Source organism: Pseudescherichia sp. (genome assembly GCF_032052675.1).
Taxonomy (GTDB): domain Bacteria; phylum Pseudomonadota; class Gammaproteobacteria; order Enterobacterales; family Enterobacteriaceae; genus Pseudescherichia.
The window spans coordinates 1-55982 of the sequence record NZ_DAMBWA010000018.1; the positions used below are offsets into that span (position 1 = coordinate 1).

The following is a 55982-nucleotide window of genomic DNA, read 5'->3' on the forward strand; positions in this document are numbered from 1 at the left end:
GCAGTTGACTTTTAATCAATTGGTCGCAGGTTCGAATCCTGCACGACCCACCAATCGTTCTGGTGGAACACGATAGTAAAACGTGAAGGATAACGTTGCGATAGCAACGGCCCGTAGGGCGAGGCGAAGCCGAGTCATCCTGCACGACCCACCAATTTCTGTTGGTACCGAGTAAAATAATCTTCGAAGTCAGCACCCGAATGGGTCGTTAGCTCAGTTGGTAGAGCAGTTGACTTTTAATCAATTGGTCGCAGGTTCGAATCCTGCACGACCCACCACTTCGAAGAGAGTTCCCCAAAAGGGGTCGTTAGCTCAGTTGGTAGAGCAGTTGACTTTTAATCAATTGGTCGCAGGTTCGAATCCTGCACGACCCACCAATGCAAAAAAGCGCCCTAAAGGCGCTTTTTTGCTATCTGCCGTTTTCAAAAGATTCGAACCTGCCGCAGGTTCGAGTCGAACGTAGTGAGACAACGGAGCCGCTTGCGGCGACGGCCCGGAGGGCGAGCGAAGCGAGTCATCCTGCACGACCCACCAATTTCAACATAAAAAATAGATGTTGAACGTGAAGGATAACGTTGCTTTAGCAACGGCCCGAAGGGCGAGGCGAAGCCGAGTCATCCTGCACGACCCACCAATGTAAAAAAGCGCCCTAAAGGCGCTTTTTTGCTTTCTGCGATACGATGCCGGGTGGCGCTGCGCTTACCCGGCCTACGGTTTATCATCGTCTGCATAGCTGTGTAGGTCGGGCAAGCGAAGCGCCGCCCGACATAGCGATCTCACGCCTATTTGTTGTGACTTTTACTCTACAATCCGCTATCTTGTTTAGTATATAAAACTCAAATGCCTTTTCCTTAGTCAGTGACAGCAGGCACGGGCATTATTGTTAAGTCAGCAAAACGAGAAAGCATGATGAGCGTAATGTTCGATCCTGAAACCGCGATCTATCCCTTCCCACCGAAGCCACGCCCGCTGAGCCCCGACGAAAAGGCATTTTACCGCGAAAAGATCAAAAGAGTGCTAAAGGAGCGGGATGCGGTGATGGTGGCCCACTACTATACCGATCCCGAGATCCAGCAGCTTGCGGAGGAGACCGGCGGCTGCATCTCCGATTCGCTGGAGATGGCGCGCTTCGGTGCCAAACATCCTGCTTCCACGCTGCTGGTGGCAGGTGTGCGCTTTATGGGCGAGACCGCTAAGATCCTCAGCCCGGAAAAAACCATTCTTATGCCCACGCTCGAGGCTGAGTGCTCCCTCGACCTTGGCTGCCCCATTGAAGAGTTCAACGCCTTCTGCGATGCGCACCCGGACCGTACCGTCGTGGTCTACGCCAACACCTCCGCCGCAGTTAAGGCGCGAGCAGACTGGGTAGTCACCTCGAGCATCGCCGTCGAGCTGATTGAGCATCTCGATAGCCTTGGCGAGAAAATTATATGGGCGCCGGATCGCCATCTCGGCAGCTACGTACAGAAGCAGACCGGGGCGGATATTCTTTGCTGGCAGGGGGCCTGCATCGTCCATGACGAGTTTAAAACGCAGGCGCTGGCCCGCATGAAGGCCCTCTATCCCAACGCGGCCGTTCTCGTTCACCCTGAGTCACCGCAGGCGGTGGTAAATATGGCGGACGCCGTGGGATCGACCAGCCAGCTCATCAATGCGGCCAAAACGCTGCCGCACCCGCAGCTTATTGTCGCCACCGATCGCGGTATCTTTTACAAAATGCAGCAGGCTGTTCCGGGGAAAGCGTTGCTGGAAGCGCCTACCGCCGGTGAGGGCGCAACCTGCCGCAGCTGCGCGCACTGCCCGTGGATGGCCATGAACGGTCTGCAGGCTATCGCAGAGGGGCTGGAGCAGGGTGGGGCGCTGCACGAGATCCATGTCGACGCAACACTGCGTGAGGGGGCGCTGCTGCCGCTTAACCGGATGCTGGATTTTGCCGCAACGCTGCGTTAATTACGTGCGGTTAGATAACGGCTATGATTGTTAAGACAATTTCACTTTTCGCTACTCGGGGCAAAAATGGATTTTTTTAGTACGCAGAATATTCTGGTCCACATTCCGCTGGGGGCTGGCGGCTACGATCTCTCGTGGATCGAAGCGGTTGGCACCCTCGCCGGGCTACTGTGCATCTGGCTTGCCAGCCTGGAGAAGATCAGCAACTACGCTTTTGGCTTAATCAACGTGACGCTGTTTGCAGTGATCTTTTTCCAGATCCAGCTCTACGCCAGCCTGCTGCTGCAGCTCTTCTTTTTTGCCGCCAATATCTACGGCTGGTACGCCTGGTCGCGACAAACGACGCAGAACGAGGCCGTGCTGCAAATTCGCTGGTTGCCGCGCGCTAAGGCAATCGTCTGGTTGGTGATTTGCGCTCTGGCGATTGGTTTGATGACCCTGTTTATCGATCCGGTGTTCACTTTTCTGACCCGCATTGCGGTCTCTATTATGCAGGCGCTGGGTTTAAGCGTGGCGATGCCGGCGCTACAGCCCGATGCATTCCCGTTCTGGGACGCCTGCCTGATGGTGCTGTCGATTGTGGCGATGGTGCTAATGACCCGCAAATATGTCGAGAACTGGCTGCTGTGGGTGGTGGTTAACGTGATTAGCGTGGTGATTTTTGCCCTGCAGGGCGTTTACGCGATGTCGCTGGAGTATCTGATCCTCACCTTTATTGCCCTAAACGGCAGCCGGATGTGGATCAACAGCGCGCGCGAACGAGGCTCACGCGCGCTGGTTGGCTAGTGGTGATGATGGTGGGCGTGGCCGGAGGGCAGGGTATTGAGATTGCACTCCGGGCCGCTGCAGGGGCGGTACTCCATCTGGATCGTCACGTGTGAAATCTCATAATGATGGATCAGGAAGTGCTGGATGCGTTCCAGCAGCGCATCATGATCGTGCGGGGGAATAACCTGCACGTGCAGCGTCATTATCGACTTCTCTCCCACCGTCCAGACGTGCACATGGTGCACGTCGCGCACCTCCGGCACGTCGCGGCGCAGATGGCGTCGCAGCGCGCCAATGTCCAGCGATAGCGGCGCGCCCTCGAGCAGTTCGTTCACGCTCTCCTTAAGCAGTTTCCATGCGCTGCGTAGCACCAGACAGGAGACAAGGACCGAGAGTATGGGGTCAACGGGGGTCCAGCCCGTCCAGAGGATCACCAGCGCCGCTACAATCGCCCCTACGGAGCCAAGCAGGTCTCCCAGAACATGCAGCGCCGCCGCCCGTACGTTCAGGTTCTTCTCTTCGCTACCGCGATGCAGGATCCAGAATGAAACGATATTGGCGACCAGGCCCGCGATGGCAATGGCCAGCATAGTAGAGCCCGCCACCGGCTGCGGATGATAGAAGCGCACAATGGCTTCCCAGACAATCATAAAGGTGATGGCGACCAGCGCCAGAGCATTAACAAATGCCGCCAGTGTGGTGAGGCGTAGCCAGCCGAAGGTACGATGCGTGGTCGGCGGCCGACGGGCAAAATGTACGGCAAGCAGGGCGAAGAGCAGGGCGGCCGCATCGGTGAGCATATGACCGGCATCGGCCAGCAGCGCCAGCGAGCCGGAGAGTAGGCCACCAATAACTTCGACCACCATAAACAGGGCGGTAACGCTAAAGGCCAGCAGCAGTCGACGGGCATTGCCATCATGGTGTTCAGAGGGGGAAGCGTGTGAGTGGTTATGCGCCATGAGTCTTATTCCATTTTAACTATTCTCAGCGGCTTACATCATTACAGATTTTTATTTCCTCGCCACAAAAAAATAAGGAGAGCCGTAGCTCTCCTCATATTGCATAACAACGTGATTACTGCGAAGTACCATCAGTTTTGGTATCAACGTCGTTATTCATACCGTCACCGGTTTCAACTTTTTTATTCACGTCCGGGCAACGGCCGTCTTTACACATGCTGTTTTTATGGATGTCGTCTTTATCCATATGCTGGCCGTCGGCGCTGGTTGACGCTCCGCCGTTGGAGTGCAGCATGCCGCCGCTGGAGGTGTTACCCGTACCGGTAGCGCCACCGGTTGCAGTACCGGTTGTGCCGGTCGTGTTAGTTCCGGTAGAGCCGGTTGCTGCGTTGGTGTTGCCGGTATTGATGTCGTTGTTGTTAACGTGATTAGGCTGCAGATTCTGTTTAGCGCCCGGTGCTACGGCCCCGGCGTCTGCAGCAGCATTGGCTGCACCGTTGCTGTTAGATGCTGCGAGTGCTGCGCCGCTAGCCAGAGTCAGGGTAGTCGTCAGTAAAATTGTGGCCAGTTTATTCATTTTCATAATCGTGCTCCTGTTCTCGTCATTACATTGGATAGCGATATCCAACAGTGCAGATGCGAAACGGATTATTCGCTCAGTAGTGAAAGATGCCACTTCTTACCGAAAAGGCAGAATGGAATCTGGATAAAAAATAAAAACAAAGTGGTTACAGGTAAAAAGTTTAGTCACGTTGCCAGCGTTCGCTAGCGGGTAACCCTTTTTTATCACTTTTCAGGAATATTCCGTATTGAGTGTAAAAGTGCGTTTACAGTTCCTGACCGAGCCGTTAGATTGGAGGGATTGCACTCTCTGACATAAGTATGGCAAACGCTGGAACGATCATGAATTATCAGAACGACGATTTACGCATTAAAGAGATTAACGAACTGTTACCCCCTGTCGCACTGCTGGAGAAGTTCCCGGCGACCGAGACCGCAGCCAACACGGTGTCTCATGCCCGTAAGGCTATTCATAAGATCCTCAAAGGCAGTGACGATCGTCTGCTGGTCGTAATCGGACCCTGCTCCATTCACGATCCGGCGGCGGCCAAAGAGTACGCCGCCCGCCTGCTGACCCTGCGTGAAGAGCTAAAGGGTGAGCTGGAGATCGTGATGCGCGTCTATTTTGAAAAGCCGCGTACCACCGTGGGCTGGAAAGGGCTGATAAACGATCCGCATATGGATAACAGTTTCCAGATCAATGACGGCCTGCGCATCGCCCGCAAGCTGCTGCTGGAGATTAACGACAGCGGCCTGCCAGCGGCGGGGGAGTTCCTTGATATGATCACCCCGCAGTACGTTGCCGATCTGATGAGCTGGGGGGCAATTGGCGCACGCACCACCGAATCTCAGGTGCATCGCGAGCTGGCGTCCGGGCTCTCCTGCCCGGTAGGTTTCAAAAACGGTACCGATGGCACCATTAAGGTGGCGATTGACGCGATCAACGCAGCCGGGGCGCCGCACTGCTTCCTCTCCGTCACCAAGTGGGGCCACTCGGCCATTGTGAATACCAGCGGCAACGGCGACTGCCATATCATTCTGCGCGGCGGCAAAGAGCCGAACTACAGTGCGAAGCACGTGGCAGAGGTGAAGCAGGGGCTGGAAAAAGCCGGGCTGGCACCGCAGGTGATGATCGACTTCAGCCACGCTAACTCCAGCAAGCAGTTCAAGAAGCAGATGACCGTGGGTGAAGATGTCTGTCAGCAGATCGCTGGTGGGGAGAAAGCGATAATTGGCGTGATGATTGAGAGCCATCTGGTAGAGGGCAACCAGAGCCTGGAGAGCGGTGAGCCGCTGGTCTATGGCAAGAGCGTGACGGATGCCTGCATTGGCTGGGAAGATACCGACACTATTCTGCGTCAGCTGGCTAACGCGGTGAAAGCGCGTCGCGGTTGATAATTATGCCCGGCAGCCTAATGCCGCCGGGCAATCTTAAATTACTTCGCTTTACCCTGGTTCGCTACCGCCGCCGCTTTTGCAGCGATTTCGTCAGCGTTGCCCAGATAGTAGTGTTTGATCGGCTTGAAGTTTTCGTCGAACTCGTACACCAGCGGTACGCCGGTCGGGATGTTCAGCTCAAGGATCTCATCTTCACCCATGTCGTCCAGGTACTTCACCAGCGCACGCAGGGAGTTACCGTGAGCGGCAATGATCACGCGCTCGCCGCTTTTCAGGCGCGGCAGAATGGTTTCATTCCAGTAAGGGATCACGCGATCGATGGTCAGCGCCAGGCTCTCGGTCAGCGGCAGCTCCTGCTCGGTCAGAGATGCGTAACGCGGATCGTGGCCCGGGAAGCGCTCGTCGTCTTTGGTCAGCGCCGGCGGCGTCACCGCGAAGCCACGACGCCACTGCTTAACCTGCTCGTCACCGTACTTCTCAGCGGTTTCGGCTTTGTTCAAGCCCTGCAGCGCACCGTAGTGACGCTCGTTCAGTTTCCAGGACTTCTCTACCGGCAGCCAGGCCTGATCGAGTTCATCAAGGACGTTCCACAGGGTGTGGATGGCGCGTTTCAGCACGGAAGTGTAGGCAAAATCAAAGCTGAAGCCTTCTTCTTTCAGCAGCTTACCTGCTGATTTTGCTTCGCTCACGCCTTTCTCGGACAGGTCAACATCGTACCAGCCGGTGAAGCGGTTTTCGTTGTTCCACTGGCTTTCGCCATGACGAACCAGAACGAGCTTAGTAACAGCCATACTCTCTCCTTAATAAACCTGATTGAATAATAACAATTCTCATTATATTGCCGTGGCGACGCCAGCAGCAACGCATAACCATTACCATAGCGAAAATAGTGGCGTAGTGTAAGGTGCTTGTGAAATCGGGGTTAGGATTTTGTCGGCAAACGGTGCTTATTTCAGCAGGATGGGCAAATATTTGCCTGTAGGCCCGGCAAGCGCAGCGCCGCCGGGCGTATCCAACTATTGCGGAATAAACTGATACTCGGTCAGGCTCACGTACTCCGCGCCGGGGCGCAGGATGGCGTCAGGCTGCGGATACTCCGGATGGTTCGGGCTATCCGGCAGGAACTCGCTCTCCAGCGCCAGCCCCTGATACGCGCTGTACTCGCCCTGTTCGCGGGCAGGCGTGCCTTCAAGATAGTTGCCGGAGTAGAACTGCAGCGCCGGAGCAGTGGTGTAGACGCTCATCTGTAGCTTCCTGTCCGCCGACCAGAGGTGTGCCGCGGGCTGGCTGACATCACCGTTCGCCTGCAGCAGGAAAGCGTGATCGTACCCCTTAACCTTCCGCTGATCCTCATCCTGTAAAAAATCATCCGCGATGGTTTTCGGCTGACGGAAGTCGAAGCTAGTGCCATCAACCGCCTTCACTCCCTGGTAAGGGATACCGGTTTCATCTACCGGCAGGTACGCATCGGCCAGCAGCTGCAGCTGGTGGTCGCGCACGTCCGACTGCACGCCGTTAAGGTTAAAGTAGGCGTGATTGGTCAGGTTTACCGGGCAGGGCTTATCCACGGTGGCGCGGTACTCAATCGAGATGCGGTTATCCTCCGTCAGGCGGAAGAGGGCGCTGGCATTCAGGTTGCCAGGGTAACCCTGGTCACCGTCGGGGGAGGTCAGGCTCAGCAGCGCTTCGCTGTCGTTCTTACGCACGATACGCCAGCGGCGTTTATCAAAGCCTTCCGGCCCGCCGTGAAGCTGGTTTTCACCCTGGCTCGGCAGCAGCGAGTAGCTCTGCCCGTCGAGGGTGAAGCGGCTTTTGGCGATGCGGTTGGCGTAGCGGCCCACCGACGCGCCCAGGTAGGCGGTCTGCTCCACGTAGCGCTGGGGGGTGTTACAGCCTAAAAGCGTTTCACGCACTGAGCCGTCCGACATCGGCACGCGAGCGGAGAGCAGGGTTGCGCCCCAGTCCATGAGGGTAACCACCATCCCCGCGCCGTTGCGCAGGGTGATTAAGCGGTATGCCAGCCCGTCCGGGGCCAGCGCAGGGGTTTCGTTTAGCACTGTCCGGCCCCCTCTGATGCTTTGCAGACGTAGAAGGTCTCTTTGATACCGGTTTTGGCTTCATACTGTGCCGCCACCGCCTCCTGAACCTGGGAAACCAGCTCTTCCGGCACCAGCGCCACGATGCAGCCGCCGAAGCCGCCACCGGTCATGCGCACGCCGCCTTTGTCGCCGATGGTCTCCTTAACAATCTCTACCAGGGTATCGATCTGCGGCACGGTGATCTCGAAATCATCGCGCATAGAGGCGTGGGAGGCGGCCATCAGCTCGCCCATCCGCTGCAGATCGCCTCTCTCCAGCGCGTCGGCTGCTTCAACCGTACGCTGGTTTTCAGTCAGTACGTGGCGCACGCGTTTGGCAACGAGCGGATCCAGCTCGTTGGCCACGGCGTTGAACTGCTCCAGGGAGACGTCGCGCAGGGCAGGCTGCTGGAAGAAGCGCGCCCCGGTTTCACACTGCTCGCGGCGGGTGTTGTACTCGCTGCCGACCAGGGTGCGTTTGAAATTGCTGTTGATGATGATCACCGCCACGCCCTGCGGCATGGAGACCGCGCGGGTGCCCAGCGTACGGCAGTCGAGCAGCAGAGCATGATCTTTTTTGCCAAGAGCAGAGATCAGCTGATCCATAATGCCGCAGTTGCAGCCGACAAACTGGTTTTCTGCCTCCTGACCATTGAGGGCGATCTGCGCCCCGTCCAGCGGCAGGTGATAGAGCTGCTGGAAGACCGTACCCACGGCGACCTCCAGCGAGGCCGACGAGCTTAAGCCCGCGCCCTGCGGCACGTTACCGCTGATCACCAGATCCGCCCCGCCAAAGCTTTTATCGCGATTAAGCAGATGCTTCACCACGCCACGGACGTAGTTTGACCACTGCTGGCTGTCGTGAGCGAGGATCGGCGCATCGAGAGAGAACGCGTCGGTCTGGTTGTCGTAGTCGGCGGCGATAACGCGCACGGTGCGATCCGTACGCGGCGCGGCGCTAATCACCGTCTGGTAGTCGATGGCGCACGGCAGCACGAAGCCGTCGTTATAGTCGGTATGCTCGCCGATCAGGTTGACGCGGCCCGGAGCCTGAAACGTATGCGTGGCAGGGTAGCCGAACTTCTCAGCAAACAGAGATTGCGTTTTTTCTTTCAGACTCATGGTTAAACTCCTGATTCGCGAAAATGGATATCACTGACCGCCCGCAGGCGCTCGGCGGCCTGTTCCGCCGTGAGATCGCGCTGGGTCTCCGCCAGCATCTCATAGCCGACCATAAACTTGCGCACCGTGGCGGAGCGCAGCAGCGGCGGATAGAAGTGGGCGTGCAGCTGCCAGTGTGAATTCTCTTCGCCGTTAAACGGTGCCCCGTGCCAGCCCATTGAGTAGGGGAAGGAGCACTGGAACAGGTTGTCATAGCGGCTGGTTAATTTTTTCAGGGCCAGAGCGAGGTCGCTGCGCTGGTCGTCGCTGAGATCGGTAATGCGCAGCACCGGGGCTTTCGGCAGCAGCAGCGTCTCAAACGGCCAGGCCGCCCAGTAGGGCACCACCGCCAGCCAGTGCTCGGTCTCGACCACGGTACGGCTACCGTCGGCCTGCTCGCGCTTGACGTAGTCCAGCAGCATTGGCGCACCGTTAGCGGCAAAATAGTCTCGCTGCAGGCGGTCTTCCCGCTCAATCTCATTGGGCAGGAAGCTGTTGGCCCACACCTGGCCGTGCGGATGGGGGTTAGAACAGCCCATCGCCGCCCCTTTATTTTCGAACACCTGCACCCAGGGATAGGTTTCACCCAGCTCGGCGGTCTGCGCCTGCCAGGTCTGGACGACCTCTTCCAGCGCCGGGAGGCTCAGCTCCGGCAGGGTTTTGCTGTGATCCGGGGAGAAGCAGATCACCCGGCTGACGCCGCGGGCGCTCTGGCAGCGCATCAGCGGATCGTCGCTCTCCGGTGCATCCGGCGTATCGCTCATCAACGCGGCAAAGTCGTTGGTGAACACAAAGGTGCCGGTATAATCCGGGTTTTTATCACCGGTCACGCGGGTATTGCCGGGGCAGAGGAAGCAGTCGGGATCGTGCGCTGGCAGGGTCTGCTGGGACGGCGTCTCCTGCGCGCCCTGCCACGGACGCTTGGCACGATGGGGCGAAACCAGGATCCACTGTCCGGTCAGCGGATTGTATCGGCGATGGGGGTGATCGACCGGGTTAAACTGTGTCATAGGATCCTCCTTAATCCGCATAGCCCTGCGGGTGACGGGACTGCCAGCGCCAGGTGTCCTGCGCCATCTCATCGAGAGAGCGGGTCACCCGCCAGTTCAGCTCTTTATCGGCGCGGCTGGCGTCAGCCCAGTAGGCCGGCAGATCGCCCTCGCGACGCGGAGCAAAGTGATAGGTAATGGGCTTGCCGCAGGCTTTGCTGAAGGCGTTGACCACGTCCAGCACGCTGCTGCCGACGCCTGCGCCCAGGTTATAGATATGTACCCCGGCTTTACCTGCCAGCGTCTGCATCGCGGCCACGTGGCCGTCGGCCAGATCCATCACGTGGATATAGTCGCGCACGCCGGTGCCGTCTTCGGTCGGGTAGTCGTTGCCAAAGATAGCCAGCGACTCGCGGCGGCCTACCGCCACCTGCGCGATGTAGGGCATCAGGTTATTGGGGATACCCTGCGGATCTTCACCCATATCGCCCGACGGATGCGCGCCCACCGGGTTGAAGTAGCGCAGCAGAGCAATGCTCCACTCGGGATCGGCTTTTTGCAGGTCGGTGAGGATCTGCTCTACCATCAGCTTGCTCTTGCCGTAGGGGCTTTGCGGCGTACCGGTAGGGAAGCTCTCAACGTACGGGATCTTCGGCTGGTCGCCGTAGACGGTGGCCGAGGAGCTAAAGATAAGGTTTTTGACGTTAGCCGCGCGCATGGCAGCGACCAGGCGCAGGGTGCCGTTCACGTTATTATCGTAATACTCCAGCGGCTTCGCCACGGATTCGCCAACGGCCTTCAGGCCAGCAAAGTGGATCACCGTGTCGATAGCCTGCTCGCGAAGCAGGTCGGTCAGCAGCGCTTCGTTACGGATATCGCCCTCGATAAAGGTGGCCTCTTTACCGCCCAGTCGGGCGATCACCGGCAGTACGCTGTGCTTACTGTTGCAGAGGTTGTCGAGAATAACGACGTCATGACCGTTTTGTAACAGCTGTACGCAGGTATGACTGCCAATGTAACCGCTACCACCTGTAACCAGAACTCGCATATTTGGCTCCATTAACCATATGTTATCTAATAACGATAGCATAACAGAGATGTAAAAAGTGTGACATGAACGAAAGTAGTGGAATCGCTTACACTAAAAGATCGCAGCGGGAATTGCGCTTTAAATGCTAAGTAATATCAAGCAATTAAAGCGCTCTTATGCGCCTGGTCTGAAAAATGTCAGCCAAACGGCTTAGGCCGGATGGTCGATACGATAGCCGTAGCTATCACCCTCAGGGACAAAATGCAGCCGGTGGGTAATGCAGGCGGGAGCGTCCTGGGCGTGGTGGGAGACAAACAGCAGCTGAGTTTCACCCTGGCCTATCAGCACGTCAACAAAGCGGCGGATCAGCTGGCGGTTAAGGGGATCCAGCCCCTGTAGGGGCTCGTCGAGGATCAGCAGGGTAGGGTGCTTCACCAGCGCCCTGACAATCAAGGCCAGCCGCTGCTGTCCCCATGAGAGACTATGGAAGGGGGCATCGGCGGTACGGGCATCGATGCCCAGAATATCCAGCCAGCTTTGGGCCAGCTTCTGCTGCTTATCCGACACTGCCTGGTAGATACCAATCGAGTCAAAATAGCCAGAGAGGATCACGTTACGCACCGTGGTGCTGACCCGGTACTCCAGGTGCAGGCTGCTGCTAACGTAGCCGATATGTTTCTTGATATCCCAAATGGTCTCGCCGCTGCCCCGGCGGATGCCAAACAGGGTCAGATCGTTGCTGTAGCCCTGCGGATGATCGCCGGTAATCAGGTTGAGCAGGGTCGATTTGCCCGCGCCGTTGGGGCCGATAATCTGCCAGTGCTCGCCGGGGTTCACGGTCCAGCTCAGGTGGTTAATGATGGGCCGATCGTTGTAGGAGACCACGCCATCGTTAAGCACAATGCGCGGGGCATTCGCGGCCAGCAGGTGATGGGCCGGGGACGCATCCGGCGGCGGCAGAGCCATGCCCGCCAGCGTCTCGCTGTGGGCCAGCTGGGCAATGAGCGCCTGCTCCAGCAGGGCCTGCTTCGCGCCGGTCTCGCTCAGGGTGCAGTCCACCAGCACCCCGGCGTTCTCGACAAAATCCGGGATCTCATCGAAGCGGTTAAGCACCAGCGCGAGGGTGATGCCCTGGGCATTGAGCTGACCCAGCAGATCCGCCAGCTGGGCGCGGGAGGCGACGTCCAGTCCGTCAAAAGGCTCGTCCAAAATCAGTAGCTCAGGATCGGTCATCAGCGCCTGACACAGCAGGGTCTTGCGCGTCTCGCCGGTAGAGAGGTACTTAAAGCGGCGATCGAGCAGGGCGGTAATGCCAAAGCGGGCGGCCAGATCGGCACAGCGCGCCGGATCTTTCACCTCATCCTGGATAATCTGTGCCGTGGTGCGGCCAGTATCCTCTTCGCCGGGGCTGAGCAGATCGGTATTATTCCGCTGCCACTCGTCGCTGACCAGCTTCTGCAGCTGCTCAAAGGAGAGGCGGGTGACACGGGTAAAGGTGCTCTCCCGGGTGCCTTTCAGGAGGGTAAGCTCACCGGCCAGCGCCCTGGCGAGGGCCGATTTGCCGCTGCCGTTGGTGCCGACAAAGGCCCAGCTTTCACCGGCGCGCAGCGTGAGGTCGCTGATAGCGAGCGTGCGTGTATCGCTAAGACGAAACGTGCCTTGCGAAATATGCAATAACGACATGACGTATCCCATTTTTTGCAGCAGTAGTGCACAGAGATACGTGCTGTCGACAGGATTGTCAATGCCAGCGGCTTAGCAGAGGGTAGCGATGATAACCCGGTCAGCGCTGAAGTAGGCGATCGCTTCGCTCTCTGGTGCCAGCCGGTCCGCCTGCTCGCGCGCAAGGGTGGCGCACAGCGTCTGGCCATCCGGCAGGGTCATCAGCACTTCACTCTGCGCTTCGCCGTGCTCAATATGGCTGATGCGTCCCGGCAGCTGATTATCGGCTCCGGCGGCAGCGGCGCTATCCTGGGTAATATTCACCCACGGCGCTTTTAACAGCACCAGCACCTCTTTGCCCTCGTCCAGCCCGAGACGTTCGCCGCTGCGGGCGGTCAGGGCGACCTTCAGCCGGGTGGTGCCGTCGGCGAGCAGAACGTCGACGTGCTGCTGAACCTGGGCGCGATCCCGGCCGGTGACCGTGCCGAACCACTGGTTACGCGCGCTGGTCTGCAACGAGAAACGGGAGATGGCCGCCAGCAGGCTGTTGAGGGGGAGGGCATCGTCGTCGCTGAGCACGTCGAAAGCTTTCTGCTGGATCTGCGCCAGCAGCTCGTAGAGCTGAATCAGCCGCTGACCGTAGCGCGTAAGCTGCGCGCCACCGCCGCCTTTGCCACCCGTCGCGCGGTCAACCAGCGTCTGCTCGCTGAGCTGGTTCATCTCGTTGATGGCGTCCCAGGCACTTTTATAGCTGATGCCGGCGTTCTTCGCCCCCTGGCTAATGGAGCCGGTCTGTTCTATCTGTTTGAGAAGGGTGATGCGTCTGGGATCGGCAAATAGCCGCTGCTGGAGCCGAAGGGTAAGGAGGATTTCAGCCTGCATAGTCAATCCTTGCAAAAGGATTATTGTGACCTAATTGCGCACGGCTGCAAGGGGCATCGCACAAAAGGGACGTGTAATTCTGTGCCACCAGGTTAGAATGATAACTTCACTATATCTGGAGTAGACCATGTTAGAGTTATTGAAAAGTCTGTTATTCGCGGTGATCATGGTACCCGTGGTGATGGCCATTATTCTGGGAGCAATCTACGGCCTCGGTGAAGTGTTCAACATCTTTTCCGGCATCGGCCACAAAGACCGGTCCAGAGAGTCCCGCTAGTTTTCCAAAAACGCCCGCCTTTGCGGGCGTTTTGCTATTCAAGCTTTTTTATCCGTTGCCGATATCTGTTTTACAGAGGGGTACTGCTTAAACGGTACAAATTATTCCTGTAAAAACCCGAGGGTTATCGTTATATTGTGGCGTATATAACGTTACTCACAGGAGTCAGATATGGCACGTTCGGGATTACGCTTTTTAGCAGGTGCGACATTAACCCTTTCACTCGCGGGCCATGCCCTGGCGGACGAGGGGAAGATCACGGTATTTGCTGCCGCGTCGCTGACTAACGCGATGCAGGATATCGCCACTGCCTATACCAAAGAGAAAAAGGTCAAGGTAGTCTCGTCGTTTGCCTCCTCCTCAACGCTGGCCCGCCAGATTGAGGCGGGTGCGCCTGCCGATCTCTTTATCTCTGCCGATCAGAAGTGGATGGACTACGCGGTAGATAAAAAAGCAATTGATACCGCCAGCCGTGAAACGCTGCTTGGCAACAGCCTGGTGGTGGTCGCGCCAAAAGCGAGCGCCCAGGCCGAGATCGCGATTAACGATAAAACCAACTGGGCTAGCCTGCTGAAGGGTGGCCGTCTGGCAGTGGGCGATCCGGAGCATGTCCCGGCGGGCATCTACGCCAAAGAGGCGTTACAGAAGCTGGGCGCATGGGATACGCTGTCGCCGAAGCTTGCCCCGGCGGAGGACGTCCGTGGCGCGCTGGCGCTGGTGGAGCGTAATGAAGCCCCGCTGGGTATTGTCTACGGCTCCGATGCCGTGGCCAGCAAGGGTGTAAAGGTGGTCGGCACCTTCCCGGAAGATTCGCATAAAAAGGTGGAATACCCGCTGGCTATTATCGATGGGCATAAAAACGCCACGGTTAGCGCGTTTTATGACTATCTGAAGGGCCCGCAGGCTTCTGAAATCTTTAAACGTTACGGATTTACGACGCACGAATGATATTGACCGATCCCGAATGGCAGGCGGTATTGCTGAGCCTGAAAGTCTCCTCCCTGGCTGTTTTCTTCAGCTTGCCCTTTGGGATCTTCTTTGCCTGGCTACTGGTACGCTGTACCTTCCCGGGCAAAGCGCTGCTCGATAGCCTGCTGCATCTCCCCCTCGTGCTGCCTCCGGTGGTGGTAGGCTATCTGCTGCTCATTGCGATGGGCCGCCGGGGCTTTATCGGCGAGTGGCTCTACGACTGGTTTGGTCTCACCTTTGCCTTTAGCTGGCGCGGCGCGGTGCTGGCGGCGGCGGTGATGTCGTTTCCGCTGATGGTGCGGGCCATTCGCCTGGCGCTGGAAGGGGTCGATATCAAGCTGGAACAGGCGGCACGGACCCTTGGGGCCGGGCGCTGGCGGGTCTTTATGACCATCACGCTGCCGCTGACCCTGCCGGGGATTATCGTCGGGACGGTGCTGGCCTTTGCCCGCTCCCTTGGCGAGTTTGGCGCGACCATCACCTTTGTTTCCAACATTCCCGGCGAAACGCGCACCATTCCGTCGGCAATGTACACCCTGATCCAGACCCCCGGCGGCGAAAGCGCGGCGGCGAGGCTGTGCCTGATCTCTATCGTGCTGGCGCTGATTTCACTGCTGGTATCCGAGTGGCTGGCGCGGATCAGCCGCGAGCGGACGGGGAGGTAGACCATGCTGGAACTCAATTTTACCCAGACGCTGGGCACGCACCGGCTGCACGTTGAGGCCACGTTGCCCGCCAGCGGCATCACCGCCATTTTTGGCGTTTCGGGAGCGGGAAAAACCTCGCTAATTAACGCCGTTGGCGGCCTGACGCGCCCGCAGCAGGGGCACATCGTGCTCAACGAGCGGGTGCTGAACGATACCGAAAAAGGCATCTGCCTGCCGCCGGAGAAGCGGCGAATTGGCTACGTCTTCCAGGATGCGCGCCTTTTTCCGCACTATAAGGTGCTTGGCAACCTACGCTACGGCATGGCAAAAAGCATGGCCGGGCAGTTCGACCGGCTGGTGGCCCTGCTGGGCATCGAGCCGCTGCTCGACCGGCTGCCGGGCAGCCTCTCCGGCGGGGAGAAGCAGCGGGTGGCGATTGGCCGGGCGCTGCTCACTGCGCCAGAGCTGCTGCTGCTCGACGAGCCGCTGGCCTCGCTGGATATCCCCCGCAAGCGCGAGCTGCTGCCCTACCTGCAGCGGCTGGCGCGGGAGATTAATATTCCGATGCTCTATGTCAGCCACTCGCTGGATGAGATCCTGCATCTTGCCGATAAGGTGATGGTGCTGGAGGCGGGAGAGGTGAAAGCCTTTGGCAATCTGGAGGATATCTGGGGCAGCCGGGTGATGAACCCGTGGCTACCGCCGGAGCAGCAGAGCAGCGTGCTGAAAGTGAGCGTGCTGGAGCACCATCCGCACTATGCCATGACCGCGCTGGCGCTCGGGGATCAGCACCTGTGGGTCAATAAGCTTGATAGCCCGCTACAGACGGCGCTGCGCATCCGTATTCAGGCGTCGGACGTCTCGCTGGTGTTGCAGCCCCCGGTCAACAGCAGCATCCGCAATATTCTGCGGGCAAAGGTGGCCCAGTGCTACGACGACCAGGGCCAGGTTGAGGTCCAGCTGGAGGTGGGCAGCCGCACGCTCTGGGCGCGTATCAGCCCGTGGGCCAGGGATGAGCTGGGTATCAAACCTGGCCTGTGGCTCTACGCCCAGATCAAGAGCGTCTCGATTACCACCTGATCACAGCAGGTGGGTATAGATAAACTCGGCGATGGTATCGGTGGTATTGTCGCCAATCACTACGTTGGCGTGGGCTTTCACCTCGTCCGCCGCGTTACCCATCGCTACGCCCATGCCTGCCGCCTGCAGCATGCTGATATCGTTAAAGTTATCGCCAAAAGCTACCACATCCTGCATTGACAGCCCCTGGGAAGCCACCCACTGCGCCAGCCGTTTACCTTTGCTGTTACCCTGGCGGGCAATATCTATCTGATCGTGCCAGGAGCGCTCGCACTCCAGACCAAGCTGCTGCTCTACCGCAAGGGCGAAGGCGTTGAGCTTGGCACTGTCTTCATCGGTAAGGGCAAACTTCCAGACGGCATTCACCTCACGTGCCGTCTGCGCCAGCGAATCGACCTGGGTAAAGACCGGGCGCTGCTCTGGCGGCAGGGACTGCGCCCAGTTAAGGGTGCGCAGCACGTGCCCGGTCGGGGTCTCGTACACCATCGCATCATCGACATACATCAGGGCGTGAACCTGATGCTCATTGAGCATATCAATGAGTTGCAGCGCCTGGGCTACCGGGAGCGGATCGGCCTCAATAACCTTTTTTGCCTGATAATCATACAAATAGGTGCCGTTACAGCAAATTGCAGGTGTATCGAGCGCCAGTGCCTGATAAAAAGGATGGATGGCAACATGGTGCCGGCCGGTCACAATGATCGGTGTGAAGCCCGCTTCCCTGGCGCGTGCCAGCGCCTGAAGTGAAGAGGGGAGCAGGGTCTTTGTGGGGGTCAGCAGCGTGCCGTCTAAATCCAGTGCAATAACTCGCGAGGTCATGTCGTGTTCCAGGTAGAGAATGAAATTCAACTCGTTACGCATGGTACACCGGCATGAGGGCCTGGCAAAACGTCGGGCAGAAATACAGCATTCGCCGCTAAAAAAGACTATCGTGGTTATCTATTTCACTGCTTTTGCGATCAAGGAGAACTTATGCAGCAAACCGTTTATACCGCCAGCCCCGAGAGCCAGCAGATCCACGTCTGGCGTCTGAATGACGAAGGTACGCTGACCCTGGTGCAGGTCGTTGATGTGCCAGGCCAGGTGCAGCCGATGGTGGTTAGCCCAGACAAACGCTTTCTCTACGTTGGCGTACGCCCGGAGTTTCGCGTGCTGGCCTACCGCATCGCTCCGGAAGATGGTGCGCTGACCTTTACCGCAGAAGCGCCGCTGTCCGGTAGCCCGACGCACATCTCCACCGATCGCCAGGGTCGCTTTCTCTTTACCGCCTCCTACAACGCGGGCAGCGTCAGCGTTACCCCGCTCAACGACGGTCTGCCGGGGGAGATAACTACCCTGGTAGAGGGGCTGGAAGGATGCCACTCGGCCAATATCTCTCCGGATAACGCCACCCTGTGGGTGCCAGCGCTGAAGCAGGATCGCATCTGCCTGTTTACCCTTGGTGATAACGGCCAGCTTACCGCCCAGAGCCCGGCGGAAGTGACCACCGTTGAGGGTGCCGGTCCACGCCATATGGCGTTCCACCCGAATCAGCAGTACGCCTACTGCGTCAACGAACTCAACGGCTCGGTAGACGTGTGGCAGCTCAGCAATGCCCACGGTCAGATAGAGTGCGTGCAGACCCTGGATATGATGCCTGCCGACTTCGCCGATACCCGCTGGGCGGCGGATATTCACATTACGCCGGACGGGCGTCACCTCTACACCTGCGACCGTACCGCCAGCATTGTGACCATCTTTAGCGTTTCGGAAGATGGCAGCGTGCTGGCCGTGGAGGGCTTCCAGCCCACTGAAACCCAGCCGCGCGGCTTTAATATCGACCACAGCGGTAAATACCTGATTGCGGCAGGGCAGAAATCGCACCATATCGCGCTGTATGCAATCCAGGGCGAGCAGGGCCTGCTTGAGGAGAAGGGCCGCTATGCCGTTGGGCAGGGGCCAATGTGGGTGGTGGTGCACGCGCACTAATGTGTTGGCAGCGTAACGCCGGGCGGCACTGCGTTTGCCCGGCCTACGGAACGTGCTCGCTGTAGCCCCGGCAAGCGCCGCGCCGCCGGGGATTAGTTGTCAAAATCGGAGAGATCGATCTTCTCTGGCGTCGCCTGCCAGATCTGCTCGCAGTACGCTTTAATCGCCCGATCCGAAGAGAATATGCCCGAGCGGGCGGTGTTAAGAATCGACATCCGCGTCCACTGCTCTTCGTCATGCCAGGCGTCGTTAACCCGCTGCTGGCAGGCGGCGTAGTCGGCAAAGTCCGCCAGCACCAGGAAGGGATCGTCATACAGCAGGTTGTCGAGCAGAGGGCGGAACATCTCTCTGTCGCCGCGCGAGAAGCGCCCCTGGTCGATCTGCTCCAGGGCGTCGCGCAGATCAACGTTCTCCTCTGCGTAGCCCGCAGGCTGATACTCCTTGCTCTTCAGCGCCTCCGCCTGCTCGGCGGTCATGCCGAAAAGGAAAAAGTTCTCCTCTCCCACCTGCTGGCGAATTTCGACGTTGGCCCCGTCGAGCGTGCCGATGGTCAGCGCGCCGTTCATCATGAATTTCATGTTGCCGGTACCCGAGGCCTCTTTTCCCGCCAGCGAAATCTGCTCGGAGAGATCCGCCGCCGGGTAGATCGCCTGGGCATTCTGCACATTGAAATCGGGCCAGAACAGAACCTTAATCCGGTGGTTAATCGCCGGATCGTTATTCACCACTTCCGCCACGCCAGTAATCAGGCGGATCATCAGTTTTGCCATCGTATAGCCGGGCGCGGCCTTGCCGCCAAAGATAAAGCAGCGCGGGGCGATCTTCACGGAGGGATCCCAACACAGACGACGGTAGAGGCTGATGATGTAGAGCACGTTAAGGTGCTGGCGTTTGTACTCGTGAATGCGCTTGACCTGGATATCAAACAGCATATCCGGCGAGACCGCGATCCCCAGTCGCTGCTGGATGCGATCCGCCAGTACCGCTTTGTTCTCACGCTTGATGGCGCGCCAGGCTTTGCGGAATGCTGGCTTATCGGCATGGGTCGTCAACGCCTCAAGGCGGGTGAGATCCGTGCGCCAGGCAAGGCCGATGGTTTTATCAATCAGCTCCGCCAGGCTCGGGTTGCTCAACATTAAAAAGCGGCGGGGCGTGACGCCGTTAGTAACGTTAAGAAAACGTTCAGGGAACATCTCGGCGAAGTCGCGAAGCGTGGTCTCCCGCAGCAGATCCGAATGCAGCGCCGCTACGCCGTTGATCCGATGGCTGCCCACCGTCGCGAGATTAGCCATGCGTACGCGCTTGCTGCCTTGCTCGTCGATCAGCGACATGCGTATCACTCGTGCCTCATCGCCGGGGTAGGCCCGTCGCACCTCGTCGAGCAGACGCCTGTTAATCTCAAAGATAATCTCTACCAGCCGTGGGAGCATGCTCTGCATTAGCGGCAGGCCCCACGTCTCAAGCGCCTCCGGCAGCAGGGTGTGGTTAGTGTAGGCGAAGGTGCGACGGGTGATGATCCAGGCATCCTCCCACGGTAACAGACGTTCGTCCACCAGCAGGCGCATCAGCTCTGCAACGGCAATGGAGGGATGGGTGTCATTAAGCTGGGCAGCAAAACGATCGGCGAAGCGCTGCACCGGCGTGTGGCTGACATCCATCAGACGCAGCATGTCCTGCAGCGAGCAGGAGACAAAGAAGTACTGCTGGGCAAGGCGCAGGCGTTTGCCTGCTTCCGGCTCATCGTTAGGGTAGAGTATCTTAGAGAGCGTCTCCGAGACCACCTTATCCTCCACCGCCTGGTAGTAGTCCCCGGCGTTGAAATCGTCGAGGTCAAAGGTCTCGATCGCCTCGCTCTTCCAGAGCCGCAGCACGTTGCAGGTGTTGACTCGATAGCCCTGAACCGGTACGTCATAGGCCACGCCTTTTACCTGCCGCGCCGGGGTCCACTGCACCTGCAGTCGCCCGCGCTCATCGGTGTGCATCTGGGTGGATCCGCCAAAGTTGACGCAGAAGCTGACGTCGGGGCGGGCAATCTCCCAGGGCGTGCCCATTCTCAGCCACTTGTCGGTACGCTCGACCTGCCAGCCGTCGACAATATCCTGATCGAAAATACCGAACTCATAGCGGATACCGTAGCCAATGGCCGGGATCTCCAGCGAGGCGAGGGAGTCAAGGTAGCAGGCCGCCAGGCGGCCCAGCCCACCGTTGCCCAGACCCGGCTCCTCTTCAACGGCCAGAAGCGTATCGAGATCCTGGTCGAGCATGCGCATCGCGTCCCGCGCTTCATCCTCCAGGTTGAGGCTTAACAGGTTGGAGCCCAGCTGGGGGCCAATCAGAAACTCGGCGGAGAGGTAGCAGACCACCTTCACCTGATGATGCGCATAGTTTTTAAGGGAGGCGGTCCAGCGCGCCAGCATGCGGTCCCGGACGGTAAAGGCGAGCGCCCTGTACCAGTCTTCGGGCGTAGCGATATCGGGGTAGCGCCCCTGGCGGCAGATTAGGTTGCGGACGACATCGTGTTCAAACGCTGAGCTCATGGTACGCCTCACGCCTGCAAAGGGATATCCTAATCACCATAGTCAACGCCTGGGACGATAGCAAATGTGGCAGTAAGTAGGCCTAATTTAATGATTTGGGCTTATTGCTGACTCTTTATTTCTGTCGCCGTACAGGACGATTCCGGATGTATCTATTTGATTTTCTAGCTGTCGAAGATCGTAAGCACTCTGCAAGCGCAGCCAGAATTCAGGTGTACTGCCCAGAGCGGCCGCAATACGAATTGCCAACGAGGGGGTGATGGCAGTTTTACCGGCAAGAAAACGCGATACTGTAGCCGGAGTTACGCCGATATTAAGTGCAAAACGGCGACCACTAATGCCCATATCCTCCAACTCTCTGGCGATAATCTCGCCCGGATGGGAAATTTTAAACTGTCTCATTAGTGATAATCCTCATAATTCAAAATGTACGCATTCCCGTTAATAAATTGAAATGTGATACGCCAGTTTGCTCGTACTGTAATTGACCAGTAGCCCTCGCGCTCCCCTTTCAACGGGTGCAGCTTATAGATCTGACGGTTCAGCTCGCCAATCTCGTTTGCCGTGTCGATAGCCTGTAGGCGGTCATTAATTCGCTCAGCATCCTGTGCTGGAATTCCAGAAACAATCCCTTTTTCAAAAAGTTGTTTCAGTCCTTTGTGTTTGAATGACTTAATCATGATTCTATCCCTGTTACATGACGTGTAATATTCTAGATCGATGTTACACGACGTGCAATATCTAAGAGGATAGAAGTAGAGGGTTATGTTCAGGGCAGAATAGGCCCGGCAAGCGTTGCGCCGCCGGGCATTAAGGTGGGTTACTGCTTCGGTGCGTCGACGACCTGGCTGCCCACGCCGCGGTTGTTGAACTCCCACATGCGGTTGAAGCTGGCGTCGTTCAGGTTACGCGTGACGTTGCCTTTGTCGTCCACTGCGCCGGTGTTGCCGGAGAACGGACGTTTAGAGATGGCGGCATCGCCCCAGGGTTTGGCCATGTTGAAGCCTTCGTTAATCACGCTGTCGCGGATGACGACCTGGCCGTTGGTTGCCTGATCGACGTCCATCGAGCGGCCAAGCTGGGCCACGCCGTCACCGGCTGCGGTAAAGCGGCTGTTGGTGGCAAGGAAGCCGTAATAGATATTGGAGAGCGTCGCCGGCGCGAAGACGTAGGCCTCCTGCTGGGTGCGGGAGTTCACTACGCGGAAATCGGTGTTATCAAACACCACTGCGCCGCGGCCTGCGACGATATCCACATCGCCTTCAACGTAGCTGTTGGTCACCAGAGTACGGGTCTGGCGATCGTTACGCAGGGTGTTATCCACGCCGCTGTTGGTGACGAAGAAGGTGTTCTGGCGACCCAGAATATTGACGTTGTTGATCTGTACCTTGTCGCCATCGCTGCGCAGGGCCACGGCCTGATGGTTACCGGCATCAACGCTGTCGCCGAGGTTGTTCTCAATGGTCAGGTTCTGCAGCTGCAGGCCATTATTTTGCGACCAGAATACCGCCGAACACATCACGCCCACGCTGGCGCTGCCTTTGCGCTGGCAGGCGTCAAACATATACCACGCCGGTTTGCCCGGCATATATTTCCCGCCGGGATTAACCAGACGACGCCAGCTGTTGCCGTCCATTTCGGAATCCACAGCCAGACCAATCTTCACCTCTGCCGCTTTATCACCCGTACCGTAAATGGTCAGGCTGCCCGGTGCGGCCGGAACAAACACCGTGCCTTCATACTCACCCGGCAGAACGGCAATGTACTGGCGCTCGCTGGTATGCTTGTTGATGGCTGCATCTACTGCCGCCTGGATAGAGGTGTGCGTCACACCCGCCGTGCCCGCCGGGCCAACCACGAAGTTTGGCTGCGCAGGCAGACGAATAGCGGACGGGCTCCACGGCGCTGCGTTCTGATCCATTGACGCAAAGTAGTGAGCAGGGACAAAGTTCTGCGCTTCGTTAGCGGACAGGACCGGACGCGCCGCGCTACCGGGGGCGGTCTGCGTTGAGGGAAGCTGATCCGGCGGCGTTGAGCTGCAGGCAGTCAGCGTCACGCCAAAAGCCAGGGCCAGCGTCAGACGAGAAACCGAAAATGTGTTCAAGAGGTACTCCAGGCGTAATAGTTAAATAAATTCCTATGAAGCCTGCTTTTTTATACTAAGTTGAGCGAAACGGGAAGCCGATTGTGTAAATCGGCTTCAATAACCTGTTGGCTAGCTGAAAAGAGCGGTGATCGACGCACGATCGAGCGAGTGGAAGTGGATATTAAACCCCACCATCGCCCCGCTGGCGTCTTCATCAACGTCCAGCTTCTCTACGTCCAGGGCGTGGACGGTGAAGATATAGCGATGGGTTCTTCCTTTCGGCGGTGCTGCGCCGCCGTACCCGGCCTTGCCATAGTCAGTGCGGGTCTCGAGTGCGCCCTCGGGCAGGGGAACCAGCGACGAGCCGGAGCCCTGCGGCAGCACGCGGGTGTCGGCTGGCAGGTTCACCACCACCCAGTGCCACCAGCCGGAGCCGGTAGGCGCATCGGGATCGTAGCAGGTGACGGCAAAGCTCTTGCAGCCCGGCGGCACCTCGTCCCACGCCAGATGCGGAGAGATATTGTCGCCTTCGTAGCCCATACCGTTAAAAACATGGCGATTATGTAGTTTTTCGCCCTCGCGAATATCCTGGCTGATAAGTCTCATCGTGGCTCCTCTGTGAGTTGTCAACCCTAAGGCTAGAATAGCCCGTGCGTTCTCAAGGCGCAAAATGTGCGGGATGGGCTACCGCCGCCAGCACCGCGTCCGTTAGCTTGCTTAATTGCTCCGCTGAGATGACGTAGGGCGGCATCAGGTAGATCAGCCGGCCGAAGGGGCGGATCCAGACGCCCTGCTCAACGAAGAAGCGCTGCAGGGCGGCCATATTTACCGGCTGATGGGTTTCGATCACGCCGATAGCCCCCAGCACCCGTACGTCAGCCACCGTCTCAGTGGCTCTTGCCGGTGCCAGCTCGCGCTTCAGCTGCGCCTCGATGGCGGCAACCTGCACCTTCCACTCACCGCGCTCCAGCAGCTCGAGGCTGGCATTCGCTACCGCGCAGGCCAGCGGATTACCCATAAAGGTCGGACCGTGCATAAAGCAGCCTGCTTCGCCGTTGCTAATGGTTTCAGCCACCTCGCGGGTGGTAAGCGTCGCCGACAGCGTCATTGTCCCGCCGGTCATGGCTTTGCCCAGGCAGAGAATGTCCGGCGTAATCCCGGCGTGTTCGCAGGCAAAGAGTTTACCCGTGCGGCCAAAGCCGGTGGCGATCTCATCGGCAATCAGCAGGATCCCCTCCCGGTCGCACATCCGGCGGATGCGTTTAAGCACCTCCGGGTGGTAGAGGCGCATTCCGCCTGCGCCCTGCACGATCGGCTCAAGGATAACGGCGGCGATCTCATGGCGATGGGCAGCCATCAGGCGGGCAAAGCCAGCAATATCCCGCTCGTCCCACTCGCCGTCGAAGCGGCTCTCTGGCGCAGGGGCAAAGAGATTATCCGGCAGATAACCCGCCCACAGACTGTGCATAGAGTTATCCGGATCGCAGGCCGACATCGCGCCAAAGGTATCGCCATGATAGCCCCGGCGGAAGGTCAGGAAGCGACGGCGCGGCTCTCCCTTCGCCTGCCAGTACTGCAGGGCCATCTTCATTGAAACTTCTACCGCCACCGAACCGGAGTCGGCCAGAAACACGCACTCCAGCGCCTCGGGGGTCATTGCCACCAGCTTACGGCAGAGCGCTACCGCTGGCGCATGGGTAATGCCGCCGAACATTACGTGCGACATCGCATCGATCTGCGTTTTCATCGCCGCATTAAGGTGCGGATGGTTATAGCCGTGGATAGCCGCCCACCACGACGACATGCCGTCAACCAGCTGCTCGCCGGAAGCAAGCTGAAGCTCGCAGCCCTGCGCTGACTGCACGGGATAGACCGGCAGCGGGGAGGTCATGGAGGTGTAGGGGTGCCAGATATGGCGTCGGTCAAAGGCGAGATCGTCCTGGGTCATAATCGACTTGTAAACCAAATTAAAAACATTTAGGTTTACGATCATAACCCAAACATGAACTAAATACACCTTTTGGAGACGCCCCTATGGCTCACCACGCACGCTGGACACTGTCGCAAGTTATCGAGCTGTTTGAAAAACCGCTGCTCGACCTGCTGTTTGAAGCACAGACTATTCATCGCCAGCACTTTGACCCGCGTCAGGTGCAGGTCAGCACCCTGCTGTCGATCAAAACCGGGGCCTGCCCGGAAGATTGCAAATACTGCCCGCAAAGCTCGCGCTACAAAACCGGACTGGAGACGGAGCGCCTGATGGAGGTGGAGCAGGTGCTGGACTCGGCCCGCAAGGCGAAAAACGCCGGATCGACCCGCTTCTGCATGGGGGCCGCGTGGAAGAACCCGCACGAGCGCGATATGCCTTACCTGGAGCAGATGGTGCAGGGCGTTAAAGCGATGGGCCTCGAAGCCTGCATGACCCTGGGCACCCTTGACGAAACGCAGGCTCAACGCCTGGCCTCGGCGGGGCTGGACTACTACAACCACAACCTCGACACCTCCCCGGAGTTCTACGGCAACATCATCACCACCCGTACCTATCAGGAGCGTCTCGATACCCTGGATAAGGTGCGCGAGGCGGGCATCAAGGTCTGTTCGGGCGGTATCGTTGGCCTGGGCGAAACGGTCAAGGATCGCGCGGGCCTGCTGCTGCAGCTGGCGAACCTGCCGACGCCGCCGGAGAGCGTGCCGATCAACATGCTGGTGAAAGTGAAGGGCACGCCGCTGGCGGACAATGACGATGTCGACGCCTTTGATTTTATCCGCACCATCGCCGTGGCGCGCATCATGATGCCAACCTCCTTTGTGCGCCTCTCCGCTGGCCGTGAGCAGATGAACGAGCAGACCCAGGCGATGTGCTTTATGGCCGGGGCCAACTCTATCTTCTACGGCTGCAAGCTGCTGACCACGCCTAATCCAGAAGAGGATAAAGACGTCCAGCTGTTCCGTAAGCTTGGGCTGAACCCGCAGCAGACCGACGTGATGGCCGGGGATAACGAGCAGCAGCAGCAGCTGGAGCAGCAGATCTTTAACGCCGACACCGATCAGTTCTACAACGCGGCGGCGCTATGAGCTGGCAGCAGCGCATCGATGCCGCGTTAACAGCCCGGCGAGCCGCCGACGCCCTGCGTTCGCGCCGGGTGGTCGAGCAGGGCGCGGGGCGCTGGCTGACGTTGGGCGATAGCCGCTACTGCAACTTCTCCAGCAATGACTATCTCGGCTTAAGCCAGCACCCAGCCCTCGTTCGCGCCTGGCAGCAGGGGGCTGAGCAGTACGGCGTGGGCAGCGGCGGCTCCGGGCACGTCAGCGGCTATACCCGGGCGCACCATGCCCTGGAGAGCGAGCTGGCCGACTGGCTGGGCTACCCGCGGGCGCTGCTGTTTATCTCTGGCTTTGCCGCCAACCAGGCGGTGATTGCCGCCCTGACCGGCAAAGAGGATCGCATCGTGGCGGATAAGCTCAGCCACGCCTCCCTGCTGGAGGCCGCCAGTCTCAGTCCGGCCCAGCTGCGGCGCTTTGCCCATAACGATGTGGATCAGCTCGCCGCGCTGCTCAATAAACCCTGCGACGGCCAGCAGCTGGTGGTAACGGAGGGGATCTTCAGCATGGATGGCGACAGCGCGCCGCTGGCAGCCATTGCTGAGCAGGCGCACAACGCCGGGGCCTGGCTGCTGGTGGATGATGCCCACGGCGTCGCCGTCACCGGTCAGGAGGGGCGCGGCAGCTGCCAGCGGCAGGGCGTGAAGCCCGAGCTGCTGGTGGTCACCTTTGGCAAAGGCTTTGGCGTCAGCGGCGCGGCGGTGCTGTGCAGCGAAGCTGTTGCTACCTACTTCGAACAGTTTGCCCGCCACCTGATCTACAGCACCTCTATGCCTCCCGCCCAGGCCGTAGCCCTCAGCGCCGCGCTGGGCGTGATCCGGGGAGAGGAGGGCAACCGTCGCCGGGCGGCGCTCGCGGCGCTAATTCAGCGTTTTCGCCACGGCGCAGGATCGCTGCCGGTGCGCATCACCGATTCACAGAGCGCCATCCAGCCGCTGATCGTTGGCGATAACGCCCGGGCGCTGAGCCTGGCGGAGCGCCTGCGGCAGAAAGGGTGCTGGGCGACGGCGATTCGTCCGCCCACCGTGCCCGCCGGTACGGCGCGCCTGCGCCTGACCCTGACGGCGGCGCATCAGCCGGAGGATATCGATCGTCTGCTGGAGGTGCTGCATGAGCCAGGTGAATAAGCGCGCGGTGGCGGCGGCCTTTGGCCGGGCGGCGCAGAGCTACGACAGCCATGCGCAGCTGCAGCGCCAGAGCGCAGACCTGCTGCTGGCAAAGCTTGGCGAACGCAGGCCAGGGTGCGTGCTGGACGCAGGCTGCGGGCCGGGCAGCATGAGCCGCTACTGGCGCGATACCGGCGCGGAGGTGACCGCTCTGGACCTCTCTCTGCCGATGCTCAAACAGGCGCAGAGCCAGCAGGCCGCCCAGCACTACGTTGCGGCGGACATTGAGGCGCTGCCTCTGGCCGATGCCCGGTTCGATCTCGCCTGGAGCAACCTGGCGGTGCAGTGGTGCAACGATCTCGGCCAGGCGCTCGAAGAGCTGCATCGCGTTGTGCGTCCTGGCGGGGCGGTGGCCTTCACCACGCTGGCGGGCGGATCGCTGCCGGAGCTGAATCAGGCCTGGCAGGCAGTGGACAGCCATCCGCACGCTAACCGATTTTTAGCGGAGGAGGCGCTGGCTGACACCGTTAATGCCTGGCGCGGCCGGTGCGGCGTGGAGCGCATTACGCTGGACTTTGACGATGCGCTCTCTGCTATGCGCTCGCTGAAGGGCATCGGCGCGACGCACCTGCACGCTGGCAGGCACAACCGGCCTTTGACCCGCGCCCAGCTTCAGCGCCTGCAACTGGCATGGCCGCAGCAGCAGGGCAGATGCCTGCTGACCTATTCACTTTTTTGGGGAGTCATTGAACATGACTGAACGCTATTTTGTTACCGGCACGGATACGGAAGTCGGTAAAACGGTGGCCAGCTGCGCCCTGTTACAGGCCGCCGCGCTGGCGGGGCGGCAGACCGCGGGCTACAAACCGGTCGCCTCCGGCAGCGAGATGACGCCGGAGGGGCTGCGCAACAGCGACGCGCTGGCGCTACAGCACAACAGTACCCTGGCCCTGCGCTACGAGGCCGTGAACCCATACACCTTTGCTGAGCCCACCTCACCGCACATCGTCAGCGCCGCCCTCGGGCAGCCTATCGAGGCGGAAACGCTCTCGGCAGGATTGCGGACACTGGAAGCGCAGGCGGAGTGGGTGCTGGTGGAGGGGGCCGGAGGCTGGTTTACGCCGCTCTCAGAGACCCTGACCTTTGCCGACTGGGCTACCCAGGAGCAGCTGCCGGTAATTTTAGTGGTGGGCGTTAAGCTTGGCTGCATCAACCATGCGATGCTGACCGCCCAGGCGGTGCAGCAGGCGGGATTGCGGCTGGCAGGCTGGGTGGCTAACGACGTGGTACCGCCGGGACACCGTCACGCGGAGTATCTGGCAACGCTTAAGCGCATGCTGCCTGCGCCGTTCCTCGGCGAGATCCCGTGGCTGGAGAACGCCTCGCCTGAGAGTGAAACAGGCCACTGGATCGATCTCAGTGCTTTAGATCCGGCGTCATCCACTGGGAAAGCAGCGGATCGTCCAGCTGCGTAACGCTTCCCTGGGCCACGTTGCGTCCCCGATGCAGCAGATAGAAGCGGTCGGCGACGCGGCGCACAAACGACAGATGCTGCTCCGCCAGCAGGATGGTCATGCCGAAATCCTGGTTCAGGCGCACCAGCAGGTTGCCTAGCTTATGGATAAAGGCCTGGCCCAGCCCCCGGGTCGGCTCATCAAGGATCAGCAGGCGTGGATGGGTCACCAGCGCCCGGGCCAGCGCCAGCTGGTGCTGGTTATCTTCTGATAGCCCTGCGCCCTTTATCTGGCGCAGGGCGTACAGCTCGGGGAAGAGATCGTAGATATCCCGGGTGACGGCGCTGCCGTGCTCACCTACCGCCAGCCAGGCAACCTGTAAATTCTCCTCTACCGTTAGCTGGGAGAAGATCCGCCTGTCCTGCGGCACGCAGGCGATACCCATTGCCGGACGATCCTCCATCTTCACCTGCAGCAGATTGAGGGGGGCGGCCCCGGCCTCCTGCCAGGTCATGCTGCCGCTCTCCACGGCAAGATAGCCAGAGATACAGTTGACCAACGTGGTTTTCCCCATTCCCGGCAGCCCCATGACGCAGGTGCAGGTACCAGGGATAAGATCGAGATCGACATTCCATAGCGTATGCTGATCGCCGTAATAGTGATTCACTGCACGTAAGCTCAACATCATTTCATCTCCTTGGCCTGGTCTGTAAAAGATATGTTGCAAAAGCCTTGCCAGAAGCGTGTTATGCTCTGTTTTTCGGAGCAAGATGAAGAAAAATCGCTAAATTCGGCTAATCCGCCGGTCTGCCTTATTGCATCTGCACGCTAACAGTGCTAGATGCGGGCAAATCTGATTTTTCATGGTGCAGTCGCGTCTGAATGCGATAAAAAATGGTGGGAAAATTTTTTTACCTGCGACCCGTTACGCAAAACCCAATTTTCGCTGAGTCACAGGGGGTACGGGCTGGCGACAGTTATCCACTATTCCTGTGGATAACCTTGTGCATTAGAGTTAGAAAACGCGTGCAAAGCGAGAGAGCACGCGGCTTAGGCATGAATTGATGCGAAACGCGGCTTTTTGTATAAATATTTTAAAATCAACAAGTTGAATAAAAGCAACGGATGTAAGAAAAGTGTCACCCACTGACACAAAACTTTCACTACCCGACTTGACAAATGTTAAATCGCAAAAAGTTCTGGGGATAAGATATTTTTTTTAGTTTTTAATTCTGTCCCTGGGGCAAATTTTCCTTATGGCGCTTGAAATTGCCTTATGTAACACAGATATTCCTGTCTGCTACTGGGTTTTCATCCAGTATAATTTATTGGCAAAATCCACCGTCGCGAGTAAAATTACTCACCTGCCCGCTCATTCCTTCATCAGGTAGCTATTCATGAGTAAACCATTCAAACTGAATTCCGCTTTTCGTCCCTCTGGCGATCAGCCAGAAGCCATTCGCCGCCTGAAAGAGGGGCTGGAGGACGGACTGGCGCACCAGACCCTGCTCGGGGTAACCGGTTCAGGGAAGACGTTTACCGTTGCCAACGTGATCGCCGACCTGCAGCGGCCAACAATGGTGCTTGCGCCGAATAAAACCCTGGCAGCCCAGCTGTATGGCGAAATGAAGGAGTTTTTCCCGGACAACGCCGTGGAGTACTTCGTCTCCTACTACGACTACTACCAGCCGGAAGCCTACGTGCCGAGCTCAGACACCTTTATCGAAAAAGATGCCTCGGTGAACGAGCATATTGAGCAGATGCGTCTCTCGGCGACCAAAGCGCTGCTGGAGCGGCGCGACGTGGTAGTTGTGGCCTCGGTGTCGGCCATCTACGGCCTCGGCGATCCCGATCTCTATCTGAAAATGATGCTCCACCTGACCATCGGTATGATCATCAACCAGCGTGATATTCTGCGCCGCCTGTCGGAGCTGCAGTACACGCGTAACGATCAGGCCTTCCAGCGCGGCACTTTCCGCGTGCGCGGCGAGGTGATCGATATCTTCCCGGCGGAGTCAGACGACGTGGCGCTGCGCGTTGAGCTGTTTGATGAAGAGGTGGAGCGCCTGTCGCTGTTTGACCCGCTGACCGGGCACGTTGAATCCACTATTCAGCGCTACACCGTCTACCCGAAAACCCACTACGTGACCCCGCGCGAGCGCATCGTGCAGGCGATGGAAGATATCAAAGTAGAGCTGGCGGACCGGCGCAAGACGCTGCTGGCCAACAACAAGCTGCTGGAAGAGCAGCGTATTACCCAGCGCACCCAGTTCGATCTGGAGATGATGAACGAGCTGGGCTACTGCTCGGGCATCGAGAACTACTCCCGCTACCTCTCCGGGCGCGGGCCGGGCGAAGCGCCGCCGACCCTGTTTGACTACCTGCCTGCCGACGGCCTGCTGGTGATTGATGAGTCCCACGTCACCATTCCGCAGATTGGCGGCATGTACCGCGGCGACCGGGCGCGTAAAGAGACGCTGGTGGAGTATGGCTTCCGCCTGCCGTCGGCGCTGGACAACCGTCCGATGAAGTTTGAAGAGTTCGAAGGTTTAGCTCCGCAGACCATCTACGTCTCGGCGACGCCGGGCAACTACGAGCTGGAGAAATCCGGGGAAGAGATTGTCGATCAGGTGGTGCGCCCGACCGGCCTGCTTGACCCGATTATCGAAGTCCGCCCGGTGGGCACGCAGGTGGACGATCTGCTCTCGGAGATCCGCAAGCGCGTCGCCATTAACGAGCGTGTGCTGGTCACCACGCTCACCAAGCGCATGGCCGAGGATCTCACCGAGTATCTGGAAGAGCACGGCGAGAAGGTGCGCTACCTGCACTCGGATATCGATACCGTTGAGCGTATGGAGATTATCCGCGATCTGCGTCTGGGCGAGTTCAACGTGCTGGTGGGCATCAACCTGCTGCGTGAGGGGCTGGATATGCCAGAGGTTTCGCTGGTGGCGATTCTCGATGCCGACAAAGAGGGCTTCCTGCGCTCCGAACGCTCGCTGATCCAGACCATCGGCCGTGCGGCGCGTAACGTCAACGGCAAGGCGATCCTGTACGGGGATAAAATCACCCCGTCGATGGCGAAGGCGATTGGCGAAACCGAGCGCCGTCGGGCGAAGCAGCAGCAGTACAACGAAGAGCACGGCATTACGCCGCAGGGCCTGAATAAGAAAGTGGTGGATATCCTGGCGCTGGGCGAGAATATTGCCAAGACCAAAGCCAAAGGACGCGGTAAATCCCGCTCGCCGGTGGTGGTGGACGAGTCTGAACTGGCGCTGACGCCGAAGGCGCTGCAGCAGAAGATCCACGAGCTGGAAGCGCAGATGTTACAGCACGCCCAGAACCTGGAGTTCGAAGAGGCGGCACAGCTGCGTGACCGCCTCCATCAGCTTCGCGATCTCTTTATTGCGGCGTCCTAATCTGTGTAAACAATCTGTCTAAATAATCTGTCTAAATAACAGGCGGAAACCGCACCCAGGCCCGCACGCCGGGCTTGGGTATGCGGTTATGTAGATAGAATTGCCCGTCGTGCAGTTGGGCGATACGGCTGACGATGCTTAATCCCAGCCCAATACCGCCGTAGCGACTGTCCATCCTGACAAAAGCTTTGCTCAGCTCTTTACTCTTCGCTTCGTCCACGCCCGGGCCTTCATCCTCGACCGCCAGCACCGGAGCAGGCGTCTGCTCCAGCTTGAGGGTGATAACGCTCCTCTCCGGGCTGTAGCGGTGGGCGTTCTCCACCAGGTTTCTCAGCAGCACGCGGAGCTGAACGGCATCGCCGCGTACCGCCACGTCTTTTTGACCTTTGGGCAGCGCCAGGGTCTGCTGGCGGGTGCTCAGCATCGTCTGTAGCTCATCCTGAAGAGGCAGCATCACGTCATGGATCAGCATCACCTGCTGGTAGCTACCCGCCGAGAACGACTGTGCCATGCGGGCCAGCTGCAGCAGCTGAGAGACGCTCTCCGTCATCTGATCGATGCGTAAGATCAGGCGGCTGACGTCAACGGAGGGGTGGCTTTTCGCCAGCAGCTCCAGATGCAGGCGCAGCCCCGCTAACGGGGTACGCAGCTCGTGGGCGACGTCGGCGGTAAAGAGCCGCTCGCGATCGAGCGTCAGGTTCAGGCGCGCCACCAGCTGGTTAATGGCTGAGCTGACCGCTTCCACCTCTGCTGAAGGTTTGTCGAGCACAATCGGCTGCAGGTTATCCGGCGTGCGGAGCTCCAGCTCCTGCTGTAGGTCACGCAGCGGACGGGTGATCAGCTTCACCGCCTGCATGCAGAGCAGCAGCGCCATGCCGATGATAAACAGGCTCGGCACCAGCAGGCTGGCAACCGCTTCGTGCACCTCGCGTTCAATGTGCGCATGGTTGTTGTGCTTGTAGATGGCACTCTCCACCAGCAGCTGGATCTGCTCCTTGCTCTCATGCCATAACCAGAAGACGCTGATGAGCTGAAACAGCACCAGGATCGAGCCAATGGTCAGCAGAAGGCGTCCGCGTAGGGTCCAGCGGCCAGAGAATAGCCCCTTTTTTATCTTGTCTGGCATAGGATCAGGTCGTCTGCTCCGTTTTAATCAGCTGATAGCCAAAACCACGCACCGTGCGGATGCGGTCTTTCCCAATCTTATCCCGCAGATTATGAATATGCACCTCAAGGGTGTTGGTGGCCGGCTCGTTATCCCAGTTATAGATATCATTGTAGAGAATTTCCCGATGCACCGGGCTGCCTGCCTTGAGCATCAGCCGTGACAGCAGGGCGTACTCTTTTGGCGTCAGATCCATTGATTGCCCGGCCAGCCATACCTGGCGGGTCGTCACGTTCAGGCGCAGATCGTCTACGACAATTTCACTGTCGCCCTGGTTATTGTGGCGACGCAGCAGCGCCCGAATGCGGGCGTTAAGCTCCTCAAGCGCAAAGGGCTTAATCAGATAGTCGTCTGCGCCCGCGTCCAGGCCGGAGATGCGATCCTCCACGGTATCCCGGGCGGTCAGGATCAACACCGGCAGACAGACCTTCTCCCGCCGCAGCCGCTGCAAGAGATTCAGGCCATCTTCATCCGGCAGCCCCAGATCGAGCACGATAAGGCTGTAGTGCCCCGACGCCAGGCTGAGCATGGCCTCCCGGCTGGTGCTTACCCCGTCGCAGGCGTACCCCTCGGACTGCATTGCCAGGATCAGTCCCTGCAACAGCAATGCATCATCCTCTACGATTAATATTTTCATCGATTATGACTCCTTGCACGCGGCCAAAATATCATCGGCTGGCTGGTAAACATGGGTCTGTACGCCCGTGATGCCCAGCATGGTTGAAAACAGGTTATCCTGCGAAAAAGCTTCGCTGGCGGCGCGTTTCTGCAGGCATGCCTGACTTACCCGGTAGCGCTGCTGAAAGTCTGGCGATAGCCAGATCAGCATCGGCACATGCTTTTGCGATTCCGGCGCAATGGCATAGGGCAGGCCGTGCAGATAAACACCGTCTTCGCCCAGCGACTCGCCGTGATCGGAGAGGTAAACCAGGCTGGTAGTAAACTTATCCTGCTGCGACTGCAGCAATTTTATCGCCTTATCGACGATGTAATCGACGTACAGTACCGTATTATCGTAGGTATTCTTAAGCTGTTCTTGCGAGCAGGTCTGGATTTCGTTGGTATCGCAGGTCGGGGTGAATTTCCTGAACTGCGGCGGATAACGTTGATAATAGGTCGGACCGTGGCTACCGATAGTATGCAGCACGATCAGCCCGTCGCCCTGAAGATGGCTAATGTACTGCTCCAGACCGTGGAACAGGATCTCGTCCTGGCACTCCCCGGCGGTACAGAAGTCGGCCAGGTTCAGGGCCGTAACGTCCTGATGGGGGACCCGGTCGCAGGCACCTTTACAGCCGCCGTCGTTTTCGTTCCATAACACCTGGATCCCTGCGCGCTGGATAATATCCAGCAGGCCTTCCCGATGGTGGGCCAACTGCTCATCGTAGTTCTTGCGCGCCATCCCCGAAAACATGCAGGGGACAGAGACTGCCGTTACCGTACCGCAGGAGGTCGTTTGTGGGAAATAGACGACGTTATCTTTTTCAAGCAGAGGATTTGTCTCGCGCGGATAACCGGAGAGGGAAAAATCCGCCGCGCGCGAGGTTTCGCCTACCACCAGAATGGTTAAATTCTTCTTCGTGCCCTGATGCATCTGAGGCACCAGCGTGGCGTCTTCGCCAAATTTCACCAGCGGCAGGTTATCCATCCGGTGATGAATATAGTAAGAGTGCATTGCAGTAATGCTGTTCGACGGCCCGAGAGATTTCACCAGCTCGTGGTTGTTGCGGAACAGCGAGGCATAGTCCTTGTAGAAAAAGAGCGATATGACCAGCAGCACGGCGATCGACGCGAGGATGTTCGCACCACGGATCAGCAGGCTACGCCAGCCGGAAGGCGTTTTTTTGATCCTTAGCCAGCAGGCCAGAATGGCCATCAGCACGCCGGAGATGCCTATCGTTAGCAGCAGCTGGGGCGTCATTAAGGCAAGGCTTTCGGCTGGCGTGGTATCGAGAATATTGGCGATCATTGTACGATCGATAATCACGCCGTAGGTCCAGATAAAGTACTGGGTTGCCGCGCAGAGCAGAATAAAGAGGCAGATCAGCAGCCGGTCCAGCCAGATAAATGAGGCCAGCGTGGTCAGAATGTTGATCACGCAGAAGGCGACGATCGGCATCGATAAAAAGACTGCCAGCGACCACGGCGAGTGCACCGCCAGCAGCGTCCAGGCCTGACGATAAAAGACAAGGTTCAGCGCAACGGCGATATAGAATGAAAACAGGATGGTAAAGGTCATGCGCCCTAAGGCTGGCCTGTAGAACGGGAACATACGCATACATAACTTCCTGAAAAGAGTATGCTGCGTATGTTCACAGAAGAGAGTTAAGGGAACCTTAAGATCTTCAGAAAAGTCTGGAAGAGCAAAATTCAGCCCAGCCGCTGGACGGCATGCTCCAGCGCGATGCGTAGCAGATGGCGATCGTGATGATGGGGAACATCGCTCGCCTCCAGCGCCTCCTGCACCACGATGCGGTCGCTAAGATCCGCCGTTTCCGCCTCGGGCCCGACCACGACGGCATCGACAATTCGCTTGCCCACCAGCTGCTCCAGCAAGGTTAGCTTGGCGGGCAGATCCATTCGCGCCGCCTCGGCACTCAGCTCTTTGCCCAGGTTATCGATATAGACCACCGGGGCAGGGGTACGGCGCAGCGCCTGAGCCAGATCGCCGAGCAGCACCAGCGGCATCAGGCTGGTGTAGAAGCTGCCAGGGCCAATCAGGATCAGATCCGCTTCGGCAATCGCCTCTATCGCCTCGCGGGTGGCAGGCACGGAGGGGAAGAGCATCAGCTCCTGAATCGGCGTCGTCAGTCCATCGACGTTTACCTCGCCGTAGACCGTATGCCCCTCGCTGTCGATAGCCATCAAATCCACCGGCTGCTCCGACATAGGGATCAAAAACGCATCTACCTTCAGCAGGTTGCGAATTAAATTGATCGCCTCCAGAGGCCGCACGCTAAGGTGGTCCAGCGCCTTTAACATCAAATTTCCGAGGTTATGGCCCGAAAGCTCGCCATTACCGGTAAAACGGTACTCAAACATCGCTGAAGCGACGCTCTGCTCGGTAATTAACTGGTTCAAACAGTTACGCATATCGCCCCAGGCGATGCCGCCCTCGGCGCGACGAATACGCCCGGTTGACCCGCCATTATCGGTGGTAGTGACGATCCCCGTCAGCCTTGAACCCAACGACCCCAGCGAGGACATAACGCGACCCAGACCGTGTCCGCCGCCAAGGGCGACAACCCGGTCAAGATCTGCAAGCGTACGACTACGCATAGCTTTTCCTTAATGGCTAAAAAACTGCGCTACGTTAACCTAAATACCCCTTAAAGACGATGCCCCAAGCGGGTGAAAATGATGCATATCAAGGCAAGAGGCTGATTTTCACGTATTCTGTAATGAAAATGCACGATTAGGCCGCTATATATCATTTTATATAGCGATAGGCGGGGATGGCGAAAATCACGTTATCGCGCTACTATCGCTACTTATAGCGTTACAACACACACTCTAGCCTCTGCGTCTACGTCTTAAGGATATGATGCTTTGGCCGTGGCAGTTGCCACCAGGGTGCAGGAAGAAATGACTGCATCTCCCGTATTTGGAAAGGTGTACATGGCCTCACAGCTTACCGATGCATTCGCGCGTAAGTTCTATTACCTGCGTCTGTCTATTACCGACGTGTGCAATTTTCGTTGCACCTACTGCCTGCCCGATGGCTACAAGCCGGGTGGGGTCACCAACAAAAGCTTTCTGACTCTCGATGAAATTCGGCGGGTGACCCGTGCGTTTTCCGCGCTCGGCACCGAGAAGGTGCGGCTGACCGGCGGGGAACCCTCGCTGCGCCGCGACTTTACCGAGATCATCGCTGCGGTGCGGGAAAACGCCGCTATCCGCCAGCTGGCGGTAACCACCAATGGCTACCGCCTGGCGCGGGACGTGGCCGGCTGGCGTGACGCCGGGCTGACGGCCATCAACGTCAGCGTCGACAGCCTCGATGCCCGCCAGTTTCACGCCATCACCGGGCAGGATAAGTTTCACCAGGTGATGCAGGGCATTGATGCCGCTTTCGAGGCGGGCTTCGAGAAGGTCAAGGTGAATACCGTGCTGATGCGCGACGTTAACCACCATCAGCTGGATACCTTCCTGGCGTGGATCCAGTCCCGTCCCATCCAGCTACGCTTTATTGAGCTGATGGAGACCGGTGAGGGGAGCGAGCTGTTCCGCAAGCACCACCTCTCCGGCATGGTGCTGCGGGACGAGCTGCTGCGTCGCGGCTGGATCCAGAAGCTGCGCGGCCGCAGTGACGGCCCGGCGCAGGTCTTTTGCCATCCGGACTATACCGGGGAGATCGGCCTGATCATGCCCTACGAGAAGGATTTCTGCGCCAGCTGTAACCGCCTGCGCGTCTCGTCGGTGGGCAAGCTGCATCTCTGCCTGTTTGGCGACGGCGGCGTGAGCCTGCGCGATCTGCTGGCGGAAGATGCCCAGCAGGCGGAGCTGGAGGCGCGTATTGCTGAGGCGCTAACGCACAAAAAGCAGACCCACTTCCTGCATCAGGGCAATACCGGCATTACGCAAAACCTTTCCTATATCGGCGGATAAACCTTACAAGGAGGCAGTTTATGAGTCAGGCCAGCGCAGAGTTTGTCCCGGCACGCATTGCCGTGCTGACCGTTTCCAGCCGTCGCGGCGAAGAGGAGGACACCTCGGGCCACTTCCTGCGCGATGCGGCCCATGAAGCCGGTCATCAGGTGGTAGCGAAAGCCATCGTCAAGGAGAACCGCTACGCCATTCGCGCCCAGGTTTCAGCGTGGATCGCCAGCGATGAGGTGCAGGTTATTGTCATCAACGGCGGCACGGGCTTTACCGCCGGTGACCAGACCCCGGAGGCGCTGCTGCCGCTCTTCGATCGTGAAGTCGAAGGCTTTGGCGAGGTGTTCCGTATGCTCTCCTTTGAAGAGATCGGTACCGCCACGCTGCAGTCCCGTGCGGTGGCGGGTATCGCCAACAACACGCTGATTTTTGCTATGCCCGGCTCGACCAAAGCCTGCCGTACCGCATGGGAGAATATCATTGCGCCGCAGCTTGATGCGCGCACCCGTCCGTGCAATTTTCACCCCCATTTGAAGAAGTAAGCTATGTCACAACTGACCCACATTAACGCCGCCGGTGAGGCGCACATGGTCGACGTCTCGGCAAAAGCGGAGACCGTGCGTGAAGCGCAGGCGGAGGCTTTTGTTACCATGCTCCCCGAGACGCTGGCGATGATTATCGACGGCAGCCATCACAAGGGCGACGTCTTTGCCACCGCGCGTATTGCCGGTATCCAGGCGGCGAAGCGCACCTGGGAGCTGATCCCCCTCTGCCATCCGCTGATGCTGAGCAAGGTCGAGGTGAATCTTGAGGCGCAGCCGGAACACAATCGGGTGCGTATTACGACGCTGTGCCGTCTGACCGGCAAAACCGGCGTTGAGATGGAGGCGCTGACGGCCGCCTCGGTGGCGGCGCTGACCATCTACGACATGTGTAAAGCGGTACAGAAAGATATGGTGATAGGCCCGGTTCGCCTGCTGGCGAAGAGCGGCGGCAAATCCGGTGATTTTAGGGCGGATAACGATGATTAAAGTCCTCTTTTTTGCCCAGGTGCGGGAGCTGGTGGGCTGCGATAGCCTGACGCTGGAGAGCGAGTTCCCAAGCGTTGAAGCGCTGCGTCAGCAGCTGGCCGCCAAAGGTGACCGCTGGGCGCTGGCGCTGGAGGAGGGCCGTCTGCTGGTGGCGGTCAACCAGACCCTGGTAAGCTTTGACCATCCGGTCGTGAGCGGCGATGAAGTCGCGCTCTTCCCGCCGGTAACGGGAGGTTAAGATGAGCGACACGCGTATTCGCGTAGGCCTCGATCCCTTTAGCGTCGGCAAGGAGTACACCTGGCTGGCGGAACGCGACGAAGACGGGGCGGTAGTGACCTTCACCGGCAAGGTACGCAACCACAATCTCGGTGACAGCGTGCGCGCCCTGACCCTTGAGCACTACCCTGGCATGACCGAAAAAACGCTGGCCGATATCGTCCAGCAGGCCCGGGATCGCTGGCCGCTGGGCCGTGTCACCGTGGTCCACCGCATCGGCGAGCTGTGGCCGGGGGATGAGATTGTCTTCGTCGGCGTCACCAGCGTCCATCGCGGCAGCGCCTTTGCCGCCGGGGAGTATATTATGGACTACCTGAAGACCCGCGCCCCCTTCTGGAAGCGAGAGGCCACGGAGGAGGGCGATCGGTGGGTCGAGGCGCGAGAGAGCGACCAGCAGGCCGCGAAGCGCTGGTAAGCTGCTTTTCCCCGGATGTGTTACCCTTAGAAGCGTGTTCACTTAACAGGAGTTAATCATGGACCGATTCCCACGATCCGATTCAATTGTCCAGGCCCGTAGCGGGCTGCAAACTTACATGGCCCAGGTCTACGGCTGGATGACCTGCGGGCTGTTCCTGACGGCGTTTATCGCCTGGTTCGCGGCCAATACCCCCGCGGTGATGATGTTTGTCTTCTCCAGCAAAATCACTTTCTTTGGCCTGATTATCGCCCAGCTGGCGCTGGTGTTCGTTCTCTCCGGGCTGGTGCACAAGCTCAGTGCGGCGATGGCGACCACGCTGTTTATGCTCTATTCGGCGCTGACCGGCCTGACCCTGGCCAGTATCTTTGTGGTTTATACCTACTCGTCTATCGCCAGCACCTTTGTGGTAACCGGTGGCATGTTCGGTGCCATGAGCCTCTACGGCTACACCACTAAACGCGATCTGAGCGGCTTCGGCAATATGCTGTTTATGGCGCTGATAGGTATTGTGCTGGCCTCGTTGGTCAACTTCTGGCTCAAGAGCGAGACGCTGATGTGGATAGTGACCTATATTGGGGTGATTGTCTTCGTTGGCCTGACGGCGTATGACACGCAGAAGCTGAAAAACATTGGCGAGCAGATCGACGTAAGAGACAGCGGCAACCTGCGTAAATACGCCATTCTCGGTGCGCTGACGCTCTATCTGGACTTTATCAACCTGTTCCTGATGCTGCTGCGGATTTTCGGCAACCGTCGTTAACATCAGTTTGCATTATCAGCTGTAGCCCCGGTAAGCGTAGCGCCACCGGGGATTACCTTTCTCACTACTTCTGCATCGCCTGTTCGTTCTTCGCCCGCAGCTTTTTCGCCCGGCTCTCCAGTACCAGATAGCACACCAGCGCCAGCATCAGCGGCAGGAAGTAGTAGAGCATACGATAGGCCAGCAGGGCGGCGATAATTTTGCCGTGGGAGACGTGTTCCCCCGCCAGCAGGGCGATAAACACCGCCTCCAGCACGCCGATCCCCGCCGGAATATGGATAATGACCCCTGCGATACTGCTCACCAGCAGCACGCCCAGCACAAAGAAGTAGTTCACCTCCTGGCCCAGCAGCAGCCAGATAATCGCCCCCATCGCCATCCAGTTAGCGCTGGAGATCACCATCTGCGCGATAGCAAATTTAAACGACGGCAGCACCAGCTTCTGGCCTTTCACCGTCATATGGCGACGTTTCGCAAAGGCGCAGAACCAGAGGTAGGCGGCGATCATCAGCAGCAGCACGACGCCCACGATGCGCAGCGTGCCCTCATCGATGTACCAGTGCGAGGGCAGCTCCACGATGCCGAAGGAAAAGATGATCCCGCCCAGCAGGATGTAACCCAGCCAGTTGGTAGTAATGCTTAACGAGAAGATCCGGGTGATGGTGCTGCTGGGCAGGCCGAGGCGAGAGTAGAGGCGATAGCGCATGCCAATGCCGCCCACCCAGGTGCTGAGGGTGAGGTTAAAGGCGTAACAGACAAAGGATACCAGCATCACCTGGCGCGCCGCCAGTTTGTGTCCACAGTAGGCGCGGGCCAGCAGATCATAGCAGCCGTAGAGCAGATAGCTCACCACCACCAGCGCAGCGGAGATCAGCAGCGGCGTGCGGTTATAGTTGCGGATAACGTTCCAGACGTCGCCCCAGTCGACCGTGCGGGCATAGATCACCAGCAGCACCGTCACGGCAATAAAGAAGACCCAGGTCAGGATTTTTTTCGCCAACCGCCAGCGAGGATGTGATTTGCTCATCAGGGATTAACCTCTCTGCTTTCCGTATCGACGCGATCCTGTGTCTCCATCTCCGGCTGCACCGGAGGCTTTACCAGTGACAGCTTAGGCGTATGGGCCGGCAGCCAGCCCACCATAGCCGGGAATTTTCGCAGGAAGTGGAAGACCACCACGCTTTTCGCCAGGTTCCACCAGGTGCGTCTTGGCACCATAGTCTCATCCACCCGCACGCAGTCATGCTGCAAAATGCCGTTCAGGTTGTCGCGCAGGGTCTGGTTAAAGGCACGGTCGTGAATAATTAAATTGGCTTCCAGGTTAAGCGACAGGCTGAGCGGATCGAGGTTGCTGGAGCCGACGGTGGCCCAGTGGTCGTCCATCACCGCGACCTTGCCATGCAGCGGACGGCGACGGTACTCATACACCTGCACGCCGCCCTTCACCAGGTAGTTATAGAGCAGACGCGCGCCCACCTTAACGATGGGCATGTCCGGCTCGCCCTGTACAATCAGTTTAACCGTAACGCCACGGCGGGCGGCGTTGCGCATCGCATGCAGCAGGCGGTAGCCGGGGAAGAAGTAGGCGTTGGCGATGATCACTTCGCGCTTAGCATTGGCCAGCATCTTCAGATAGTGACGCTCAATGTCGTCTCGGTGATCGTCATTATCGCGCCAGACAAACAGCGCCTGTGCCTCGCCAGGCTTGCGGTTGTCCGGTGCCTGATGGCGACGTCGCTGCTGCCACCAGCGGCGGGTCTGGGCATGCTCCGGCAGGTTCTCCAGCTCAAACTGGAGGATATCCTCTACCACCGGACCCTCCACCCGCACGGCGTAGTCCTGCTTGGCCTCCGGGCCATAGTCGCTCATATGCTCGGCGGAGTAGTTAATGCCGCCGACAAACGCCACGGTACTGTCGATCACCACAATCTTACGGTGCATCCGGCGGAAAACGTTGGTGCGCATACCCAGCAGCGGCGGGCGCGGATCGTAGTAGCGGAACACGACGCCGGCGGCGGTGAGCTGGCCGACGAACTCATCGCTAAGATCGGGAGAGCCGTAGCCATCCAGCAATACCTCAATATTCACCCCGCGCTGGGCGGTACGCAGCAGCACGGCATGCAGCTGGCGGCCCACGTCGTCGTCAAACCAGATAAAGGTTTCCAGGATCACCTTACGCTGTGCCTGCTCAATGGCTTTGAACACAGCCGGGTAGTATTCGTCACCGTTCTCCAGCAGCTGGATGCGGTTTCCTTCTCGCCATCCGCATTTCATAGATGAATCTCCGCGCTCAATGGGGCATGATCGGACAAATGACGCCAGTTACGCAGCGGCAGCGCCGTTGGGGCGCTGGCGTTGGCGTTCTTGACGTAAATACGGTCAAGACGCAGCAGCGGCAGGCTGACCGGAAACGTACGCGCCGGGCGGCCTTTGGCCCGGGTAAAGATCTCCTCCAGGCCCGCCTGCTTCTTCAGCGGGTGGTTGGCTTTAACCCGCCAGTCGTTAAAGTCGCCGGCTACCAGCACCGGCTCGCCTTCAGGGAAAGAGTTAACCCACTCGGCCAGCATAGTAAGCTGGGCCTGGCGATGCGCCTCGCGTAAGCCCAGGTGAACACAGATAACGTGTATTGGGCGGTTAAGCTGCGGCGGCACGATGCGGCAGTAGAGCAGGCCGCGTTTCTCGCTGCCGTCGACGGAGACGTCGCGGTTCTCGTAGTGCACTATCGGATAGCGAGAGAGCACCGCGTTGCCGTGATGCCCTTCAGGATAGACGGCGTTACGTCCGTAAGCGAAGTCGCTCCACATCGTATCGGCCAGAAATTCATAGTGGGTGGTATCGGGCCAGTTTTCCACGTGCAGCGGATGTACCTCGTGCGCCCCCATCACCTCTTGCAGACAGACGATATCCGCGCCGACGGTACGAACCGCGTCGCGTAGCTCCGGTAAAATAAAGCGTTTGTTAAACGCGGTGAAACCCTTGTGCGTGTTAATCGTAAGAACTTTTAAAGAGAATGGCCGATTCTGTTCTGTCATCTTGTATCCCGCCAGTGACGCTGTCCTGTTGGAAATAAAGTGTAGTATCTGTCACAAAAAGATGCGGCCTTACGGATTTTTCCGTAAAGTCCGGTACTCTCAATAACAGATAAAATTCTTCAGGAGAAAATCCATGAAGTGGCAACAGCGAATTCGTGTGGCAACCGGCATCGGTTGCTGGCAGATTATGTCGCATTTCATCGTCGTGGCGGCGTTGGTAATGGGTTGGATGAACGGGGCGCTGGTGCGCGTCGGCTTAAGCCTGTGCGTGGTTTACGGCGTCACCGTGCTGCTGATGCTGGCTCTGCAACGTCATCATGACGGGCGCTGGCGTGAAGTGGGCGATTTTCTTGAAGAGCTGACCACCACCTGGTACTTCGGCGCCTCCCTGATTGCGCTCTGGCTGCTCTCTCGCGTGGTGCAAAATGACCTGCTGCTCGCGCCGGTAGGGCTGGCGATCCTTGCGGGCCCGGCGATTGTGTCGCTGCTGGCCAAAGATAAGAAACTACGCGACATTCCGCCTGAACATCGCGTAGGCCACTGATCCCGTCGTGGCCGCGATCACCAGCAGCGGCCACAGGCTTCCCCAGACAATATCCAGACTCGCATCCTTCAGATAGATCTGCTTGGTGATATCGGTGAAGTGGCGAATCGGGTTCACCCACGTCAGATGCTGCAGCCAGACCGGCATGTTCTCTACCGGCGACACGTAGCCAGAGAGTAAGATCGCCGGCATCATAAAGACAAATACGCCGATAAACGCCTGCTGCTGCGTAGCGCAGAGCGCGGAGATGAGCAGGCCAAAGCCCACCAGCGACAGCCCGTAGATCAGCATGGTGAAGTAGAAGAGCATCAGCGATCCGGCGAAGGGGATCTGGTAGGCCCAGATGCCTATCCCGAGTACGATGCTGGCCTGGAAGGTGGCGACGATCAGCGCCGGAACCGCTTTGCCAACAAAAATCTGCCAGGTGGCGAGGGGGGACACCAGCAGCTGATCGAGCGTACCCTGTTCGCGCTCGCGCGCCACCGACAGCGAGGTGACAATCATCACCCCGATGGTGGTGATCATAGCGATCAGCGACGGCACCACGAACCATTTATAGTCGAGATTGGGGTTATACCAGTTACGCACCACCAGCTCGCTGTTGTTGGGCCTGGCTTTTCCTGTCATTAGCTCCTGCTGATACTCCTTTACCACCTGCTGAAGATAGTTGGCGGCAATCTGCGCGCTGTTAGAGTTACGCCCGTCAAGCAGCAGCTGCATCGGTGCGGGCTGGAAGGTATCGAGATTGCGTGAAAAGTCGGCCGGGAAGCGCACCAGCAGCAGCGCCTTTTGCGTATCGAGCGTAGGCCGGATCTCCTGCGGGCTGCTCAGCAGCAGGACGTGGGTAAAGGCTTTGGCGCGGGCAAAGCGCTGGGTCAGCTCCACCGCGTGCCTGCCGCTATCTTCGTTATAGATGGCGATGGTGGCGTTGGTCACCTCAAGGGTGGCGGCAAAGGGGAACAGCAGCACCTGGATAAGTACCGGCACAATCAGGATCGCCCGGGTCTGCGGCTCCCGCAGCAGGGATTGCAGCTCTTTGCGAATCAGCGTCCATAAGCGGTGAAACATATTGTTATCCTCTTTTCCCGCAGATGCCTACCGTAGGCCGGGCAAACGCAGTGCCGCCCGGCATGCCGGAGTCAACAGATAAACACCCGGTGGCGCTCCGCTTACCGGGCCTACAGGGTACATCGGCATAAACATCAATCCAGCCGCCGTTTGGTTTTCAGCCACGTTAAGCCGATAAACATCACCGCCGACGCCAGCAAAAACAGCGTATTCACAATCAGCACCACCGGGATATTACCCGCCAGGAACAGGCTTTGCAGGGTGCTGACAAAATAGCGTGCCGGAATAATCCACGTTACCGCGCGGATCACCGCCGGCATGCTGTCGATCTGAAAGATAAAGCCCGATAGCATAATCGACGGCAGAAAGGCGGCGTTGAGCGCCACCTGCGCGGCGTTAAACTGGTTGCGGGTCACGGTGGAGATAAGCAGCCCCATCCCCAGGGTGCTGAGCAAAAACAGGCTGCTGATAAAAAACAGCAGGATCAGCGAGCCGCGGTAGGGTACGCCGAGGATAAACACCGAGACCAGCATACAGAGCAGCATCGCCAGCATGCCGAGGAAGTAGTAGGGGATCAGCTTGCAGAGCAGCAGCTCTACGCGGGTCACCTCCGTGGAGAGCAGCGCCTCCATCGTACCGCGCTCCCACTCGCGGGCGATCACCAGCGAGGTGAGGATAGCGCCGATCACCGTCATGATGATGGTCACCGCGCCGGGTATAATAAAGTGCTGACTGATGGCGGCCGGGTTAAACCAGTAGCGGGTCTGAACGTCGATCAGCGGCTCAAACGTTTCGCCCCGATCTTCCGCACGCTGCATCTGCCATAGCTGCCAGATCCCCTCCGCGTAGCCCTGCACGAAGTTGGCGGTGTTCGGCTCGCTGCCGTCGGTGATCACCTGAATGGGGGCCTCAGCGCCTGGGCGCGCCATGTTGGCGGCGAAATCCACCGGGATCACCACCATGCCGCGTATGCGTCCGGCCTGCATTTTGGCAATCAATTCCTGACGGCTGTCGCTGAGGGTGGCATCGATATAGGGCGAGCCGGTCATGGCGTGGGCGAAGTCCAGCGCCTCTTCGCTGCGCTGCTCCAGCAGGATCCCCACCCGCAGGCGGCTGGAGTCGAGGTTGATTCCGTAGCCGAAAATAAACAGCAGCAGGAGAGGGATCAGCACCGCAATCAGCCAGCTGCTGGGATCGCGTACAATCTGCCGCGTCTCTTTAACGCACAGGGCGCGTACCCGCCGCCAGGACACCGCGCTAGCGCTCATCGGCATGCTCCCTGTCCCAGCTGTTGATCAGCCGAATAAAGGCCTGCTCCATAGTGGGATCCGCCTGTTCATCGTCCGCGGCCTGGGCTTTCAGATCGTCCGGCGTGCCGTGGGCAATCAGCTTCCCGCGATAGACCAGCCCGATGCGATCGCAATACTCCGCCTCGTCCATAAAGTGGGTGGTCACCATCACGGTGACGCCTCGCTCCACCATGCTGTTGATATGCAGCCAGAACTCACGGCGGGTAAGGGGATCGACGCCGGAGGTCGGCTCGTCGAGAAACAGGATATCCGGCTCGTGCATCAGCGAGCAGGCCAGCGCCAGCCGCTGCTTGAAGCCCAGCGGCAGGGCATCGGTGGCGTGCGAGGCGATAGTGGTCAGGCTGAACGCCTCGCTCATGCGGGCGATCTTCTCACTCTGCGCCCGGCCGCGCAGGCCATAGACGCCGGAGAAGAAGCGCAGGTTCTGCTCCACGGTGAGGTTGCCGTAGAGAGAGAACTTCTGCGCCATATAGCCCAGCCGCTGGCGCGCCTTGCCGGAGCTGACCTTCAGATCCATGCCCAGCACCAGCGCCTTGCCAGCGGTAGGCACCAGCAGGCCGCACATCATCTTAAAGGTGGTGGATTTCCCCGCGCCGTTTGGCCCCAGCAGGCCGAAAATCTCCCCACGCTTGACGGCAAAATCGACGTTATCCGTTGCCGCAAAATCGCCAAATTTTTTGGTCAGCGATTTTGCCTCAATCACCGTCTCCTCCGGCGATCCCGCCACGGTATGCAGGATGGCGCCGAGAGGTGACTCCTGGGTGCCCGCGCCGCCAAGCAGGTCGATAAAGGCATCTTCGAAGCGCGGCGTGGTTTCGGCTATCTCAATCTCCGGCATCCCCTCCGCGTGGCGGATGTCCTCGGCGCTGGCCTCTCTCTTGAGGATCAGACGCACCGAGCGGCCCTGGATCATTCCGTCGCTCACCTGCGGCAGTTTCAGCACCCGCCGCAGCAGCCTGCGGTTAGACTCCTGCGGGCTATGCAGCAGAAAGCTGCGCCCGGCCATGCTCTGGGTCAGCGTCGTGGGCTGACCCTGGTAGAGCAGCTCCCCTTCGTTGAGCAGCAGCACGTCCCGGCACTGCTCGGCCTCATCAAGATAGGAGGTGCTCCAGAGGATCAGCATCCCTTCGCCTGCCAGCTCGTGCACCATCTGCCACAGCTCGCGACGGGAGATTGGATCCACGCCGACGCCGGGCTCATCCAGCAGCAGCACTTTCGGTTCGCCTACCAGGGTACAGGCCAGGCCCAGCTTCTGTTTCATCCCGCCGGAGAGCTTGCCTGCCAGCCGATCGGTAAAGGGGCCGAGGGCGGTAAATTCCAGCAGCCGGGCAAAGGTTTTCTGCCGCGCTTCACCCACCACGCTGCGCAGATCGGCATAGAGATTTAGGTTCTCCATCACCGTCAGATCCTCGTACAGGCCGAACTTCTGCGGCATATAGCCCAGCGAGGCGTGCAGGGCGCGGTCGTTGTTGATGGGATCGAGACCCAGCACGCTGGCACTGCCCGCGTCAGGCTTGAGCAGCCCGGCAAGCATGCGCATCAGCGTCGTTTTACCCGCGCCGTCGGGACCGACCAGCCCGGTTACGTACCCGCTGTGGATGACGCAGGTGAGGGGCGCGACGGCGGGCTTCTCCCCGCCCGGAAAGCGTTTTACCAGGCCATCAAGCCGGATCGCGTTATCGCTCATCGTCCTGTCCATCGTTAAAGCGGACGGTGACCGGCATTCCCTGACGCAGGGCGTCATCAGCGTCGGTAACAATGATGCGCAGACGGTAGACCAGATCGGTGCGCAGATCCGGCGTTTCGACGGTTTTCGGCGTGAACTCGGCGGTAGGCGAGACAAAGCCTACCTTACCGCGATAGGGCCTGTCCGGACGGCCGTCGGTATAGAGCAGCAGTTCGCTGCCGGGTTTGGCCCGACCCAGGTTGGGTTCATCAATGTAGGCGCGTACCCAGACCGGGCGGGTAAGCGACAGGGTCAGCACCGTACTGCCCGCGTTGAGCATGCTGCCCGGCTCCAGGGCGCGCGTCATCAGCGTGCCGTCGGCGGGGGCCACCAGGGTGGTATCATGTAGATCCAGCTCGGCCTGGGCCAGCTGGGCCTGAGCCTGTTCGAGGCTGGCCTTCGCCTGGGCAATATCCTGCGGGCGATTGCCGGTGCGGTACTGGCTCAGCTTATCCTCGGCGGATTTCAGCGTCGCCCGGGCCTGATCCCGGGATGAACGGGCGTTCTCCAGATCGTTGGCGGAGATGGTGCGGCTTTTCCACAGCCCCTGTTGGCGGGTATAGAAGTTCTGCGCGTAGTCATAGGCCGCTTTGGCCTGCCTCACCGCCGCCTCGGTCTGGGCGATCTCTTCGTCGCGATAGCCCGCCTGCATAAGATCATACTGCGCCTGAGCGACGGCAACGCTGGCTTTGGCCTGCATCAGGGCATTTTCATAAGGTGCTTTGTCCAGCGTCCCTAACACCTGCCCGGCTTTGATCGCATCCCCTTCGTCAACGTTCAGGGATGCCAGGCGACCACCAACGCGAAAGCTCATATTGACCGTGCGAATATCGACGTTGCCATAGAGGGTCAGACCGCGATCCTGCTGGCTTTGATACCACAGCCAGCCGCCGACGGCAGCAGCCAGCACGATAACCACCGCCAGGAGGGCGACGACGGGTTTTTTCATAGACTTAGGCTCCCTTGCATTCATCTGCATGGCTATAACCTTATCGAACTTATGGATTGGGAGAATGCCTTATGGGATATTTTATGCGGTGCGTCACAAAAGCTGCTACACTCCGCCCCTTCATGACACTGTGGTTTTTGTCATCTGTTTCGTTACCTATCTCCCTGAAAACTACACCTGAAACGGTCGGGGCGGTTCGGAGTTGTTATGTCTTTTGAAGCACTGGGTTTAAACCCTGAGATCCTGCGCGCCGTTGCCGAGCAGGGCTACCGCGAACCTACCCCTATTCAGCAGCAGGCGATCCCGGCTGTGCTGCAGGGGCGCGACCTGATGGCCAGCGCCCAGACCGGTACCGGTAAAACCGCGGGCTTTACCCTGCCGCTGTTACAGCGTCTTATTACCAGCGAGCCCCATGCCAAAGGGCGTCGCCCGGTTCGAGCGCTGATCCTCACCCCAACCCGCGAACTGGCGGCTCAGGTCGGTGAGAACGTGCGTGAGTATAGTCAGTATCTCAACGTGCGTTCGCTGGTGGTTTTCGGCGGCGTTAGCATTAACCCACAGATGATGAAGCTGCGCGGCGGCGTTGATGTGCTGGTAGCCACCCCAGGCCGTCTGCTGGATTTGGAGCACCAGAACGCCGTTAAGCTGGACGGGATTGAGATCCTGGTGCTGGACGAAGCCGACCGCATGCTGGACATGGGCTTTATCCACGATATTCGCCGCGTGCTGGCGAAGCTGCCGGCCAAGCGCCAGAACCTGCTCTTCTCCGCGACCTTCTCGGACGAGATCAAAACCCTGGCAGAGAAGCTGCTGCACAACCCGCTGGAGATCGAAGTGGCGCGCCGCAACACCGCCTCTGAGCAGGTGACCCAGCACGTGCACTTTGTTGATAAGAAACGTAAGCGTGAGCTGCTGTCGCAGATGATCGGCGAGGGCAACTGGCAGCAGGTGCTGGTCTTTACCCGCACCAAGCACGGCGCGAACCACCTGGCGGAGCAGCTGAATAAAGACGGCATCCGCAGCGCCGCTATCCACGGTAACAAGAGCCAGGGCGCGCGTACCCGGGCGCTGGCCGATTTTAAATCTGGCGACATCCGCGTACTGGTGGCAACCGACATTGCTGCCCGTGGCCTGGATATTGAAGAGCTGCCGCACGTGGTTAACTATGAGCTGCCGAACGTGCCGGAAGACTACGTGCACCGTATCGGTCGTACCGGCCGTGCAGCGGCCACCGGTGAAGCGCTGTCGCTGGTCTGCGTCGACGAACACAAGCTGCTGCGTGATATCGAACGCCTGCTGAAAAAAGAGATCCCGCGCATTGCTCTGCCGGGCTATGAGCCGGATGCCTCTATCAAAGCCGAGCCGATCCAGAACGGTCGCCAGCAGCGTGGCGGCGGCGGTGGACGCGGGCAGGGCGGCGGTCGTGGCCAGCAGCAGCCGCGCCGTAGCGAAGGACGCAGCGAAGGCGGTGCGCCAAGATCAAGCCAGCCGCGCCGCAGCGGCGATGCGAAACCCGCCGGGGAGCAGGCGCGCCGTCGCCGCCCGCGTAAACCCGCGGCATCGCAGTAATAATCCTGAAGCCCGGCCGCAAAGCCGGGCTTTTCTTTTGCGGCATGTCGGCGATCGTGAGACAATAGTGGCTGTTTATACAGTATTTCAGGTCTCCCGATGGCTCTTTCCGCCGCGCTGAAAGCGCAAATTGCCGCCTGGTATAAGGCGCTACAGCAACAGATCCCCGAATTTATCCCGCGCGCGCCGCAGCGGCAGATGATCGCTGACGTCGCCAAAACCCTGGCTGGGGAAGAGGGGCGGCATCTGGCTATTGAGGCACCGACCGGCGTCGGTAAGACGCTCTCCTATCTCATTCCCGGCATCGCTATTGCTCGCGAAGAGCAGAAGACGCTGGTCATCAGTACTGCCAACGTAGCGTTGCAGGATCAGATCTTCAGCAAAGATCTCCCGCTGCTGAAGAAGATCATCCCCGATCTGCGTTTTACCGCCGCCTTTGGCCGCGGGCGCTACGTCTGTCCGCGCAACCTGACGGCACTTGCCAGCAGTGAGGCTACCCAGCAGGATCTGCTGGCCTTTCTCGACGACGAGCTGACGCCGAACAGCAAAGAGGAGCAGCAGCGCTGCGCCAAACTCAAGGCCGACCTCGACAGCTATCGCTGGGATGGCCTGCGCGATCATACCGATCAAAATATTGACGATGGCCTCTGGCGGCGACTCAGCACCGATAAAGCCAGCTGTCTGAACCGCAACTGCCACTACTATCGCGAGTGCCCGTTTTTTGTCGCCCGCCGCGAGGTGCAGGAGGCCGAGGTGGTAGTGGCAAACCATGCTCTGGTGATGGCGGCAATGGAGTCCGAAGCGGTGCTGCCGGAGCCGAAAAATCTGCTGCTGGTACTGGATGAGGGCCACCATCTGCCGGACGTCGCCCGCGATGCGCTGGAGATGAGCGCCGAGATTACTGCTTCCTGGTACCGCCTTCAGCTCGATCTCTTCACCAAGCTGGTGGCAACCTGCATGGAGCAGTTCCGCCCGAAAACCACGCCGCCGCTGGCGCTGCCGGAGCGGCTCAACGCCCACTGCGAAGAGCTGTATGAGCTTATCGCCTCGCTAAACTCCATCCTCGGGCTCTATATGCCCGCCGGTACGGAGGCGGAGCATCGCTTTGCAATGGGTGAGCTGCCTGATGAGGTGATGGAGATCTGCCTGCGGCTGGCGAAGCTGACCGAGATGCTACGCGGGCTGGCGGAGCTGTTCTTAAACGATCTCAGTGAAAAGACCGGCCAGCACGATATTGTCCGTCTGCACCGGGTTATTTTGCAGATGAACCGCGCCCTGGGCATGTTCGAGAGTCAAAGCAAGCTGTGGCGGCTGGCCTCGATGGCCCAGGCGTCGGGCGCGCCGGTGACCAAGTGGGCAACCCGTGAGCTGGTTGAGGGTCAGATGCACCTCTTCTTCCACTGCGTCGGCATCCGCGTCAGCGATCAGCTGGAGAAGCTGCTGTGGCGCAGCGTGCCGCATATTGTCGTTACCTCGGCCACCTTACGCTCCCTCAACAGCTTCTCCCGCCTGCAGGAGATGAGCGGCCTGAAGGAGAAAGCCGGGGATCGCTTCGTGACGCTCGACTCGCCCTTTAACCACATTGAGCAGGGCAGGCTTGTGATCCCGCAGATGCGCTACGAGCCGCTGATGGAGCACGAAGAGAAACACATCGCTGAGATGGCGGCCTACTTCCGCGAGCAGGTCGAGAAAAAAGAGCACCCTGGCATGCTGGTGCTTTTTGCCAGTAACCGCGCCATGCAGCTGTTCCTGACCTTTGTGACCGATCTGCGCCTGATGCTGCTGGTGCAGGGGGATCAGCCCCGCTACCGGCTGGTAGAGCTGCACCGCAAGCGCATCGACGGGGGCGGGCGTAGCGTGCTGGTCGGGCTGCAGTCCTTTGCCGAAGGGCTGGATCTCAAAGGGGACTACCTGACCCAGGTGCATATCCATAAGATCGCCTTTCCGCCTATCGACAGCCCGGTGGTGATCACCGAAGGCGAGTGGCTGAAGAGCCTCAACCGCTACCCCTTTGAAGTCCAGAGCCTGCCGAGTGCCTCCTTCAACCTTATCCAGCAGGTAGGGCGATTGATCCGTAGCCACAGCTGCCGGGGCGAAGTGGTGATCTACGACCGGCGACTGCTCTCGAAAGGCTATGGAAAACGGCTGCTCGATGCCCTGCCTGTTTTTCCTATTTCCCAACCGGACGTGCCTGACGTTATAGTAAAAAGTAAACCGAAACAGAATCGACGTCGACGACGCTGACCATCACCTATGACGCAAGGAGTTAGTCATGGATTTCCGCAAGATCATTAAAGAGGTCGGGCGCGGTAAAAATCACGCCCGCGATCTGGATTTTGACACTGCACGGGCGTTATACACCCACATGCTGAACGGCGAAGTGGCGGATCTGGAGATGGGCGGGATCCTGATCGCCCTGCGTATCAAAGGCGAGGGCGAGGCGGAGATGCTGGGCTTCTACGAGGCGATGCAGGCCCAGACCATGCGCCTGACGCCGCCGGTGGCGAAGCCGATGCCCATCGTCATTCCCACCTATAACGGCGCGCGCAGGCAGGCGAACCTGACCCCGCTGCTGGCGATGCTGCTCCAGCGGCTTGGCTTTCCGGTGCTGGTGCACGGCGTGAGCGAAGATCCCGACCGCGTTATCTCAGAAACGATTTTTACCCTGCTGGGCATTGAGCCGACCCTGACCGCTGGCCAGGCGCAGGCGAAGCTTGAGGGGCGCAACCCGGTATACGTGCCCATTAGCGCGCTCTGTCCACCGCTGGAGACGCAGCTGGATATGCGCTGGCGCATGGGGGTGCGTAACAGCGCCCACACGCTGGCCAAGCTGGCGACCCCCTTTGCGGAGGATGCCGCGCTGCGTCTCTCCAGCGTCTCTCACCCCGAGTACGTTACGCGGGTCGCGAAGTTCTTCGGCGGTATTGGCGGGCGCGGGCTGCTGATGCACGGTACGGAGGGGGAGGTCTATGCCAATCCTCAACGCTGTCCTCAGCTAACGCTAATTGATGCCCAGGGCACGCGCGTCTTAAGTGAACGGCAGGACGAAAGCGCGGCGCAGGCTGTGCTGCCCGCCAGCAAAGATCCCGAGGTCACCGCCCGCTGGATTGAGCGCTGCCTGGTGGGAAGCGAGCCGGTGCCGGACTCCCTGAAGCGGCAGATCGCCTGCTGTTTCGTCGGCACAGGGGAAGTAGAGACTCTGGAAGAGGGTCTCGTCCGGGTAGCGAGCTCTTTTTGATAAACAGCGGGCAAAAAAAAGCCCGTCCAAACCGGACGGGCAACAAGGGTAACAACAAACGGGGTCAATGCAGTAATAATGAGGGGTAATACCACCCGCCGATGATGAGCCGGCGGGGCAGACACGGTAAGGCGATTACTGATAGATAACCGCAGTACCGCTCATTTTGTTGTAGGCGTTAGCCGAAGTGATGCTATAGCCTTTTGCGCCTGCGGCAGCGGCTTTCTCAGCCAGCTGTGCTTCCAGACCATCCAGCGTGGTCGCGCCCTGCGCAGTCACAACGCCCATTTTATGCATGCTCTGCGCCTGTTCAGCGGTAACCGGCTGTGCAGCGAAGGCGCCAAAGGAGAGGGTAGTCAGTGCAAGCGCAGCAACAGCATATTTAATGGTTTTCATGGTTCGATTCTCGCAGTTAATTCTGTATGGGGGACGATGTTCCGTCGATGTGATGAGTATCACGTTTTTTTGCGAGAGATTAAATCGAATAGAATTGACGACCTTCATCTAAAATTTTGAACGATCGTTAATATATTGAATATGAATGATTTTTAACGAGAATTATTCATCAGGTGACTTGTTTAAGCCGTGCCGCCGTTTTAGCGGCACGAAATGCCACTTCAGCAGCGCTTTTTTATGAGTGAGATCGCAACCGCTTGCGCTGCCTAAACCGCTGCTATTTAGTTAACGAAGCTGGCTATCTTTCGAACCCCTACGGTTATATCCTGAAAACGAGGCGTTTTTCAAATCTTTCTTCTGCTGGCACTCTACGCACAGCCTTACGCCCGGGATCGCCTTGCGGCGCGCTTCGGGAATGGTTGCTCCACACTCATCACATTCGTGCAGGCTTTCGCCCTTCGGCAGTTCGCGGCGCGCACGGGCTACCGCATCGTCAATGGTGCTGTCGATCTGGTCCTGCACCGCACCGTCGTTTGCCCAACCTGAAGCCATAGCGCTCTCCTTAGTGAGGAATATGACTTAAGTTTAGACTATCTCCCGGCTTCCTCACGCAGCCACTGCTGGAGCAGCTTGCCTTCGTGGGTCATCTCCACGTCCTGGCGCACGCAGAGGTAGTAGTCGCGGCCGTCGTCGATGGGCAGGTCGAAGATCTTCACCAGCTCGCCGGTCTGTAGGTAGGGCAGGATCATCGGCTCGCGCATCAGGGCGCAGCCCAGCCCGGCCTGCACAGCGGCCAGCGTCAGCAGCCCATCTTCGAACATCGCCCCGTCCCGGCGCACCCGCTTCACCTGCTGCTCGCTAAACCACTGGGTCCAGGTGGCGCGCTCTTCGTCGTGCAGGAGCGGCATCTGCGCCAGCTGGACAGGGGTTTCAATGTAGCCATGCAGGCGGATAAACTCCCGGCTGCACACCGGGATCATCCGCCCGGAGATGAGCTTCTCGCTGCGGTAGCCCACCCACTGCCCGTTGCCAAAGCGAATCGACATATCCGAGGCGTCGCTCAGATAGTTGCGATGGTTGGCGTAGACCACGTTGATCTCCATCTGAGCGTGGGCCTGAATAAAGCGTGGCAGCCGGGGGATAAACCAGCCCATTCCAAAGAGCGGGATCAGGCTGATGGTCACCTGACGCGAGCGGCCCTGCTCAAACAGCTGGCCGGTGGCCTGACGCAGCACGCTAAAGGCCGCGCGTATCGAGCGGTAGTACTCGCGCCCCTCGCTGCTCAGCACCAGATGCCGTCCCTGACGATAGGTCAGCGGAAGCTGTAAAAAGCTCTCCAGTACCTTAAGCTGATGGCTGACCGCCGAGGGAGAGACGCTTAACTCCTCGGCAGCGGCGGCTACGCTGCCCAGCCGGGCGATGGCTTCGAAGACCCGTACCGCACGCAGAGGCGGATCGTCCGGCAGTCCGCTTTCGCCTAACTCTTCTGTTTTTTTCATATGTTGAAGCAAACCCTGTCTAATTCTCAAAAATCATGTTTATTTTATAATTTAATATCAGTTAGTTAGTGAAATACGCTTTTATAATAAGAAAGAATATATCTGTATTTCAAAATTAAATTCAATTGTTGGATGCTTACGCTGAAAAAATTCTCAGCAGGCACGTATTGTGGACACACTTATTCAGCAATTGATCAATGGCATGATGTTAGGCAGCATCTATGGCCTGATTGCCCTCGGTTACACTATGGTGTACGGCATTCTGCGCATCATCAACTTTGCCCACGGCGACATCTTAATGGTCGGGGCGCTCACCACG

At 58.9% G+C, this 55982-nt stretch carries 55 protein-coding genes, 2 tRNA genes, 2 other RNA genes and 1 riboswitch (1 of these 60 running past the window's edge); of the genes, 28 read left to right on the plus strand and 31 right to left on the minus strand.

Annotated features, from left to right (window positions below; all coding sequences use genetic code 11):
- From RTX96_RS18825 to pnuC, 6 genes are all read left to right on the plus strand, one after another.
- Positions 1-154: non-coding RNA, RtT sRNA (locus RTX96_RS18825), on the plus strand; the annotation flags it as partial.
- A gap of 48 nt (positions 155-202) precedes the next feature.
- Positions 203-278, plus strand: a tRNA-Lys gene (locus RTX96_RS18830).
- Positions 279-301: 23 nt separating this feature from the next.
- Positions 302-377 (plus strand) — tRNA-Lys (locus RTX96_RS18835).
- Between the two features lie 32 nt (positions 378-409).
- A non-coding RNA gene (locus tag RTX96_RS18840) (RtT sRNA) lies at positions 410-534 on the plus strand.
- A gap of 375 nt (positions 535-909) precedes the next feature.
- The gene (gene nadA / locus RTX96_RS18845; RefSeq protein ID WP_312671815.1) at positions 910-1950 is read left to right on the plus strand and encodes a quinolinate synthase NadA; all 1041 of its coding nucleotides are present in this window, start codon (positions 910-912) and stop codon (positions 1948-1950) included.
- 66 nt (positions 1951-2016) lie between these two features.
- A complete protein-coding gene (gene pnuC / locus RTX96_RS18850) occupies positions 2017-2736 on the plus strand; it encodes a nicotinamide riboside transporter PnuC (protein ID WP_268108656.1) in 720 nt (239 codons plus the stop codon).
- Here the strand turns inward: pnuC and zitB are convergent.
- Positions 2733-3677, minus strand: a complete 945-nt coding sequence (zitB, locus tag RTX96_RS18855; RefSeq protein WP_103819797.1) for a CDF family zinc transporter ZitB — start codon at positions 3675-3677, stop codon at positions 2733-2735. The genes pnuC and zitB overlap by 4 nt on opposite strands.
- A 115-nt stretch (positions 3678-3792) precedes the next feature.
- Entirely contained in the window at positions 3793-4260 is a 468-nt protein-coding gene (locus RTX96_RS18860) for a protein YbgS (protein ID WP_103819796.1), read from the minus strand.
- Between the two features lie 320 nt (positions 4261-4580).
- Between RTX96_RS18860 and aroG the strand changes: the two genes are divergently transcribed.
- Positions 4581-5633, plus strand: a complete 1053-nt coding sequence (gene aroG / locus RTX96_RS18865; RefSeq protein ID WP_103819795.1) for a 3-deoxy-7-phosphoheptulonate synthase AroG — start codon at positions 4581-4583, stop codon at positions 5631-5633.
- Positions 5634-5674: 41 nt separating this feature from the next.
- On the opposite strand, the gene gpmA is transcribed toward aroG, so the two are convergent.
- From gpmA to modE, 7 genes are all read right to left on the minus strand, one after another.
- On the minus strand, positions 5675-6427 hold the full coding sequence (gene gpmA, locus RTX96_RS18870; protein WP_042392192.1) for a 2,3-diphosphoglycerate-dependent phosphoglycerate mutase: 753 nt from the start codon (positions 6425-6427) through the stop codon (positions 5675-5677).
- Positions 6428-6652: 225 nt separating this feature from the next.
- Positions 6653-7693, minus strand: coding sequence for a galactose-1-epimerase (galM, locus tag RTX96_RS18875; protein ID WP_312671783.1), 1041 nt, complete (start codon positions 7691-7693; stop codon positions 6653-6655).
- Positions 7687-8835 (minus strand): galactokinase, encoded by a 1149-nt coding sequence (gene galK / locus RTX96_RS18880; RefSeq protein WP_312671784.1) that lies wholly within the window; start codon positions 8833-8835, stop codon positions 7687-7689. The genes galM and galK overlap by 7 nt, the downstream gene beginning before the upstream one ends.
- A gap of 2 nt (positions 8836-8837) precedes the next feature.
- On the minus strand, positions 8838-9884 hold the full coding sequence (gene galT / locus RTX96_RS18885; RefSeq protein WP_312269272.1) for a galactose-1-phosphate uridylyltransferase: 1047 nt from the start codon (positions 9882-9884) through the stop codon (positions 8838-8840).
- Between the two features lie 10 nt (positions 9885-9894).
- On the minus strand, positions 9895-10911 hold the full coding sequence (galE, locus tag RTX96_RS18890; protein ID WP_103819791.1) for a UDP-glucose 4-epimerase GalE: 1017 nt from the start codon (positions 10909-10911) through the stop codon (positions 9895-9897).
- Between the two features lie 192 nt (positions 10912-11103).
- Positions 11104-12576, minus strand: a complete 1473-nt coding sequence (gene modF, locus RTX96_RS18895; RefSeq protein ID WP_312671785.1) for a molybdate ABC transporter ATP-binding protein ModF — start codon at positions 12574-12576, stop codon at positions 11104-11106.
- Positions 12577-12648: 72 nt separating this feature from the next.
- On the minus strand, positions 12649-13437 hold the full coding sequence (gene modE, locus RTX96_RS18900; RefSeq protein ID WP_312269270.1) for a molybdenum-dependent transcriptional regulator: 789 nt from the start codon (positions 13435-13437) through the stop codon (positions 12649-12651).
- A 127-nt stretch (positions 13438-13564) separates the two neighbouring features.
- Between modE and RTX96_RS18905 the strand changes: the two genes are divergently transcribed.
- From RTX96_RS18905 to modC, 4 genes are all read left to right on the plus strand, one after another.
- On the plus strand, positions 13565-13714 hold the full coding sequence (locus RTX96_RS18905; RefSeq protein WP_103819788.1) for an AcrZ family multidrug efflux pump-associated protein: 150 nt from the start codon (positions 13565-13567) through the stop codon (positions 13712-13714).
- Positions 13715-13885: 171 nt separating this feature from the next.
- Positions 13886-14662: a molybdate ABC transporter substrate-binding protein gene (gene modA / locus RTX96_RS18910; protein WP_312671786.1), complete on the plus strand. Its 777-nt coding sequence runs from the start codon at positions 13886-13888 to the stop codon at positions 14660-14662.
- Positions 14659-15348, plus strand: coding sequence for a molybdate ABC transporter permease subunit (gene modB, locus RTX96_RS18915; protein ID WP_103819786.1), 690 nt, complete (start codon positions 14659-14661; stop codon positions 15346-15348). Before modA ends, modB begins: the two co-directional genes overlap by 4 nt.
- A gap of 3 nt (positions 15349-15351) precedes the next feature.
- Positions 15352-16410: a molybdenum ABC transporter ATP-binding protein ModC gene (gene modC, locus RTX96_RS18920; RefSeq protein ID WP_312671787.1), complete on the plus strand. Its 1059-nt coding sequence runs from the start codon at positions 15352-15354 to the stop codon at positions 16408-16410.
- Here the strand turns inward: modC and RTX96_RS18925 are convergent, their stop codons facing one another.
- Positions 16411-17229: a pyridoxal phosphatase gene (locus tag RTX96_RS18925; RefSeq protein ID WP_312671788.1), complete on the minus strand. Its 819-nt coding sequence runs from the start codon at positions 17227-17229 to the stop codon at positions 16411-16413.
- Positions 17230-17382: 153 nt separating this feature from the next.
- Between RTX96_RS18925 and pgl the strand changes: the two genes are divergently transcribed.
- Positions 17383-18378, plus strand: coding sequence for a 6-phosphogluconolactonase (gene pgl / locus RTX96_RS18930; protein WP_312671789.1), 996 nt, complete (start codon positions 17383-17385; stop codon positions 18376-18378).
- 92 nt (positions 18379-18470) lie between these two features.
- Here the strand turns inward: pgl and RTX96_RS18935 are convergent, their stop codons facing one another.
- The 6 genes from RTX96_RS18935 to bioA all read right to left on the minus strand — a co-directional run bounded on the left by RTX96_RS18935 (position 18471) and on the right by bioA (position 24949).
- Positions 18471-20915 carry a glycogen/starch/alpha-glucan phosphorylase gene (locus tag RTX96_RS18935; protein ID WP_312671790.1) on the minus strand — a complete coding sequence of 815 codons (2445 nt, stop codon included), beginning with the start codon at positions 20913-20915 and terminating at the stop codon, positions 18471-18473.
- Between the two features lie 87 nt (positions 20916-21002).
- On the minus strand, positions 21003-21317 hold the full coding sequence (locus RTX96_RS18940; protein WP_103819781.1) for a HigA family addiction module antitoxin: 315 nt from the start codon (positions 21315-21317) through the stop codon (positions 21003-21005).
- Positions 21317-21595, minus strand: coding sequence for a type II toxin-antitoxin system RelE/ParE family toxin (locus tag RTX96_RS18945; protein ID WP_312671791.1), 279 nt, complete (start codon positions 21593-21595; stop codon positions 21317-21319). Before RTX96_RS18945 ends, RTX96_RS18940 begins: the two co-directional genes overlap by 1 nt.
- A gap of 140 nt (positions 21596-21735) precedes the next feature.
- The gene (locus tag RTX96_RS18950) at positions 21736-23019 is read right to left on the minus strand and encodes a putative acyl-CoA thioester hydrolase (protein WP_312671792.1); all 1284 of its coding nucleotides are present in this window, start codon (positions 23017-23019) and stop codon (positions 21736-21738) included.
- A gap of 111 nt (positions 23020-23130) precedes the next feature.
- Positions 23131-23607, minus strand: a complete 477-nt coding sequence (locus RTX96_RS18955) for a kinase inhibitor (protein ID WP_103819778.1) — start codon at positions 23605-23607, stop codon at positions 23131-23133.
- A 52-nt stretch (positions 23608-23659) separates the two neighbouring features.
- Complete coding sequence (gene bioA, locus RTX96_RS18960; RefSeq protein WP_409418574.1) at positions 23660-24949, minus strand: adenosylmethionine--8-amino-7-oxononanoate transaminase; 1290 nt, start codon at positions 24947-24949, stop codon at positions 23660-23662.
- A gap of 86 nt (positions 24950-25035) precedes the next feature.
- Between bioA and bioB the strand changes: the two genes are divergently transcribed.
- From bioB to bioD, 4 genes are read left to right on the plus strand one after another with little or no spacing between them, the layout of a single operon-like run.
- The gene (gene bioB, locus RTX96_RS18965; RefSeq protein WP_312671793.1) at positions 25036-26076 is read left to right on the plus strand and encodes a biotin synthase BioB; all 1041 of its coding nucleotides are present in this window, start codon (positions 25036-25038) and stop codon (positions 26074-26076) included.
- Positions 26073-27230 carry an 8-amino-7-oxononanoate synthase gene (gene bioF, locus RTX96_RS18970; protein WP_312671794.1) on the plus strand — a complete coding sequence of 386 codons (1158 nt, stop codon included), beginning with the start codon at positions 26073-26075 and terminating at the stop codon, positions 27228-27230. The genes bioB and bioF overlap by 4 nt, the downstream gene beginning before the upstream one ends.
- Positions 27214-27969, plus strand: coding sequence for a malonyl-ACP O-methyltransferase BioC (bioC, locus tag RTX96_RS18975; protein WP_312671795.1), 756 nt, complete (start codon positions 27214-27216; stop codon positions 27967-27969). The genes bioF and bioC overlap by 17 nt, the downstream gene beginning before the upstream one ends.
- Complete coding sequence (bioD, locus tag RTX96_RS18980; protein WP_312671796.1) at positions 27962-28684, plus strand: dethiobiotin synthase; 723 nt, start codon at positions 27962-27964, stop codon at positions 28682-28684. The genes bioC and bioD overlap by 8 nt, the downstream gene beginning before the upstream one ends.
- Here the strand turns inward: bioD and RTX96_RS18985 are convergent.
- Complete coding sequence (locus RTX96_RS18985; protein WP_103819928.1) at positions 28626-29348, minus strand: ABC transporter ATP-binding protein; 723 nt, start codon at positions 29346-29348, stop codon at positions 28626-28628. The two genes, bioD and RTX96_RS18985, sit on opposite strands and share 59 nt — an antisense overlap.
- A gap of 712 nt (positions 29349-30060) precedes the next feature.
- Between RTX96_RS18985 and uvrB the strand changes: the two genes are divergently transcribed.
- A complete protein-coding gene (gene uvrB, locus RTX96_RS18990; RefSeq protein ID WP_103819771.1) occupies positions 30061-32082 on the plus strand; it encodes an excinuclease ABC subunit UvrB in 2022 nt (673 codons plus the stop codon).
- A gap of 31 nt (positions 32083-32113) precedes the next feature.
- On the opposite strand, the gene pmrB is transcribed toward uvrB, so the two are convergent.
- The 4 genes from pmrB to yvcK all read right to left on the minus strand — a co-directional run bounded on the left by pmrB (position 32114) and on the right by yvcK (position 36526).
- Positions 32114-33208 (minus strand): two-component system sensor histidine kinase PmrB, encoded by a 1095-nt coding sequence (gene pmrB, locus RTX96_RS18995; RefSeq protein WP_103819770.1) that lies wholly within the window; start codon positions 33206-33208, stop codon positions 32114-32116.
- A 4-nt stretch (positions 33209-33212) separates the two neighbouring features.
- Positions 33213-33884, minus strand: coding sequence for a two-component system response regulator PmrA (pmrA, locus tag RTX96_RS19000; protein WP_103819769.1), 672 nt, complete (start codon positions 33882-33884; stop codon positions 33213-33215).
- A 3-nt stretch (positions 33885-33887) separates the two neighbouring features.
- The gene (gene eptA, locus RTX96_RS19005) at positions 33888-35525 is read right to left on the minus strand and encodes a phosphoethanolamine transferase EptA (protein ID WP_312671797.1); all 1638 of its coding nucleotides are present in this window, start codon (positions 35523-35525) and stop codon (positions 33888-33890) included.
- A 92-nt stretch (positions 35526-35617) separates the two neighbouring features.
- Positions 35618-36526: a uridine diphosphate-N-acetylglucosamine-binding protein YvcK gene (gene yvcK, locus RTX96_RS19010; protein ID WP_312671798.1), complete on the minus strand. Its 909-nt coding sequence runs from the start codon at positions 36524-36526 to the stop codon at positions 35618-35620.
- A gap of 218 nt (positions 36527-36744) precedes the next feature.
- A riboswitch (molybdenum cofactor riboswitch) is annotated at positions 36745-36878 on the plus strand.
- Between yvcK and moaA the strand changes: the two genes are divergently transcribed.
- From moaA to RTX96_RS19040, 6 genes are all read left to right on the plus strand, one after another.
- Positions 36866-37855, plus strand: a complete 990-nt coding sequence (gene moaA / locus RTX96_RS19015) for a GTP 3',8-cyclase MoaA (RefSeq protein ID WP_103819766.1) — start codon at positions 36866-36868, stop codon at positions 37853-37855. It overlaps the preceding riboswitch by 13 nt.
- A gap of 20 nt (positions 37856-37875) precedes the next feature.
- A complete protein-coding gene (moaB, locus tag RTX96_RS19020; protein ID WP_103819765.1) occupies positions 37876-38388 on the plus strand; it encodes a molybdenum cofactor biosynthesis protein B in 513 nt (170 codons plus the stop codon).
- A gap of 3 nt (positions 38389-38391) precedes the next feature.
- Positions 38392-38877 carry a cyclic pyranopterin monophosphate synthase MoaC gene (moaC, locus tag RTX96_RS19025; protein WP_103819764.1) on the plus strand — a complete coding sequence of 162 codons (486 nt, stop codon included), beginning with the start codon at positions 38392-38394 and terminating at the stop codon, positions 38875-38877.
- Positions 38870-39115 carry a molybdopterin synthase sulfur carrier subunit gene (gene moaD / locus RTX96_RS19030; RefSeq protein ID WP_312671799.1) on the plus strand — a complete coding sequence of 82 codons (246 nt, stop codon included), beginning with the start codon at positions 38870-38872 and terminating at the stop codon, positions 39113-39115. The genes moaC and moaD overlap by 8 nt, the downstream gene beginning before the upstream one ends.
- A 1-nt stretch (position 39116) precedes the next feature.
- On the plus strand, positions 39117-39569 hold the full coding sequence (moaE, locus tag RTX96_RS19035; RefSeq protein ID WP_312671800.1) for a molybdopterin synthase catalytic subunit MoaE: 453 nt from the start codon (positions 39117-39119) through the stop codon (positions 39567-39569).
- Positions 39570-39627: 58 nt separating this feature from the next.
- Positions 39628-40332 (plus strand): Bax inhibitor-1 family protein, encoded by a 705-nt coding sequence (locus RTX96_RS19040; protein WP_103819761.1) that lies wholly within the window; start codon positions 39628-39630, stop codon positions 40330-40332.
- Between the two features lie 64 nt (positions 40333-40396).
- Here RTX96_RS19040 and RTX96_RS19045 read toward each other — a convergent pair whose 3' ends face one another.
- Genes RTX96_RS19045 through RTX96_RS19055 form a run of 3 tightly spaced genes read right to left on the minus strand, consistent with a single transcriptional unit; the run spans position 40397 to position 43364 of the window.
- Positions 40397-41359 (minus strand): YbhN family protein, encoded by a 963-nt coding sequence (locus RTX96_RS19045; RefSeq protein ID WP_103819760.1) that lies wholly within the window; start codon positions 41357-41359, stop codon positions 40397-40399.
- Entirely contained in the window at positions 41359-42606 is a 1248-nt protein-coding gene (clsB, locus tag RTX96_RS19050) for a cardiolipin synthase ClsB (RefSeq protein ID WP_103819759.1), read from the minus strand. Before clsB ends, RTX96_RS19045 begins: the two co-directional genes overlap by 1 nt.
- Positions 42603-43364 (minus strand): endonuclease/exonuclease/phosphatase family protein, encoded by a 762-nt coding sequence (locus RTX96_RS19055; RefSeq protein WP_103819758.1) that lies wholly within the window; start codon positions 43362-43364, stop codon positions 42603-42605. The genes clsB and RTX96_RS19055 overlap by 4 nt, the downstream gene beginning before the upstream one ends.
- 133 nt (positions 43365-43497) lie before the next feature.
- Between RTX96_RS19055 and RTX96_RS19060 the strand changes: the two genes are divergently transcribed.
- The gene (locus tag RTX96_RS19060; protein WP_103819757.1) at positions 43498-43908 is read left to right on the plus strand and encodes a YbhQ family protein; all 411 of its coding nucleotides are present in this window, start codon (positions 43498-43500) and stop codon (positions 43906-43908) included.
- Here the strand turns inward: RTX96_RS19060 and RTX96_RS19065 are convergent.
- From RTX96_RS19065 to hlyD, 4 genes are all read right to left on the minus strand, one after another.
- Positions 43870-44976 carry an ABC transporter permease gene (locus RTX96_RS19065; protein ID WP_312671801.1) on the minus strand — a complete coding sequence of 369 codons (1107 nt, stop codon included), beginning with the start codon at positions 44974-44976 and terminating at the stop codon, positions 43870-43872. The genes RTX96_RS19060 and RTX96_RS19065 overlap by 39 nt on opposite strands.
- A 134-nt stretch (positions 44977-45110) precedes the next feature.
- Positions 45111-46244, minus strand: a complete 1134-nt coding sequence (locus RTX96_RS19070; protein WP_103819755.1) for an ABC transporter permease — start codon at positions 46242-46244, stop codon at positions 45111-45113.
- Positions 46234-47973, minus strand: a complete 1740-nt coding sequence (locus tag RTX96_RS19075; RefSeq protein ID WP_312671802.1) for an ATP-binding cassette domain-containing protein — start codon at positions 47971-47973, stop codon at positions 46234-46236. The genes RTX96_RS19070 and RTX96_RS19075 overlap by 11 nt, the downstream gene beginning before the upstream one ends.
- Positions 47963-48961, minus strand: coding sequence for a secretion protein HlyD (hlyD, locus tag RTX96_RS19080; RefSeq protein ID WP_312671803.1), 999 nt, complete (start codon positions 48959-48961; stop codon positions 47963-47965). The genes RTX96_RS19075 and hlyD overlap by 11 nt, the downstream gene beginning before the upstream one ends.
- Before the next feature lie 207 nt (positions 48962-49168).
- Between hlyD and rhlE the strand changes: the two genes are divergently transcribed.
- The 3 genes from rhlE (at position 49169) to ybiB (ending at position 53768) form a co-directional block, all read left to right on the plus strand.
- On the plus strand, positions 49169-50530 hold the full coding sequence (gene rhlE / locus RTX96_RS19085; protein ID WP_103819752.1) for an ATP-dependent RNA helicase RhlE: 1362 nt from the start codon (positions 49169-49171) through the stop codon (positions 50528-50530).
- 99 nt (positions 50531-50629) lie between these two features.
- Positions 50630-52774 (plus strand): ATP-dependent DNA helicase DinG, encoded by a 2145-nt coding sequence (gene dinG / locus RTX96_RS19090; RefSeq protein ID WP_312671804.1) that lies wholly within the window; start codon positions 50630-50632, stop codon positions 52772-52774.
- Positions 52775-52802: 28 nt separating this feature from the next.
- Positions 52803-53768 (plus strand): DNA-binding protein YbiB, encoded by a 966-nt coding sequence (gene ybiB, locus RTX96_RS19095; RefSeq protein ID WP_312671805.1) that lies wholly within the window; start codon positions 52803-52805, stop codon positions 53766-53768.
- A 135-nt stretch (positions 53769-53903) separates the two neighbouring features.
- Here ybiB and ybiJ read toward each other — a convergent pair whose 3' ends face one another.
- The 3 genes from ybiJ to RTX96_RS19110 form a co-directional block, all read right to left on the minus strand.
- Entirely contained in the window at positions 53904-54164 is a 261-nt protein-coding gene (gene ybiJ, locus RTX96_RS19100; protein WP_042392277.1) for a DUF1471 family protein YbiJ, read from the minus strand.
- 285 nt (positions 54165-54449) lie between these two features.
- A complete protein-coding gene (locus RTX96_RS19105) occupies positions 54450-54716 on the minus strand; it encodes a DksA/TraR family C4-type zinc finger protein (protein ID WP_103819749.1) in 267 nt (88 codons plus the stop codon).
- Positions 54717-54754: 38 nt separating this feature from the next.
- Positions 54755-55663, minus strand: a complete 909-nt coding sequence (locus RTX96_RS19110) for a LysR substrate-binding domain-containing protein (protein ID WP_312671806.1) — start codon at positions 55661-55663, stop codon at positions 54755-54757.
- 169 nt (positions 55664-55832) lie between these two features.
- Here RTX96_RS19110 and RTX96_RS19115 point away from each other — a divergent pair, with 169 nt between their 5' ends.
- A protein-coding gene (locus RTX96_RS19115; protein ID WP_103819747.1) for a branched-chain amino acid ABC transporter permease crosses the window boundary here: on the plus strand, positions 55833-55982 show its 5' end (the start). It continues 801 nt past the right edge of the window; 150 of the gene's 951 nt are visible here — the first part of the coding sequence; its start codon is at positions 55833-55835; the stop codon falls past the right edge of the window.

Bases quoted from the DNA above. Each gene is read 5' to 3' on its own strand.
- nadA (WP_312671815.1), top strand. From the start codon at position 910: ATGAGCGTAATGTTCGATCCTGAAACCGCGATCTATCCCTTCCCACCG.
- pnuC (WP_268108656.1), top strand. From the start codon at position 2,017: ATGGATTTTTTTAGTACGCAGAATATTCTGGTCCACATTCCGCTGGGG.
- zitB (WP_103819797.1), bottom strand. From the start codon at position 3,677: ATGGCGCATAACCACTCACACGCTTCCCCCTCTGAACACCATGATGGC.
- RTX96_RS18860 (WP_103819796.1), bottom strand. From the start codon at position 4,260: ATGAAAATGAATAAACTGGCCACAATTTTACTGACGACTACCCTGACT.
- aroG (WP_103819795.1), top strand. From the start codon at position 4,581: ATGAATTATCAGAACGACGATTTACGCATTAAAGAGATTAACGAACTG.
- gpmA (WP_042392192.1), bottom strand. From the start codon at position 6,427: ATGGCTGTTACTAAGCTCGTTCTGGTTCGTCATGGCGAAAGCCAGTGG.
- galK (WP_312671784.1), bottom strand. From the start codon at position 8,835: ATGAGTCTGAAAGAAAAAACGCAATCTCTGTTTGCTGAGAAGTTCGGC.
- galT (WP_312269272.1), bottom strand. From the start codon at position 9,884: ATGACACAGTTTAACCCGGTCGATCACCCCCATCGCCGATACAATCCG.
- galE (WP_103819791.1), bottom strand. From the start codon at position 10,911: ATGCGAGTTCTGGTTACAGGTGGTAGCGGTTACATTGGCAGTCATACC.
- modF (WP_312671785.1), bottom strand. From the start codon at position 12,576: ATGTCGTTATTGCATATTTCGCAAGGCACGTTTCGTCTTAGCGATACA.
- modE (WP_312269270.1), bottom strand. From the start codon at position 13,437: ATGCAGGCTGAAATCCTCCTTACCCTTCGGCTCCAGCAGCGGCTATTT.
- RTX96_RS18905 (WP_103819788.1), top strand. From the start codon at position 13,565: ATGTTAGAGTTATTGAAAAGTCTGTTATTCGCGGTGATCATGGTACCC.
- modA (WP_312671786.1), top strand. From the start codon at position 13,886: ATGGCACGTTCGGGATTACGCTTTTTAGCAGGTGCGACATTAACCCTT.
- modB (WP_103819786.1), top strand. From the start codon at position 14,659: ATGATATTGACCGATCCCGAATGGCAGGCGGTATTGCTGAGCCTGAAA.
- modC (WP_312671787.1), top strand. From the start codon at position 15,352: ATGCTGGAACTCAATTTTACCCAGACGCTGGGCACGCACCGGCTGCAC.
- RTX96_RS18925 (WP_312671788.1), bottom strand. From the start codon at position 17,229: ATGACCTCGCGAGTTATTGCACTGGATTTAGACGGCACGCTGCTGACC.
- pgl (WP_312671789.1), top strand. From the start codon at position 17,383: ATGCAGCAAACCGTTTATACCGCCAGCCCCGAGAGCCAGCAGATCCAC.
- RTX96_RS18935 (WP_312671790.1), bottom strand. From the start codon at position 20,915: ATGAGCTCAGCGTTTGAACACGATGTCGTCCGCAACCTAATCTGCCGC.
- RTX96_RS18940 (WP_103819781.1), bottom strand. From the start codon at position 21,317: ATGAGACAGTTTAAAATTTCCCATCCGGGCGAGATTATCGCCAGAGAG.
- RTX96_RS18945 (WP_312671791.1), bottom strand. From the start codon at position 21,595: ATGATTAAGTCATTCAAACACAAAGGACTGAAACAACTTTTTGAAAAA.
- RTX96_RS18955 (WP_103819778.1), bottom strand. From the start codon at position 23,607: ATGAGACTTATCAGCCAGGATATTCGCGAGGGCGAAAAACTACATAAT.
- bioA (WP_409418574.1), bottom strand. From the start codon at position 24,949: ATGACCCAGGACGATCTCGCCTTTGACCGACGCCATATCTGGCACCCC.
- bioB (WP_312671793.1), top strand. From the start codon at position 25,036: ATGGCTCACCACGCACGCTGGACACTGTCGCAAGTTATCGAGCTGTTT.
- bioF (WP_312671794.1), top strand. From the start codon at position 26,073: ATGAGCTGGCAGCAGCGCATCGATGCCGCGTTAACAGCCCGGCGAGCC.
- bioC (WP_312671795.1), top strand. From the start codon at position 27,214: ATGAGCCAGGTGAATAAGCGCGCGGTGGCGGCGGCCTTTGGCCGGGCG.
- bioD (WP_312671796.1), top strand. From the start codon at position 27,962: ATGACTGAACGCTATTTTGTTACCGGCACGGATACGGAAGTCGGTAAA.
- RTX96_RS18985 (WP_103819928.1), bottom strand. From the start codon at position 29,348: ATGTTGAGCTTACGTGCAGTGAATCACTATTACGGCGATCAGCATACG.
- uvrB (WP_103819771.1), top strand. From the start codon at position 30,061: ATGAGTAAACCATTCAAACTGAATTCCGCTTTTCGTCCCTCTGGCGAT.
- pmrB (WP_103819770.1), bottom strand. From the start codon at position 33,208: ATGCCAGACAAGATAAAAAAGGGGCTATTCTCTGGCCGCTGGACCCTA.
- pmrA (WP_103819769.1), bottom strand. From the start codon at position 33,884: ATGAAAATATTAATCGTAGAGGATGATGCATTGCTGTTGCAGGGACTG.
- eptA (WP_312671797.1), bottom strand. From the start codon at position 35,525: ATGCGTATGTTCCCGTTCTACAGGCCAGCCTTAGGGCGCATGACCTTT.
- yvcK (WP_312671798.1), bottom strand. From the start codon at position 36,526: ATGCGTAGTCGTACGCTTGCAGATCTTGACCGGGTTGTCGCCCTTGGC.
- moaA (WP_103819766.1), top strand. From the start codon at position 36,866: ATGGCCTCACAGCTTACCGATGCATTCGCGCGTAAGTTCTATTACCTG.
- moaB (WP_103819765.1), top strand. From the start codon at position 37,876: ATGAGTCAGGCCAGCGCAGAGTTTGTCCCGGCACGCATTGCCGTGCTG.
- moaC (WP_103819764.1), top strand. From the start codon at position 38,392: ATGTCACAACTGACCCACATTAACGCCGCCGGTGAGGCGCACATGGTC.
- moaD (WP_312671799.1), top strand. From the start codon at position 38,870: ATGATTAAAGTCCTCTTTTTTGCCCAGGTGCGGGAGCTGGTGGGCTGC.
- moaE (WP_312671800.1), top strand. From the start codon at position 39,117: ATGAGCGACACGCGTATTCGCGTAGGCCTCGATCCCTTTAGCGTCGGC.
- RTX96_RS19040 (WP_103819761.1), top strand. From the start codon at position 39,628: ATGGACCGATTCCCACGATCCGATTCAATTGTCCAGGCCCGTAGCGGG.
- RTX96_RS19045 (WP_103819760.1), bottom strand. From the start codon at position 41,359: ATGAGCAAATCACATCCTCGCTGGCGGTTGGCGAAAAAAATCCTGACC.
- clsB (WP_103819759.1), bottom strand. From the start codon at position 42,606: ATGAAATGCGGATGGCGAGAAGGAAACCGCATCCAGCTGCTGGAGAAC.
- RTX96_RS19055 (WP_103819758.1), bottom strand. From the start codon at position 43,364: ATGACAGAACAGAATCGGCCATTCTCTTTAAAAGTTCTTACGATTAAC.
- RTX96_RS19060 (WP_103819757.1), top strand. From the start codon at position 43,498: ATGAAGTGGCAACAGCGAATTCGTGTGGCAACCGGCATCGGTTGCTGG.
- RTX96_RS19065 (WP_312671801.1), bottom strand. From the start codon at position 44,976: ATGTTTCACCGCTTATGGACGCTGATTCGCAAAGAGCTGCAATCCCTG.
- RTX96_RS19070 (WP_103819755.1), bottom strand. From the start codon at position 46,244: ATGAGCGCTAGCGCGGTGTCCTGGCGGCGGGTACGCGCCCTGTGCGTT.
- RTX96_RS19075 (WP_312671802.1), bottom strand. From the start codon at position 47,973: ATGAGCGATAACGCGATCCGGCTTGATGGCCTGGTAAAACGCTTTCCG.
- hlyD (WP_312671803.1), bottom strand. From the start codon at position 48,961: ATGAAAAAACCCGTCGTCGCCCTCCTGGCGGTGGTTATCGTGCTGGCT.
- rhlE (WP_103819752.1), top strand. From the start codon at position 49,169: ATGTCTTTTGAAGCACTGGGTTTAAACCCTGAGATCCTGCGCGCCGTT.
- dinG (WP_312671804.1), top strand. From the start codon at position 50,630: ATGGCTCTTTCCGCCGCGCTGAAAGCGCAAATTGCCGCCTGGTATAAG.
- ybiB (WP_312671805.1), top strand. From the start codon at position 52,803: ATGGATTTCCGCAAGATCATTAAAGAGGTCGGGCGCGGTAAAAATCAC.
- ybiJ (WP_042392277.1), bottom strand. From the start codon at position 54,164: ATGAAAACCATTAAATATGCTGTTGCTGCGCTTGCACTGACTACCCTC.
- RTX96_RS19105 (WP_103819749.1), bottom strand. From the start codon at position 54,716: ATGGCTTCAGGTTGGGCAAACGACGGTGCGGTGCAGGACCAGATCGAC.
- RTX96_RS19110 (WP_312671806.1), bottom strand. From the start codon at position 55,663: ATGAAAAAAACAGAAGAGTTAGGCGAAAGCGGACTGCCGGACGATCCG.